This window comes from Gammaproteobacteria bacterium, assembly GCA_041395445.1.
GTDB lineage: Bacteria > Pseudomonadota > Gammaproteobacteria > Xanthomonadales > Marinicellaceae > NORP309.
In genome coordinates, this window is sequence record JAWLAO010000008.1 from 1 (window position 1) to 57,671 (window position 57,671).

Genomic DNA, 57,671 nt, shown 5'->3' on the forward strand with positions numbered 1-57,671 from the left:
TGCACCACGGGTATATATATGATAACAATACAGTCATCACAAGTTATTTGTATTGAAATAAGTGAGTATTTTATAAAAACTATCTTATATTGTTTTGGTAAGAAATTTGGTTTTCTTATCATACTACACGGATTATGTATAACTATTGAATTTTTATTTAACAGGTAAAGCACGTTGTCATAACCCAACTGGATTGGGTAATCAATTCAAGATAATCTAAATAGCTACTCACGATATCTTTCTGTAATTATGTTTCAAAGCAATAATAAGAGTTTAGAGCAAACTACTCAATTTCAGATTTCTCAGGCGACTCTAGAAAATAGCAATTGAATTGTTTATAATTTTAAAAAATTTATTAGACACCCATGGAAACAGGTCTTTACGAACAACTCATAAATAAAGTCATTGCTCAGAAATTAAATCTATTGGATAGGGATAAATTCTATATAAATAAAATAGCCCTTGATAAAACTGAAGCAAGTAAAGTTTTATCACAATATTTAAGCAGAGTTATTCATTACGCGCTTAATCAAATACAAGGAAAAAATAGCCTAGAAAAACAGTTAAAAATATCAAATAAAATCATTAAAGTCCTCAATAAAGAAATCTCTGATGCTGAAATTGATGAAAATATAATAGCAACTGAAGCAAACATTCTTAATGCAATTTACGAAAAACTGAATGCTGATTTTATTGATTTTAAATCACACCTAAAAGAAATTACTCCATATACAAGGTTATCTCATAGTGAGTTATTCACTGGAAATCACGCAGGAATTTCGCTAGAAAGCGAAATAAAAAAAGAAATATTATCATCTGATAAAATAAGCTTCTTGGTCTCATTCATCAAATGGACAGGAATTCGAATATTTGAAAACGAATTGAAAGAATTCACAAATCGTGGTGGACAACTCAAAATTATTACAACTTCTTACATGGGTGCCACTGATTTAAAGGCAATAGAGTTTTTATCTAGTTTGGAGAATACAGAAATAAAAGTTTCTTACAATACAAAAAATGAAAGACTTCATGCTAAAGCCTATTTATTTTACAGAAATACAGGATTTCACACTGGTTACATTGGTTCATCCAATCTGTCACGTTCAGCATTAACCAATGGGTTAGAGTGGAATATAAAACTAACAACTCAAGAGGTAAGTCATTTAATTGACAAATTTCAAAAAACATTTCAAACATATTGGCAAGATTCTGAATTTGAATGTTTCAAATATACAGACCATTCAGAAAAACTGAAAATAGCGCTACGCAGTGAGAAACATTCCTCCAAAATACAGTTTGATGCATCAACTCTATTTGATATCAGACCTTATAGCTATCAACAAGAAATCATAGATAAGCTTCAAACTGAGAGGTTGGTTCACAAACGAAATAAAAATCTTGTTGTTGCAGCCACAGGAACCGGTAAAACAGTAATTTCTGCTTTTGATTTCAAACAATTCAGAAAACAAAATCCAGAAGCCAGACTTTTATTTGTCGCTCATAGAGAAGAGATTTTAAAACAATCAAGAGCAACTTTTCAAGGTGTCTTGAAGGATAATAATTTTGGTGAATTATGGGTGGGAGGATATGAGCCAGAAAGTTTGAAGCATGTATTTGTTTCTGTACAAACCTTGAAGAATAGAATTAAAAACTTACAACTTGATTCGAGTTACTATGATTTCATCATTGTAGATGAAGTTCATCATATTACAGCTAGTAGTTATCGCCCTATTCTCAATCAATTTAATCCTAAAATTTTATTGGGATTAACTGCAACACCAGAAAGAATGGATGGTGCAGATATATTGAGTGATTTCTCTGGAGTTATTGCTGCCGAAATTCGACTTGCTGAAGCGCTTAATCGAAAATTGTTATGTCCTTTTCAATATTTTGGTATCACTGATAGTGTTGATATTTCTAATGTTGAATGGCGTAATGGAAGGTATGTTCCCTCTGAACTGACAAAAATTTATACTGAAAATGACAGAAGAGTTGGTGAAATTATAAAAAACATTCACAAATATCAGAAAAATATCCATGAAACAAGAACATTGGGATTCTGTGTTGATCAAGATCATGCGCAATACATGGCTGAGAAATTCCATTTAGCAGGATTTAAAGCAGGTTATTTAGTCAGTAATAACAGTTCGTTACGGCACGAACTTAGACAGAGATTTATTAAAGGTGAAATTAACTACTTATTTGTAGTTGATATATTCAATGAAGGCGTTGATATTCCGGAAATTGACACTGTTCTATTTTTACGTCCAACGGAGAGTCTTACAGTATTTTTACAACAACTAGGACGTGGTTTAAGATTAGCAGAAGGAAAAGATTGTTTAACTGTCCTAGACTTCGTGGGAAATGCACGTAATGAATATGACTTTGAAACAAAATTTAGAGCAATGATTGGAAAAACAAACTCATCCGTTCAAAAGGAACTAGAAGATGATTTTCCACATTTGCCATTAGGGTGCTCAATAGTCCTTGAGAAAAAAGCAAAACAGATAATTTTAAAGAATATAAAGCAAGCAACCAGTCATCGTAAAAACCAAATCATTAGCAAAATACAAAACTTTAGACACCATACTAATTTGCCATTAACATTATCCAACTTTATATCTATCAACCAAATTCCTCTTGAAGTTCTCTATAGACGTGAATGTTGGTCATATTTGAAATATTCGGCGAACTGCGAACCGGAATTTGATGAAAAGTATGCAAAAGAAATTAAGGGAGCTATATTAAACAAATGGCTTGCATGTGACTCATATTCATACTTGTCTTTTATCTTAAAGCTAGCAAAAAATAATTTTAAAATAGATGTATCTTCTCTAACAAAAGAAGAAAGACTAATGGCTTTAATGTTACATTATGACGTTTGGCAAAAGAATCATTCATTTGTAAATATTGATAATAGCGTTCAAGCACTTGGGACAAACCGATTACTTGTATCTGAAATAATAGAAGCGTTAGAAATCTTAATTGATAGAATTGACCATTTGGAGCAAGACATAAACTTGCCATATGAACAACCATTAAAGGTTCATAGCCGATATACTCGAGACCAAATACTGACTGCTTTTGGATTTAGTACTTTTAAACAAAAATCTTCTAATCGTGAAGGTGTTGCATTAAATAAAAAAACAAATACAGAATTATTGTTTATTGACTTGCACAAGTCTGAAGAAGATTACTCGCCTACTACCTTGTATAACGATTATGCAATCAATGATGTTTTATTACATTGGCAATCACAAAATGCAACAAGGCCAGATTTAGGTAAAGGGTTAGAATATATTAATCAGAAAGAAAATAATCGACTAATTTTGCTTTTCATCCGACCACACAAGCGAAACCAACATGGACTCACCAATGGTTATTATTTTTTAGGTAAAGCCAAGTTTGTTGAAACCTACGGTTCAAAACCAATGAACATTACTTGGAAATTGCAAGAGCCAATGCCAGCTTATTTATTAAAAGAATCAGCTAAATTAGCAATTGGATAACATAACACTCACCTGCCCCATCAAAGGGGAAGTTCGAGGGATATCTATACAAACCTCCCGCTCTGAAAATCATGAAATGCTTGCAGGATTTCTTCTCGGGTGTTCATTACAAACGGGCCACCTCTGGCGATGGGTTCATTCAAAGGTTTGCCGGCTATATAGACAAAGTCTGAGTTTTGCTGAGCTTTGATTAACAGGTTTTCTGCTTTTGATAAAACCGCAATTTCGCTTTTTTTCAAAGTTTGTTTTTGGTCGCCGATAGATATTTCGCCATTGAGAACATAAATAAAGGCGTTATCATCGGGGTTGATTGGTTCGGAAAATTCAGTTTGGCAGGAGCTGTTATATGCCAGAATGTTGGATTAACATAATTGTTGTCAATAACTCCTTTGTTGTTCCTGTGAAGTTGTTCCGGATATGACTTTGACTGAGATACCGTTCCCCCGTTTTTCGGTGGAGATTTCAGAAGAAGAAAACTCCTGATATTTGGGTTTGCACATCTTTTCACTAGCGGGCAGATTCACCCAAAGTTGCAATCCTGCCATCATGCCTTCGGTTTGTTCGGGCATTTCTGTGAATGTATGATTCCACGACCTGCGGTCATCCATTGCACATCTCCGGTTTCAATCACACCGGAATGACCGGCGCTGTCTTTGTGCTTCATTTTTCCGGCAAGCATGTAAGTCACGGTTTCAAATCCGCGATGTGGATGATCGGGGAAGCCACCAATATAGTCTAAGGGTTTATCCGAACCAAATTCATCCAACAATAAAAAAGGATCCAGATAATTTAACTGTTGTGTTCCAATCACTCTCTTTGAGTTGAACTGCACGCCATCGCCGTCTGATGCTGGATTGACCTTTGGTTTTAAAAATAATTTCTCTGTTCGCCATAAGATTTGCATTTATTATTCACATCATTCTAATATAATGTCGATTGTGAATAAATAAACTTAACCCCAAATATCATGTAGAATGATTTATGCAAATGGCAAAAAGTTGAAAAATTCTTCAGGAAAGAATTTTACGCAAGCCCTCATGGATGAGGGTGATATCAGGAATGATAGAATAAATATCGCTTCAATCCTAGTCATTCATAGGTTTATGCGATATTTATTCAAGATATCACCATTTTTTCATAACTAAACATCAGAGGTTTGCCAGCTTAGCTGCAGGGGACAGCACATGGAAGTGCTGGAGCAAACCATTAAGGTACAATTTGGTTTTTAGCAGATCTTCCTAATGTATTGTTATCAAAAGAAAAATCATTGGTTTTTACCGTTTACATGAAATATTGGGGTTAATAGCAAGGACAGATATTATTGAAAAACTGAATTTACAAAAACATCCCGAAGGCGGTTATTTTCGAAACTTATCGCAGTGAGGGTGAGATAAACTTTACTGAATGTGCCGATTTTTCAGGAAACAGAAATTATTCTACTTGCATTTATTTTTTGCTCATCTGATGAGTTTTCATCATTTCATCGAATCAAACAGGATGAAATCTGGCACTTTTATCATGGTTCAGCCATTCGATTATTTATGATTTCACCTCAAGGAGATTTAACGGAACACATTATCGGTAACGATTTATTGCAAGGTCAAAACCACAACTCGTTGTGCCTGCAAATCACTGGTTTGCGGCAGAAATCGTTGAACCAAATTCTTTTGCTCTGGTCGGTTGCACTGTGGCTCCGGGATTTGATTTTGCCGATTTTGAATTGGCGAAAAGAAAAGAGTTGAGTAACCAATTCCCACAACATCAATCTTTGATTGATAAGCTGACAAGAGAATAATATGTTAATGAATTCAAAAGATTATATGACTAAAACATTCTTATTGGTTGCACTTGTTGTTTTATCATCCTGTCAAAAGTCTCACAAACCTCGGGAGACATTTTCAAACTGGAAACAGATTTCCACATGGTCGGTTAAGGGAAAAATGGCGATTCGCAATGATAATGAGCGAGGCTCGGGGAAGTTCAGTTGGCTTGTTCATGATAGTAAAATCACCGCACAATTTAGCGCTCCTTTGGGACAAGGAAGCTGGAAAATCACTGAAGATAAGCATTCTGCCAAACTCACTTCATCAGAGCATGGAAATATTTTTGGAAACAATGCTGAGGATTTGATTTCAGCCGAATTAGGCTGGCACTTTCCGTGGAACAGTCTCGAATACTGGCTTAGAGGTTATGAAACCAGTCAAAAGTTAAAACCACATAACACACTTCCCGATTCATTCATTGATAATAGCTGGGAAGTGACTTATGAAAAATGGATGCCGACTCCAATAGGAATGTTGCCTAAAAAAATTAAGGCAAGCCAATCGCCTTATGAGGTAACGGTTGTTATTTACGATTGGAATCTGCAATGAAAACCCTTAGTCCGGCAAAAATCAACCTGATGCTTCGTGTCCTCGGTCAGAGAGAGGACGGTTATCATATTTTGCAAACCTATTTCCAACTTTTGGATTGGGGTGATGGGATGCAGTTTGAATTGATTGAGAATCAAGTTATTGAAATTGAAGGTAATTTTGGCAATTTACCAATTCAGAATAATTTAATTTACAAAGCAGCTGAAATGCTCTTACCTTTTAGAAAAGTTCAACAAGGCATTCGGATTGAAGTTGATAAGAATATTCCCCAAGGTTCAGGACTTGGTGGCGGAAGTTCCAATGCCGGAACAACTCTCAGAGTTTTAAATGAGTTATGGCAATGCGAACTGAGCCAAAACCAATTGCTTGAATTTGCCGTCAAACTGGGTGCGGATGTACCTATATTTGTTTTCAACAAATCGGCAATGGCAGTTGGAGTTGGAGAAAAATTAAACGAATATGAAATAGAAAAGAAATATTATGTTTTGATATTTCCACCGGTTTCAATTTCTACGGCTGAAGTTTTTAAAAGTTCTGAGTTACAAAGAAACCAAAAACCTATCGAAACCGAACAAATTCACAATCAAAATTTCTGGACCAATGCCTGTTTGCCTGTAGTGCTCAATCAGTTTTCCGAAGTGAAAGAAATGTATGGTATTTCAAGTCGTTATGCACCAACTTATATGTCGGGAACAGGTTCTACATTATTTGCCTGTTTTGACTCTAAAGGTGAAGCTCAACAGCATATTGATAAGTGTCCTGATGATTGGAAAATGGTTGTTTGTCATTCACAATAAAAATATGACATTTTTTTAAAAAATAGACTTTTCTTTCAGAAATAAGACGTATATAATACCCGACCTTATTGGGGTGTCGTCAAGTGGCTAAGACACCAGATTTTGATTCTGGCATTCGCAGGTTCGAGTCCTGCCACCCCAGCCATATATTTTATGCCTGCAGTCAGACAACTGATTGTAGGCATATTTGTATTAGCAGTATGCGATTTTGTGATATGATTCGTCATGATTTCCATCTTAAAGAATAAAGGTTAGGCAACACTCATGATAGTGGACAACAGCATTAAACTTTTTACCGGCAATGCGAATCCGAAATTAGCTCAGAACATTGCCAAATTTCTGGGACTCCCTCTTGGCAAAGCCTATGTGGGACGATTCAGTGACGGTGAAGTGGCTGTCGAAATTATAGACAATGTCCGCGGACAGGATATTTATATCATCCAACCGACTTGTATGCCTACAGCCGATAATTTTATGGAATTATTGGTTATGGTTGATGCCCTTAAAAGAGCGTCTTGTAAATCAGTCACCGCAGTCATGCCTTATTTTGGCTACGCCAGACAGGATAGAAGACCTCGTTCATCGAGAGTTCCTATTACCGCAAAAGTAGCTGCCAAAATGATTGGAACTGTGGGAACAGATCGGGTATTGACAATTGATTTGCATGCTGATCAGATACAGGGTTTTTTTGATATTCCTGTTGATAATGTTTATGCATCACCTCTGACACTAGCTGATATCTGGTGTTCTTATGATGCCAATGATGTGGTGGTGGTTTCACCGGATATTGGTGGCGTTGTCAGAGCCAGAGCCATTGCCAAACGAGTCGGTGCGGATTTGGCAATCATTGATAAAAGACGACCCAAGCCAAATATGGCAACGGTTATGAATATCATCGGTGATGTCAAAGGCAAAACGTGTATTCTGGTTGATGACATGATTGATACTGCCGGCACTTTATGTGCAGCCTCAACAGCATTGGTTGAAAGAGGCGCAAAAGAAGTTATCGCGTATTGTGTTCATCCGATTCTTTCGGGGAATGCAATCAGCAACATTGAAAACTCAGCTCTGAAAGAGCTTGTAGTTACCGATACGATTCCTCTGCGTGAAGATGCAAGGAACTGTAAAAAAATCAGGCAATTGAGTGTCGCCGAAATGCTGGCGGAAACCATTCGCAGAATTGCCAATAAAGAATCTGTCAGTGAGATGTATATCGACTGATAATGTGCGAAAGCACACTCTGTCTCGTTTGGTCGCAAAACGGGAGAATTTTTAACTTAAACAGGAGACATAATATGTCAATTTTTAGAATTAACGCCGAGTTGCGCGATGATTTGGGGAAAGGTGCGAGCCGCCGCCTACGTCGTGAAAACAAAGTTCCTGGTATCATTTACGGTGCAGGAAGAGATCCAAGAGCAGTGTCAATTGAACACCACAAAGCGCTCAGATATATCGAAGACGAATCATTCTTCACCAGTATTCTTGAGCTCAAAGCGGCTGATGGCAAACGTCAAAAAGTTGTACTTCGTGATATGCAACGTCACCCTTCAAAGCCAGTAATCATGCACATGGATTTCCAAAGAGTTGCAGATAATGTTGAATTACACATGCATATTCCTTTACACTTCATGAACGAAGAGAAATCAGCTGCAGCGAAAACTTCAGGTATTATTGTATCTCATCAATTAACTGAAGTAGAAGTGAGCTGTTTACCGGATGATTTGCCGGAATTCATCGAAGTGGATTTGGCAAAATTCAAACCGGGTGATATGTTACGTTTGAGTGATATCAAACTTCCTAAAGGGGTTAAGTTGACAGCTTTCACTCACGGACATGATGAAGAGTATGATACTGTTGTTGTTTCTACAACTCATGTTAACTCTGATGCTGCAACTGAGGAAGCTGCAGAATAAGTCAAAGAATAAAATATTCAATCGAATCATTTTGTTATAAAAAGCAGCCCCATCTTCGGGGCTGTTTTTGTTTGGGAAAGGAGAATTTATGAGTTCCATAAAATTAATTGTTGGCTTGGGAAACCCAGGTAGTCAGTACACAAACACTCGTCATAACGCAGGGTTTTGGTTTGTTGATGCATTATGTAAAAAGTATGGATTTGATTTAAAAGACAACAAAAAATTCTATGGTGAAGCTGCTAATGTCGATATCAATAATCATAGTATTTGGTTATTGAAACCGATGACTTACATGAACCACTCAGGAAAGGCATTGCAATCCATTACTCAGTTCTACAAAATCAAACCCGAAGAAATTCTGGTTGCTTATGATGAATTAGATTTACCACCGGGAACTGTCAAACTCAAAAAAGGTGGTGGTCATGGTGGACATAACGGTCTGCGGGATATTATTAGTTTAATCGGTAGTAATGAATTTTACCGAATCCGACTCGGAATCGGACATCCCGGGCATAAAAGCAAGGTCGTTTCATGGGTACTGAATCGTGCAAGTAGCGATGATGAAATCAGCATTAATAATGCTATTGATAAGTCTCTTGCTGTACTTGAAGATTTACTGGATGGTCAACTGGAAAAAGCAACCAGAGAATTACACACTCGTTGATTCCGAATCATCCAATCTTTCAATCAGCTTCAACAAACCTTTGACACCGCCTTGCATGCTATAAACATCATAGCCTAGTGTTGCCAGTAAAAAAGCAGCTGATGCACAACGCAAACCAGTTCCTGAGCAGGTAATGACAGGCACGTCTTTTTTCAAAAGATTCTCCGCTTTATCCCTCAGTTCACCAAGTGGAATATTAATACTATCGTGAAAACTTTCTTCTTCAAATTCAATCATTTCCCTGACATCGACCAATACCGCTCCTTCAAGCAGCATTTCATAAGTTGTGTCGGTTGTTATCCATCTCACCACATGGCTTTTCAACAAGGATGAAAACTTCTCGCCCGCCATCTGCATCAATAAACCATTAGTCACCATGCGCACCGAGGCATTCCTTGGATCTTTACTCACTAGAGCATTCTCTCCAAATAAAGCCCCTGCTCCAATTGTTGCGACTTTTTCTTCCCCTTCTGCCACAACTTTGAAAATATCCGCATCTCCTTTGACGATGATGTAGCAAAAATCACCAAAATCACCTTCTGAAATGATTTCTTCACCCTGTTTCACATACAAAGGTTCTAAATTTTTGAAGATTTGATCAACGTGACCTCTGGGAAGCATTTGAACAGCTTTTGAGTTTAGCAACCCAACCACCCAATCATAAGACTCATGACCACGCAAAGGACTGTCCGATGACGATTCTTTAAACAAATTATCCCAAACCACAAAGTGATCCAGAAAAATATTGTTCATTATCATAACCTTTGCGCTTTTTGATTCGACTTCAGAACTCAGCCTTTTGTTGCTGTTGACCTCACCAACCGGATAATAGGCTGATAAAGATTCTGCTTTTAGCACTTTTTCTCGACCGGAGGGATAAGTGATTTTAACTCGACCTTCGATAACGTATTTCGCATAAACTTTGTTATCATCGTGTTTGAAAATATCTTCTCCACGATTAAACTCAACGGTTTCGAATTGCTTCAGCAATAACGGCAAAAATTTCTCTTCCATTTTATTGAAAGGATAATAATTTTTTAACTGCTCGACTGTTATCATATTGTTACTTCCCATAGCTTGCAGATTAAGATAACATATCAACCTTTAAAAATAAATTTATGAAATAAAATAATTTTGTAAAAAACTCTCAAAATAGACTTTCATCAATTTCATGCTCGAACTGAATCAAGAAACTAAAAAATATTATAAAAAAATATTCATAGCAACTTTGCTGGGAATGAGCTCAGGACTACCACTATATGTTCTCTATCAAACCATTCCTGCCTGGCTGAAAGATGCCGGAGTTGACTTATCAGATATAGGTCTCTTTCAGTTGATTGGAATTCCTTACACAATCAAATTTTTATGGGCTCCTTTACTCGACAGATATCGTTTTCCTTTTTTGGGACAAAGAAGAAGTTGGATGTTTGTCACGCAACTTTTATTAATCTTATCAATCGCATCAATCGGGTTTTTCAGTCCTCAGAATCAAATCTCAACAATTGTGATGCTAACCGTCATTATGACAACTTTTAGCGCCACTCAGGATATTGTTATTGATGCTTATCGAAGAGAATTACTGAGCGATGAAGAACTGGGAGCGGGTAATGCCTGGTTTGTGAATGCTTACAGATTCTCATCTTTAGTTCCCGGTTCGTTGGCACTCGTCCTTGCCGATCGAATAGATTGGCAGTATGTTTTCCCAATCGTTGCATTATTTATGTTGGTCGGTTTGGTAACGACTCTGTTTATTCCTGAGCACGATATTAAACATGACAATAATAAAACTCTGGCACAATCAATTGTTGAACCGTTGGCTGAATATTTTTCAAGATTCAGTTATAAACACGGAATCCTTATACTTGTCTTTCTGATGTTGTATAAATTAGGTGACTCAATGGCAACCGCTTTATCAACACCTTTTTATCTGGATATGGGTTACTCCAAAACAGTTTTGGGAACAGTGGTAAAGGCAGCAGCTTTGTGGTCAACAGTTGCCGGAGCCTTTATTGCCGGAATAGTGATGAGAAAAATTTCATTAAATAAATCTTTATGGCTTTTTGGATTCTTTCAAATGCTCACCATACTTGGCTTTGCATGGTTGTCACAACTACAAAATCCGTCAAACACCGCATTATTTATTGTTGTCAGTTTAGAATATTTAGGCGTTGGCATGGGAACAGTTGCGGTGATTTCATTCATGTTTAAAATCAGCAACAAATCTTTTGCAGCCGCTCAAATTGCCTTATTTACCGCAATTACGGCAGTTCCTCGAACTTTTATCAACGCCTCTACCGGATATATTATCGAAAGAGTCGGATATTTTGATTTCTTCCTGATATGTACCGCTTGTGCAATCCCGGGAATGTTGTTGTTATTCGTTATCGCTCCGTGGAAAGAGTGATATAATCACGCCGTTTAGAAATTTTTAACTTAAAATGATAGAAAATCCTCAAACTTTCCCTGACAAAACTTTTTTTCTGCAAGGACCAGTAGGCAAAATCGAGTGTTTGCCGGGAGATCCGGTTGACGGAGAAGACCGAAAAGCGGTTGGAATCATTTGCCATCCGCATCCGTTATTTGGCGGAACCATGCATAACAAAGTCACGCACATGATTGAAAAAGCCTTCCGTGAACTCGGAGCATATACTATTCGGTTCAATTTTCGTGGTGTTGGTGAAACAGATGGCGAGTTTGACGATGGCAACGGGGAAACCGAAGATGTCATTGCAATTTACAATTGGGTTAAAGAATTATTCCCCGAACATGATATCTGGCTTGCCGGTTTTTCATTTGGTTCTTATACGGCTTTAAAAGCCTGTCCGACAGTTAATCCAACACAATTTCTGACAATTGCACCGCCGGTTGAGCGTTATGATTATACAAAATTGGAAGCTCCACAATGTCCATGGCTGATTATTCAGGGTGAAGAAGATGATGTGGTAACACCAAAAGCAGTTTACAACTACGTTGACACTTTGGAACCCAGACCGCAGTTGATTACTTTTAAAGCCGGACATTTCTTTCATCGTCGTTTGATTGATTTAAAAGGAGCAATTAAAAACGGTATTCTCAGACAACTTCCAGAGGAAGAAACCACATCTGAAGAATAAATGAGTCCTTTAAAACTCTACCAAAAGCTGGTTTCACAAGGGGAAATTTCCAAAGATTCTTTGCAGGAGCAAGTGGTACTGGCTTTTGAGAATATTCATCATAATCTTCACAAAAAGTCTTCATTCTGGTTTTTTAAACCGAAGAGAAGATTCAACGGGCTATATATTTATGGTTCGGTGGGACGTGGAAAAACTTTTCTGATGGATTTGTTTATCCAAACCATTGATGAAAAAAGAGTTCGCAGACAGCATTTTCACAGTTTTATGAAATGGTTACATCAGCAATTAAGGCAGATAAAAAACCAGCAGAACCCTCTCGATACAGTTATCAAAGCTTTATCAGAAGAAATTGATGTGTTATGCCTGGATGAGTTTCTGGTGCATGACATCACTGATGCCATGCTGCTCGCCGGAATTCTCTTTGCTATGCAAAAATACAATATCTCCATCATCACCACTTCCAATGTCAATCCGAAAGATTTGTATTTGGGAGGCTTACAACGAGAGAAATTCCTGCCGGCAATTTCATGGATGCAACAAAATATGACTATCATCCAATTGGACGGAGAACATGATTACCGCACAGCGGATACAACATCAAGCCAGCAAAAGTGGCTTTCACCAATCAATAAGCACAACGAAACACTATTTGAAAGTCGCTTCAGTCAATTGGTTGGCTCGGATGATATTCACATTTCGGCTATCGAAATCAATAAAAGGAAAATCGAAGTCATCAAACGTAGCGACAAACACATAATGTTGGAATTTGAAGTCCTATGCATGCAACCCCGAAATGCCTCAGACTATATCCAACTGGCAGAAAAATACCAAACCATCTTTATCGTTATCAATCATGCAATAGACCAAGAAGACCGTAACACCGCGCGAAGATTTATCACCTTGATTGATGTGCTCTATGACACAAACACACCATTATATGCCCTATCAGCGGTTTCCTTTGATGAAATCTATCAAGGCAAAGAACTCTCCTTTGAAATGCAACGCACCGTTTCGAGACTGACTGAGCAAAGCCAATAACAAGTATACGCCATTACCGCTTCATTTTTTTCGTGATTCGTGTAAAGGCAGGAATCTAGTTATTTGGATTGATTTATCAAAAAGTGTGCTCAAAATTCTCAGCCTAAAGGTTTCACTGAGTATTTGAAAAAGTTGCAAATTATTCGTAAACTATATTCAATTTTTTATGATTTAAGAAATATAAATAACCTACGAGATTTAACAATGAAAAATAAATTCCAATCATTTAAATTCAGTAAACAACGCATAAATGAGGGTTTAGGTAAATTATCCTTTGATAAACTTGTAAATTACTCTCAAACTTTATCTTTTTTAATTTTAATAAAATAACCTACGAGATTAAAGTATGAAATTAATCCTACTACCGGGAAATGGATGGAACCGGTTTGCTTTTCAAGCCGCTTGTTGATGTATTTGGCACAAATGCGGAAGTTAAAGTGATTGCCTTATCCAACACAGGAAAAGCTGACTTATGAAGAACTAACTGTGTATGTCACCACCCAGCTTCCTGAAGAGGATTATATTTTGGTTGCGGAGTCATTTTCGGGTCCGATTGCTTATCAAATTGCAAAGAAATATTCACAAAATCTAAAGGCGGCTGTATTTATAGCTACATTCCTGACTTCACCGAATCGATTATTGACACTTTTAACTAATTGCCAATGGGATTGTTATTCAAAATTCCAATCCCGGCTTTTTTAATCAAACGATACTTTCTAGGAAGAGACGTTAATTCGGAGACAATTGGACTCTTTAGAAAATCTATAAACTCAGTTAGTTGTCGGGTTTTTTACCATTTCGCCTTAATGAAATGAAAAAGCTGAAACCTGAAAGTACAACCCTTTTGATTCCGTGTCTCTATATTCAAGCGAAAAATGACAAACTGGTTTCTGAAAATCATGTTAATGAATTTAAAAAAATTGCTCCTCAAGTAAAGGTTGTAGTAATTGAAGGTCCTCACTTTGTAAGCACACATGTAAATCCGAAACGATGTTCCCTTGAAGTAATATTAGAGTTTGCCGAAAAAACACAGGTTCAGACGCTCAAGTCTAACCCTAATGATGCATCAGCAAGTAGGCTGAGCTGTGTATACAAAGCCCAACATTATTTTGAGTCGAGTTATTGGGCTTTCCGTTCAGCACCAACCTTGTATCAAATGTAATAACAAGCAATTGTTAATTATTCAATGGCAATTGAATAAAGGGGTAAAGATGTTGTCGCTAAACCTTAGATCATTGAGAATCTGTTATGCATTACACGAACTCTTACATTAACCACCATAAATACGAACGTATCTTGTGCATAGCTAGCGGCTATAGCACGAATAGTTACAAGAATGTATGGCAGTTAATTATTCAATCACCAGCAATATTATATTCACTGAGGGATAAATTATGATTTATTTTGGTATTGATATTTCTAAATTAATATTTGATAACTGCTTTTACTTGATAATAAATCAAGTCATAAGAAATTTAAAAAATAATCACAAGGTTTTTTTCTTTTTCATAAAATGGATAAAATCATTTAAAACAGAAATTATATTTGTATGGAAGCAACAGGAGTTTATGGCGCACACTTGGCTTCTTTTTTAGTTAAGAAAAATACAAGACTATTGTTTCCAACCCTTACAAAATAAAGAACTATGCACGAATGAAATGAATCGAAACAAAACAGATAAAGCTGATTCATTATGTATTGCACAATTACCAAAACTTCAAAATGAAGGTGGAATTGAGAATTATCTTTATACACTAAAAAAGCAAGTACTTTCAAAGACTACAAGCTCTAGTTACTCGATTAGAACAAGTAAATTTACTTAAAATACAAGAAGTTAATCATTTAGAATCAACCCTAGACAAAAGTCTCCGTTAAATTCATAAAGCAAACAATAAAGCACTTTGAAAACAAATAAAGGTCATTAAAAACTCAATAAAAGAATGTGTCAATCAAGATTTGATTCTAAAAAAACAGGTAAAACTATTGATTACAATTGATGGAATTGGAGAAATAACATTTTTTGTCAATATTGGCATATCTGGTGATATTTCTTCTTTTTCTTTCTTTTTATTTGCGACATCTGGGCAAGTAACCAGTTATGCAGGTATCAACCCTTTTATTGAAAACTTGGTACTAGTCTGAAGGTCTCTAGATTATCAAAAATGGGTCATAAACGACTACGTAAATCTTTATACATGCCAGCTATGTTGCTAAGAAAATACAATCCAATTCTTATCAACTTTTATATGACAAATTGATAAACAAAGGTAAACTCAAGAAAGTAGCAATTTGTGCTGTAATGAGAAGCTGCTAGTTCTTTCTCTATGGAGTTTTGAATGAAACTGCATTTAATCCAAATTATAAAAAATGCAAGGCAACCAAAATAGTTTGCTCTTTGCTTCCGTTTATGGTCATTGGCACTTCTGCCTGTACCACATAAACATTGTAACATAACTTGCTTTTGTTTTATAAATACTTCGGGGTTTGGGGCAGAGCCCCATGGTTGTTCCAGCCGACAAATAATTTGATATAATGCTTGAACTTTAAGACAGTATCTACCATACATGTTGGTTAAAACCAACGACCCAATTGTTTTGTTATAAATCATGGAATCATTTTGAGATTTTTTACGACTGTGTGTGCTTTGCACACTCCGCTCAGTATGACGGTGTTCTTTTTTACCCCCTTACATTTCGCTGAGACGCACAGAAATATTCGGGAAGAAGCTTCATACTGTTTGAGCGAAGCGAGTTTATGAAGCGCCGAATATTTTGAGCATCGAAGGTAGCCGAAGGCCGGAATGTCGGGGTGCTTCTTTACGGTACTTTTTGAGCACGCAAAAGTGCCACTCATAAGATACTGAAATGAATTCAGCATGATGATATCTTTGTTGAGATACTTCGCTTTCGCTCAAAGTATGACAGAGTTTCACTAGATCTCCGGGTCAAGCCTGAAGATGACAAAAAAAAAGAGCCAAAGGCTGAGAGTTCGGGGCGTGCTTTTTGGTTACTTTGTTTTACAATATAAAGAAGTAACAATAAAATGACTAGATCCTCGAGCAAGTCCGACGAAACAAAGGTTTTTAGACTTCCGTTACTTGCCTCTAATAATTTCGCAAGATTAACCACTTTTTGATGAAGTTCTTCAGCATTGTCAGCGACAACGGTCGAATGCCCGACTTTGCGACCGGGGCGATTTTGTTTCAAGCCGTAAATATGCCAGTGAACATCTTTTTTCCTTATTGCAAAGCCCACAGGCGGGCCCTCGCCAATCCAATTAATCATTGCCGCATAACCACTTTGGCATCGCCGTTGAACCGAGAGGAATCTCAATCCGGCGCGGAGGTGATTTTCAAACCAGGAAATGCCCTTCAATACTCCAATGTCCGGAGTTGTGAACTCGTGGTGCCATTTCATTGATAAATAAACCGCTATCAGTTTCAAACATTTCTACGGTTAAGACACCAACATAGTTCAGTTTATCAGCAATTTTTTGAGCATATTCAAAGGCTTTGGACTGTTTTCACTAGCAACAGCCGGGACTAAAGTTGTTGTCAGAATTGCCTTTGCTTGTGTTTGTTTTCACAAAGTTCATAGAATGCATAATCCACCAGCATTTCTTTAGCAATAATTACCGAAACTTCAATGATTAAAATGCACGGCCTTTTCCAGAATAAATGATCCGCCGTCAATTTGACTCCACAATTTAAGGTTTGTTTGGCTGTGATGCGGCACTGCCCTTACCGTCATAGCCCATTCTTCGGGTTTTCAAAAAAGCCGTCATTTCCACTGCTTTTAACTGCAAATAAGAGTTCCGAATAGCTATCAATCCTACAAAAATCCCCAACCGGAAGATTGAGTTGTTCACGAAACAGAACTTTTTCTTTCAGACGATCTTGTGCCACTTCAAGAACACTAGGATGAGGAAAAACCTGAGTGTTCTTTGCCACAAATTCAGCGGCGCTGACGGGCACATTTTCAAAATCATAAGTAACAAAATCACACTGTTTAGCAAATTCTTCCAACGCAATTTCATTGTCATAATCAGCTACAATGAGTTTTCCAACCAATCCGGCACAGGCATCTTTGGTCGGATCAAAAAACACAAAACGGAATCCCAAGGGGTAGCCATCCAGTGCCAGCATTTGTGCCAACTGACCGCCGCCAAGAATACCAATGGTAGGAAATTTATTCATAATTACTTTTCAGGATTCGGATGATCTAAGACTTTTTGGGTTTGTTTGTTTCGATATTTTTTTAGTGCTGATTTAATATCATCATCACCATTGGCAAGAATGGATGCACAACACAAAGCTGCATTTTGTGCGCCTGCAACACCAATGCTCATGGTTGCAACAGGGACACCGGCAGGCATTTGCACAATTGAGAGCAAGGAGTCAATTCCGTTTAAATTGCTGGACTTAATTGGCACACCAATAACTGGAACATGTGTAATCGCAGCAATCATTCCCGGTAAGTGTGCCGCACCACCGGCTGCAGCGATGATTACTTCATAACCATTATCTTCTGCCGAGTTGGCAAAATCATACATTAATTGTGGAGTTCGGTGCGCAGAAACCACTTGTTGATGAAACTCAATTCCTAAATCGTTCAGGAGTTTGGCACATTCCTTCATGGTTGCCCAATCCGATTGAGAGCCCATGACCAAAGCAACTTTCTTCATAATGACATCATATTTTGCTAAAACGGAATTGTTACACAATTAAATTGGATTCTCAATTGTAAACAAGGAAACTGTTTTATTTATTGCGACTGGTTTTTGTTTTGATGAACTATAACTAAGTTAATCTCTCAAAATGTGCGGTAAAATGTCTTAAAAACTTGGGTTCATAAGTAATTTTTACGCCTTTTGCCTGATCTTTTTCTTTGAGGATTTCTTCAAAGGTTTCGATGACGTAGTCAACATGGCTTTGAGTATAAACCCGACGAGGAATAGCCAGACGAACCAGTTCCATCGCCGCCGGAATCAATTTACCATTGGCATCTTTCTTGCCAAACATCACCGAACCAATTTCGCAAGCTCGGATTCCGCCTTTGACGTACAAATCACAAGCCAATGCCTGACCGGGAAATTCATCGACCGGAATATGTGGATACATGGCTTTGGCATCGATATAAACGGCATGACCACCAATCGGACGCATCACAGGAATGCCCATCTTATGCAGGCGGTCACCCAGATAGACAGTGCTGGTGATGCGATATTTGAGATAATCTTTGTCGAATACTTCTTGCAAACCAATCGCCAGTGCTTCCATATCCCGACCGGATAATCCACCGTATGTGACGAAGCCTTCTTTAATGATTAAGGTATTGGTGCAAGCATCCGCTATTTTTTTATCTTTTAAGGCTATGAAACCACCCATATTAACGAGAGCATCTTTTTTCGCACTCATCACTCCACCATCGGCAAGTCCAAACATTTCCTGTGCTATTTCACGATAGTCTTTGCCTTTATAGCCTTCTTCACGTTGTTCGATGAAATAGGCGTTTTCCGCAATTCGACAACAATCAAGCACAAATAATAGATTGTATTTATCACAAATTGCCCGAACTTCTCTGGCATTTTGCATGCTGACCGGTTGCCCGCCGCCGGAATTATTGGTCACTGTCAGAATAATTGCTCCGATATTTTCAGCACCGCTATTTAAAATTTCTTTTTCCAATTGTTTAATGTCCATATTTCCTTTAAACGGATGCTCCAAAGCCGGCTGTTTACCTTCGTCTGTGAGGCAATCAATCGCCGTTGCACCACCAAATTCGATATTGGCTCTTGTGGTATCAAAGTGTGTGTTACTGATAAAAACTTTTCCCTCGCCACCTAATAATGTGTACAAAATACTTTCACCGGCACGACCCTGATGAGTTGGAATTACATATTGATAACCGGTTAAATCACGGATTTCATCTCGCATGCGTTCCCAGCTTCGCGCTCCTGCATAAGACTCATCACCACGCATGATTCCTGCCCATTGATTGGCACTCATCGCTGAGGTTCCGCTATCTGTCAGCAAATCAATAATCACTTTTCTGGATTCAATCAAAAAAAGATTGTTATGTGCTTCTTTCAAATATTCCAAACGCTGATCTTCAGTTGACATTTCAATGGGTTCAACTGATTTAATACGAAAAGGCTCGATGATGGTTTTATGTTGCATTATTTTTCTCAGAGTCGTTTAATTTTTTCTTTTTTCACTGGTATTTGTACTGGCATCAAGATCTTTTAGAATGCCGTTGTTAATATCGTAAATCCAACCGTGTACTGTCAAGTCAGCACCTTGATTCCAAGCTTTGTTGACAATCGAAGTGTTGCAAACATTGTTCACCTGCTCGATGACATTCAATTCACAAAGTCTTTGTTGGTATTGTTCTTCATTTAGATTTTGCAGTTCATCTTTATGAAAACGAGCCACATCTTCTATGTGTCCCAACCAGTTATCAATAAGATTGGCTTCGCGGGTATTGTGGCCGTGTTTAGTTTTGTTGATTGCAGCATTGATTCCACCACAACCATAATGTCCGCAAACAATAATATGTTTCACTTTGAGCACATCAACCGCAAATTGTAAAACAGACAAGCAGTTAATATCCGTATGCACAACGACGTTGGCAATATTTCGATGAACAAATACCTCACCGGGTGCCAGACTCAGCAACTGATTTGCAGGAACTCGACTATCCGAACATCCAATCCATAGATATTCCGGGGATTGTTGTTCTGCTAATTCCTTAAAGAAATTCGGATTCTCGGCTTTAATTTTTTCCGCCCAGTCAGTGTTGTTTTTGAATAAGTGTTCCAGTTTCTTCATGTTTAAAATGAAATTTTATCAATAAAAAAATAAGATGGGATAATTGTACAACACATCAACACAAAGCCGATAATGAGCTGTTTCCCTTGTTTGGAAGCATCCTGCCAATTCTTTATGCAATAAGCAATTGATAATGGATTGAGAATAAAAAGTACCGCACCCATCGAGTATTGTTTTTTCCCTAATGCCATGAAAATAGTATTCATCCAGCCGACAAAGTAGAGCAAAACACCGACGCTCCCGGCAAGAATAACCAAAATTATCAGAAAATCATACATGGATATTATAAAGTCACGAAATGTCTGATATTGTACAGAAACTTTCAGCCGCTGTGTAAACTTTGAGCCGAATTTTATAATTTAGCAGAAGTTTGAAAAGCAATAAAACATGAAACTTCTGCTCAATTGATTGCAGTCAAATTATTGATTCCGTTTATCGGATATGATGCACACCAATCGTAAAAATTCAAACACATGAAAATATTCAACAAGGTCGAAGACATCATCAATAAAGACTTTCTGCCACCGGGAACACTTTTATATTCAGCCGGCAATGCAACCACTCCGCAAGTTTTGTTGAAACAAATCATCGCTGATGAAAACATTAAGGATATTGATATTCTCAGTTTGTTATTACTTGGCGATATTGGCGAAATTTTTTCAGAGCAAGTCTGCAAACGTATCAACCACAGGGTTTTGTTTGCCGGTTCCCATTCGCGAGAAGTGCTTAATCACGGACAGGCTTCTTATCAAATGATGCATCTCTCGGACATACCGCATCAAGTTCGGGATTATCTCAAACCAAATGTCGTTTTGTTGACTGTTTCCGGACCTGATAACGGCGGAAATTACAGCTATGGAAGCACGGTTGAAGGTCTCAAAGCTGCAGTTGAAACCGCTAAATCCAATAACGGTCTGGTTATCGCTGAAAGAAACAAACAAATGCCTTTTGTCTTAGGAACAACAATCAAGGAATCTGAAATTGATTATTTGATTGATACCGATTATGAATTGCCTGTCAGTCCTGTGCAAGAACCTGATGAAATCGCTCGAAAGATTGGTAACCTTATTGCCGAATTGTACATTCAGGATGGCAGCACATTGCAATACGGAATTGGCGAAGTTCCAGCTGCGGTCACCGATGCCATTATAAAAAAAGGCGTGAAAGACATTGGAATTTACACCGAGCTTTTTTCAGATTCAATGCGAGAGTTGATTACTGAAGGAATTGTAACCAACAAATATTCAGCAGTTAATTTTGCTATTGCCAGTATTTTTCTATCCAGTAGTAAACAAGGCTATGAGTGGCTGAATTTCAACAGCTCAGTTCAATCACGTCCTTGCGATACTACCAACAGCGTTTTGAAAATTGCCCAACAACATCGAATGACCGCTATCAATAGCGCTATTGGTGTCGATTTACACGGCAACATTTGGGCAGATTCCTTACAAGGCAGAATGATTTATAGCGGAATTGGCGGGCAAGCCGATTTTCTTCGGGGTTCCTATCTGTCTAAACAAGGTTATGGAATTATTGCAATGAAGTCAGAAACCCGCAAAAGCGTTTCAAAAATCATGGAATTATGCCCTGAAGGAATCACCACCACAGCCATTGCAGCCGATCCGGTAATTATTGTGACTGAGAATGGAGCATTCAATCCTATGGGCTTGAACATTGCCGAGCATGCAGTTGGCATTGCTCATTTGGCAAAAGCTGAGGTTCGTGACAATCTTCTAAGATATATTTATGACAGCAAGGTCTATCACAAACCGCAAATTGCATTGAAAGAAAGCATTCCCAAGGGCTTTGTCCCTTATGAATCAGTTTTTTAAGAAATTGAGTTGATTTCAAGATTTGAAATTATCAAAATAGCGATAAATACTCAAACAGAATAACAATGATTCTCAGAAGAACATGTCCTCATTGCAGCGAAAAAAGCATCTCAGCTCTTCAGGTTCTAAATCTAATTCTTGGTCAGAGCAAACAAAATTGCAGTAATTGTGGAATAGACATAGAACTTTCAAATCAAGGATTTTTTACTAAATCTATATTTTGGTTTATTGAAGCTGTCATGTATTCGTTACTGGTTTCAATTAGCTGGTATTACAAAAGCTGGTTGGTATTTTCTTTTGGGCTTTGTATCTCCGCATCCATAGAATTATTTATGTTGTTACATATTCCAATCCTATTCGTTGGTAAGAGAAACAGGGTCGATAAAATCATTTAGGTAAATATAAGTTCTGGTATTTATATTCGGATGATTTTAATGCATAATAAAAGCACAATTAACTATAACAACAGGGGTGAATATGGTTTCTATTTCAATTGATATTGACAACCAAGTTAAAGAGCATTTTAATCAATTTGTAAAAAATCATGGTTCGGTGATTAATGACAGCGATATTAAACATGCCAAAGAAAAAATTGCTGAAATCAGAGCGTCTGATTCCGATGGATATATCATCGAGCAAACCTCATCATTGGAATCAATGATTGCGATGATTTCCGATAAAACTTGGGAATCGGATAAAGAAAATCTCAAAAAAATCAACGCAACGATTAAATATTTTGTCGATGATGAAGATATTATCCCCGATCATATTCCTGGGATTGGTTATCTGGATGACTGTATCATTATTGACAACACAATGGATGAAGTCAGTGATGAATTGGATGAGTATAAAGATTTCTGTCGTACTCGTTTAGTTTATGCCAAAGGTGAAAAATTTACCTTTGATGACTGGTCCAAAATAAAAAATCAGGAAGCCGTCAGCCGTGTTCGCAATCGCAGATTGAGACGTTCTAAAAAGTTTTAATGAGATGTTTTAGGTTACATAAAGTCTTAGTTTAATTATAAACCCTGCTACATTGCGGGGTTTTTTATTTGGTAAATCTGTCATCCTGAGCGAATGCGAAGGATCTTCATAGAAAATATTATTGACTATGAAGAACATGAAGTTCTTGAAGGGGTTTTACTAAGGAAATAAATCAAAAATTTATCTATTAAAAATGCCACGGATGGAATAAGATAAATAGTTGATTGCTTTTAGTTTTGGCTTTGCCATTTTAAGGATAATGAAAATGAATTTCTGTTAATTTGACTAATTATGCTTTTGAGAACTTTTTTACTACTGATTTTTTTATCGCTCTGTGCTTTTCTTATTTTCTTCGACTGGAAAGAGATAGTTCACCACTTTGAAACAGGTATGCCTATACCTGTCAGTCAAAAAGAAGTGATCAAACAAAATAATGATGTAACCAGAGAACATATCCAGCAAAGATTAAACAAATTAACTCATCACAAATCAGACAACTATTCAAATTTATATTTTCCGGATTTGAATTTCAGAAGTTGTATACAAAAACTCAAACGATACAAGCCTGAACAAATTCAACATCTGGATTGCAGCAACCAAAATATTAAAGATATCACTGGCATAAATCATCTCAGCAATTTAATAAGTTTGGATTTGTCCGGAAATCAAATTGAAAGCATTCATTTAAGTGGCAACCAAATACTTCAAACAGTAAACATCAGCCAAAATAAACTAAAAAATTTAAGTGGTTTACCGAAAACCTTGGTTGAACTAAATGCTAACAACAATAAACTCGAATATTTAAAAATTGAAGAAACACCAGAGTTAAGAAAACTACAGATCGCAAATAATTTTCTAATTGATTTTTCCATTGATGCACCCAATCTTGAGTTGTTGGATATCAGAAATAATCAATTACTTAAAGTTGAATTAAAAAATCAAAAGAGTTTAAAAACATTACTCTTGGCTGACAATCAATTAAGTTTATTCAAGATCGATGGATTTCAAAATATTAAATACATTGACTTGAGAAACAATCATATAAACCGTTTTGAAAACTCGTTCATAGAACATTACTTTACTCTGTTTATGGACGGAAACGGTAAATTCTCTGATAATGGTCAATTCAAACTCACATTTCCCAAAGCACATATAATCACTCAAGATCTTCCTGGAAAAGATTTTCCAGATTCAGTTCTGCGTGATTGTATCGCTTTACACCTTGAAACAACTATCGATAAAATTCAATCAATCAATTGCTATGAAGCTAGCCAAATAATTAATGGAGGGAATAAAATCCAAGACACTACAGGCCTAGAACACTTGGTATCACTCAGGTATCTCATCATGGATAATCAGGATATTAGTAGCATAGATTTAAAACCTTTCGATAAACTGGAAAACATCAATCTTAGCAACAATAAACTTTCAACTATTGATATCGCTAACAATTTCCAGCTAACTAATGCTGATTTTTCAAATAATTTAATAGAGAACTTTAGTACAGAAAATCTACAATTAAGAAGATTAAATCTAAGCCATAACAAACTGAATGAAATCAATCTGGATGGAGTTCAAAATTTACGTGACCTAAATTTAAGCCACAATGATTTACAACAGGTTGATATTTCATCACTTGTAAAATTAAGAAGTTTAAATATCGAAAACAATAAACTTAAAGATATTGAGTTGGAAAATATTCCTTATTTGAAAGGTGTTAAACTAAATAACAATCCTTGGTCAGAAGCAGCATATCGTTATTTCCAACAGCGATTTTATAATACTTCTAAATCACGGAATGATTCGATGTTCAAAGGTCAGATAAGCATTCCCAAAGTTTTTGCTGCTGCTGAAAATACTTTTCCTGATCCGGGGTTTCGTCGTTGTGTGACTAAACATGTGAATGATGCGATAGAAAACTCCGTTAATGTCATAATTCATCTAAGTTGTCAAGGTCGTGCTATCAAAGATATTACCGGCATTGAAACAATGCCTCAACTCGAAGCAATTTCTCTAACATCATCTTACATTAATGAACTAGATTTAAGCATTTATAAAAAGTTGGTCTCACTGAGACTAAGAGAGACAAAAATCAAACATTTGGATTTATCTGGAAATCCATTATTGAAATCACTCGAATTACAAAGTAACCAAATAGAATCAATTACATTCAATAAAAACCAAGATATAATTTATATGGATGTCAGTAATAATAATTTAAAAGAGCTGAATCTACATTCCATGTCTAGTTTAGAAAAATTATTCGCACATAATAATCAATTAAAGATATTCAGTCATGCAGAATATCCAAACATGACTTTGCTAAAACTGTCAAATAATCAACTTTCAAGACTGAACACCAACAGCTTCAAAAGTGTTAAATATCTGTACCTTGATAACAACCAATTCACTCATATAGATTTAATACCTTTAACACAACTAGAAACATTGATTATCAATAACAATTTATTAAATCAACTCGATTTATCAACTGCTATTAAATTGAATGGTGTTTATATTTACGATAATCCATTACCAAAACTAGATTTAACTCATGGAAACTTCGAGTCAGTTAGGGTTGATTTGTTACAATATGGATACTTAAAACAAACTCATCAATTAGAGATTTTTGATTACGAAGAAAATATTGAAAAAGGTCGATATAAATTTCTGAAAAAAAAAGTTTACTGAATAATCAAATCAGTTATTTCAGCCAACCCTTTTCAAATGAACCAATAACAACGAAACGGCAGCTGGAGTCATTCCTTGAACACGGGTGGCTTGCCCGATAGTTTGGGGTTTGATTTTTATCAGTTTTTCGGTGAGTTCGGCACTCAGACCTGTGACGGATTGATAATCGAAATTATCAGGAATCGATTTGTTTTCCTGTGCTTTGGATTTTTCGATCTCAAAAAGCTGACGTTCCATGTATCCGGCATATTGGGCGTGAATTTCTATCTGATCAACAACTTTTTCATCTTGTAGATTGTTGGTTAAACCTTGAATTTCAGCCAGCATGGTGTAATTCATTTCAGGGCGTCTGAGCAAGTCATAAACCGTGACTTCCTTGGTTAAGGGAATTTCGGGATATTTTCCGGCAAATGCTTTGCCCAGTTCATTATGTGGTGTTAACCAAATTGATTGTAAATATTGCAATTCGGTATCAATCTTGGCTTTTTTCTTAGTAAAAAACTGCCAGCGTTCATCATCAACCAAGCCTAATTCACGGGCTTTTGGAGTGAGTCGCATATCGGCATTATCTTCACGTAACAATAAACGATACTCGGCACGGGATGTGAACATCCGATAAGGCTCGTTGGTGCCTTTGGTGATGAGATCATCAATTAAAACGCCGATATACGCTTCAGAACGAGTCGGACACCAGCCGTCTTTACCGGCTGCCTTACGAGAAGCATTCATACCAGCAATCAGACCTTGAGCACCAGCTTCTTCATAGCCGGTTGTGCCATTAATCTGCCCGGCAAAGAACAATCCTTCAACATATTTGGTTTCCAGAGTGTCTTTTAATCCTCTGGGGTCAAAATAATCGTACTCAATCGCATATCCTGGACGGGTGATAAAAGCATTTTCAAAGCCACGAATGGAACGAATAAAATTCAACTGCACATCAAATGGTAAGCTGGTTGAAATGCCATTGGGATAAAGTTCGTTAGTTTGCAAACCTTCGGGTTCAACAAAAATCTGATGCGAGTTTTTGTCGGCAAAACGCATGATTTTATCTTCAATCGACGGACAATATCTTGGACCTGTTCCCTCAATCACACCTGAATACATTGGTGAACGATCCAAACCGCCACGAATAAATTCATGAGTTTGCTCGTTGGTGTGGGTGATATAGCAGGAAACCTGTTGCGGATGGTCTTCGAGCTTGCCCATGTAGGAAAAAACCGGCATTTTTTCATCGCCCGGTTGTTCTTCCATAACACTAAAATCCACACTATTGCCATCGATTCGGGCTGGTGTTCCGGTTTTTAACCGCCCAACCTGAAATGGAAGTTTGCGTAATTTTTCTGCCAATGCCTTTGCCGGCGGATCTCCGGCTCTTCCGCCTTGGTGATTGGAAAGTCCAATATGTATTTTTCCATCCAGAAATGTACCAACAGTCAGAACAACCGTTTTGGCAGAAAAATCAAGCCCATTTGTGTGATACAGGCTGTGACCTTTCCATCTTCAATTACTAAATCATCAACCGCTTGTTGAAAGATTTCCAGATTAGGTTGGTTTTCAACCGATTTACGAATAAACGCCTTATACAAAGCTCTGTCGCATTGAGCACGAGTGGCACGGACCGCAGGTCCTTTGCGGGAATTAAGAGTTCGCCACTGAATACCGGCATGGTCGGTGGCACGAGCCATAATTCCGCCCATGGCATCAATCTCTTTAACAAGATGTCCCTTACCAATTCCGCCAATTGCCGGGTTGCAGCTCATTTGTCCAATGGTTTCGATATTATGCGTCAATAACAGTGTTTTAGAACCCATACGAGCCGCCGCCAATGCAGCTTCTGTACCCGCATGGCCACCACCAACAACTATAACATCAAATTCTTTATCGTAAATCATGTCGGCATTTTATCATTATCAATTAACTATCTATCAATAAATGCTAAATAATAAGATGAAATCCATTCAAATATGATATATTTTTCGTAATCATGAAGATATTATACCTAAATATTGTTTGTTTATTTATCTGCGCAAATTTATACGCAGACCAAACTATTTGGTCGAAAAAGACATTCTCGGACCTTCTATGGATGGACCTGTTTCTGTTGTAACAGCCCACATCAATAATGATACTCTCAAGGATTTGGTTGCCATTTCAATTGATGACGGGAATGTGCGCTGGTATGAAAATATAAACAATCAATCCTACTCAGAACATTATATTTTCACTAATGCACCCGGAGCTATTGCTCTGAAAACAGCCGATATGGACAATGATGGCGATACTGATGTGATTGTTGCATCCTATTTTGATAATTCAGTGAGGTGGTTTGAAAATACAACAACCTCTAAATGGATTGAGCATGTTATCAGTGACCAGGTCATGATTGCAACAGCCATTGATGTGGGAGATTTTAACGGTGATGGCCTGACTGATGTTGTTTCCGGTTCTTTTGAAAAAGAGGCCGTCTATCTGCATATTCAGAACAATGACGGAACATTTTCTCAACAAACAGTTGGATCAAATATTGAAGGAATCAGAAAAATAAAAGCCGGAAAAATAAATAATGACAATCATTTGGATTTTGTTACAGCTTCAAGCTCTGATGATACCATTCGATTATTCACCGGTGATGGAAGTGGAAGTTTCAATGTTTCAGTAATAATGAATAATGCCCTTTATGTCCGTTCGGTCAATTTGGTAGATATGGATCAGGATGGCGATATGGATATTCTTTCGGCTGCGGCGGAAGATGCGGTCTATCGCTGGCATGAAAACACAGGAAATGTTTTTATCAATCATACTTTGCCATTTTCCGCGACCGGACCTTATGATATTGCTGCTGCAGATTTGGATGGCGATGGCGATGTGGATGTTGTGGGCAATTCCACCAGTGACGGGATTATGCGTTGGTTTGAGAATGATGGTTCATTTGTGTTCAGCGAACACATTATTTCCAATAATCTCGATGGACTGGTGTCTGTTTTTATTGATGATGTCAACAATGACGGAACTCGGGACATTATTTCTGAAACCTATTTTGACAAAAAAATCCGAATCTTCAAAAACATCAACAATTCGTTTATTGATACAATCGCTTACAGCAAAATTGCAGAACATTCCACATCAGTTTCAGCAGCGGATTTTGATAATGACGGTGATTTGGATATTGCCAATTGTTCGTTTGAAGATGATACGGTCAGATGGTTGGAAAATAAAAATGGCAATTATATCGAACATATTATTTATGAAAATGTCGATGGAGCACGAACACTGGTATCGGTCGATTTGGACAATGATGGAAACATTGATGTTCTCTCAAGCGGTGCTTGGGATGATACGTTTTGGTGGCACCGGAATTTAGGAGAAGGACGTTTCAAGAGCAAATCTATTTTTACCAATGCGAATAATGCATCGGGAATCTATGCAGCAGATATTAATGGTGATGGAGTGCTCAATGTTGTTGGAGCATCCAGTTTGGATGATTCCATTCGTTGGTTTGAGCAAATTGACGGAGAATTCATCCCTCATTTGGTCAGCGACACTTCGGATGGTGTGATATCCGTTCACGTTAATGACCTTGATAACGACAATGACAATGATATTATTGCTGCAACTTATTTTGGCAATGGCATTGAAGTGCATGAGAACAACGGAAGCGGGCAATTTACCAAGCATTTGATATTTTCTCAGGCAACCCGAGCCTATTTTGTTCGCTCTGAGGATATGGATGGTGATGGCGATATTGATATTGTTTCAGCCTCAAAAGATGATGATAGCATTCGTTTATTTGAAAATATTGGTAACTTGCAATTCAACACTCATCTCATATTCAACAATGCGGATGCAGCTCATTCGGTCGATTTGAAAGATATGGATAATGACGGTGATTTTGATATCATTAGTGGCTCAGGAGTCGATAAAACCATCCGTTTATTCAGAAATGATGGCAATCTGCAATTTTCTACTGAAACTATTTTCAATAATGCCAACGGATTGCAATCTGTTTTTGCAGCGGACATGAATGGCGACGGACTTTCTGATATACTTTCGGCTTCTTATCACGATGATTCTGTTCGTGTGTTTACACAAGACACAATTATTTTTGCCAATGGTTTTGAAGCGGAGTGAATAAATGATTATCCAGTGGTTTCCCGGGCACATGCATAAAGCCCGCAAAGAAATCAAACAACGATTACCAGATGTTGATGTTGTTATTGAAATTTTGGATGCCCGTATCCCTTTCAGCAGCCAAAATCCATTGTTGACGGAAATTGCCGAACACAAACCCAATATCAAAGTTTTGAACAAACTGGATTTAGCCGATGAAGAAACCGTCAAAATCTGGCAGGAACATCTGGAACAAAACGAAAACATCAAAACCATTGCGCTCAGTTCCACAGAACCCGATAAAATTAAAACTATTGATGAATTATGCCGTAAAATTGCTCCGAATAAAGGTGAGCATCAGTTCATCTCGGCGATGATTATGGGAATCCCTAATGTTGGCAAATCAACCATCATCAATATTCTGGCAAACCGCATCGTTGCAAAAACAGGTAACGAACCCGCTGTAACCAAAGGTCAACAACGCATTAAAATTTCTGAGGATATAGTTTTATTTGATACTCCGGGAATGCTCTGGCCTCGGATTCGCCATGAAAACTGGGCACTGAAACTGGCTATTACCGGCGCGATAAAAGAAACAGCTATCAATTACGAGGATTTGGCTTTTTACTTTGTCAGATACTTGTATCACAATCATCCTCATGTTTTACAGGAACGCTTCGATTTACAGAATTTATCTGATGATGAATACACATTATTGGAGCAAATTGGTGCCAAACGTGGTTGTTTAAAATCAGGCAGAATGCTTGATTTGCAGAAAGTTTCTGGCATTCTGATAAATGAATACCGTAGTGGCAAACTCGGGAATTTCTGCCTTGAAACACCTGAAGATATTCAAACAGAGCTTCAACAAGCCGATGAAAATGACCGCATTCGGGAAGAGAAAAAAGAAGCTCGAAAAGCCAAAAAGAAATAGCTCTGAAATCTAAAATTATTTTGGTAAATAACCCAGAGGATTGACAGGTTGTCCATTCTTGCGGATTTCAAAGTGTAATAAAGCAGTTCCACTCGGATTTGTTCCACTTTTTGCAATGACTTGTCCTTGTTTAACCGTTTCACCTTCTTTCACCAAGCGCTTGGAATTATGTGCATAAGCACTTAAAAGATTGTTTTCATGCTTGATAATTATCAGCTCACCATAACCTCGCAATCCGTCACCGCTATAGACAACTGTTCCACTGTTGGATGCCAGAACCGATTGGTTAAGTGCAGCGGCAATATCAATGCCTTTTCTGGAAACATCACTGGCTAAGAATGTTTTAATCACCTTGCCTTTTATTGGCCAAATCCATTGGCTGTTTGAAGTCGGAAGCGGTGGTTCTTGGTAAACCACAGGTTTTGTTGTTGTACTTGTTGTATTATTTGGTTTATTGTTCGGTGGATTAGAAATTGGTTGTTTTATAGGTTGTTCTATGGGCTGTTTCACCGGAGTTTTGGTGGTTTGTTGAGCGACATTTGGTGTTGTGCTTAGCGGTTTTTTATTGTTGGTTGTTTGCGGTTTCTTTTGTGAAGAGGTTTGAGCAACTTTACCCGACAATTTGATTCTTTGTCCTGGGAAGATTCTATAAGGTGATTTAATATTATTGATTGCTGCCAAGGTTTTGTAATCTATTTCATTTCGGAAACCTATGGAATATAAAGTATCTCCTTTTTTTACCGTTACAAATTTTTTGTTATATTTTTTCTGACTGGAATGACGGATATGGCTTTGTGCTCTTTTATTGTTTCCGTATGCATCAGAGACCGGAGCCGGTTTATGTTTCGAGCAGGAACTGAGAACTAAAATACTAATGAAAACTGTAAATAATGCAGTTTTCATTTGCGCACAGTTCCTTGCAAAAACGGAACAAACATGACTGCACTGATAGTCTCTTCGGTATAGCCATTTGCTGTTTTTGTCACTTTAATCAGGTTTTGTTTCTTGTCATCTCCAACCGGAAGAATCATCACTCCGTTTTCTTTCAATTGGGAGACTAACTTTTCAGGAATTTGTGGAGGAGCGGCTGTAACAATGATGGCATCAAACGGAGCCTCACTCTGCCAACCGTCAAAGCCATCACCGGTTTTGGTGCGAATATTCCGATAACCCACCTGAATAAAACGCTTTCTGGCAACTTTTGTCAGTTCATCAATTCTTTCAACGCTGAAAACCTGTTTAATCAATCGTGATAAAACTGCAGCTTGATAACCTGAACCGGTACCGATTTCCAAAACTTTTTCGGGTTGGTTTTCAATCAGAATTTCGGTCATTTTGGCAACCACCCAAGGTTGGGAAATCGTCTGTCCGAATTTTATTGGCAAGGCGGTATCTTCGTAAGCCTTATGAGCAAGAGCCTCGTCCATAAAAATATGACGTGGAACAATCGACATGGCTTTCAAAACATCTTCATTGCTGATGCCCTTTTCTCGCAGACGCTCAACCATGCGATTACGGGTTCTCTGAGATGTCATGCCAATGCCGGAAGCGGTGTTCATACGATTTTTTCACTCCACTGCTTCAATTCATCCATGAGCGAATATTTCGTCATATCAACCTGCATCGGCGTTATAGATACATAACCTTGGTTGATGGCATGAAAATCGGTTCCTTCTCCGGCATCAGCTTCAGGACCGGCAACGCCAATCCAATAAATTTTCCGACCTCGGGGATCAGTGTCTTTGACAGTATTTTCTGCTTTGTGTCGATTACCAAAGCGAGTGACTTTAATGCCTTTAACTTTTTCCAATGGTAAATTCGGGAAATTAATATTTAAAATTGTATCTTTCGGAAGTGGATTGCTTTGCAAATGAGTGATGATTTTCTGAACGAAATACTGAGCCGTATCAAAATACCTGTGTCTATCTTTATTATGTTCAAAAGCCAAAGAGAAAGCCACCGCTGGCAAACCCAAGTATCGACCTTCAATTGCAGCAGCAACAGTTCCTGAATAAATCACATCATCACCGAGATTGGCGGCATCATTGATTCCTGAAACAACCATATCTGGCTCTTCTTTCATGAGACCTGTCAATGCCATGTGCACACAATCTGTCGGTGTTCCGGCAACTGAATACCAATTTTCCTCAGCCTTGCTAATTCTAACCGGACGATCGAGTGTGAGAGAGTTACTTGCTCCTGAGCGATCTCGGTTGGGCGCATAAACTGTTACTTTACCAAGAGATTGTAATGCAGCTGCGAGTGCTTTTATTCCTTTTGCCTGAATTCCGTCGTCGTTACTTACCAGAAAGTGCATTGATTAAGTTGATTTTAAAACGCTACATTATAAGTTACTTTACTGAGAAGAACCAGAAAGGAAAAAACACATTTCCGAAAATTTACCACTTATCACGCAAAGATCTGAGTGTGACAAAAACCTGCTTTTCAGTTTCACATTTTATCGGTAAGTTTTTAACGATTTCATCACTATCCAGTCGTAAGAAAGTATTGATTTCTTTCTCATCGGCAATCGTGGTGGTTAAAGGGTTATTAAAAACATCGTTATGTTGACACTTTTGTAACCATTGCTTCGCAACTTGGTTAGATGGTTCTCGATTCAAAGTAAAATTAAGATTGTTTTCCAAATAATCATGACCCGGATAAACGACAACATCATCATTCAGAGTAGATAATCTATCACGAATCGTTGTGTATAAATCCTCAACATTGCCACCATTATGACAATTTCCAACTCCGGCATTAAATAGAATATCACCGCTAAAAACACATTGAGCTTTTGAGTTTTCATACAGAACAAAACACAAATGAGCAAGAGAATGTCCGGGTGTATCAAGAATTTCCAAAATCACATCTTTGCTCAATTCAATGACTTCTCCACCTTTGAAAGTTCGGCTCAATTGTGGAATTTTGCCCTTACCATTCTCATGAGCCCAAACTTCACATTGATGTTGTTCCACCAATGCAGCATTCCCCTGAGTGTGATCCCAATGCTCATGGGTGTTTATAACCGCAATCAAATTCAATTGATTTTCATTAAGAACCTGATTCACCAAATCATCATTCCAGGGGTCGATGACATAAGCATTCAATTGAGATGTTTCAATAATATAAGTGAAATTTCGTAATCTGCTGTCTGTATAGATTTGGTGAATCTTCATATTAAAAACCTAGAATGTCATTCTTAAACCGGCAATAATGCTACGTCCGGGTTTTGGTGCAATATCCTTGATGAAAGAGGCATGTTCGCGAATTTCATTATCCAATAAATTTTGTACTTTGACAAACGCCAGCGAACTGAATCTTTCACCTTCGAAAACACGGTTGATTGTTAGATTTAAATCATCATAACTCTCAGTAGGCAATTCATATTCTGCCAGCTTATGTTGAGACATCGCATGAGTATAATCCAGGTTGAACGCCCAATCACCTCTGAGCATACCAATTTCACCACCAATTCGTGCCGGTGGAATGCGTGGAACGTTGCTGCCATCATTCAATTTTGCTAATGTTTTGTCGGTAAATAATCGGTAACTCCAATTGTTTCCATAGTTATCGTTATGTTTGTACGATACATCTGCTTCAAATCCTTTAAAAGTAGCTTTTTGCTGTTGATAAATAAACACCGGAACCTCTTCTACTCCATCACCGGTTTCTTGTAAGAAAATATAATCATCAATACGGTTGTAAAATAAAGCCAAGTTAAAAGTGAAGTCATTGTTTCGGTAACGGAGCCCAATATCAAAGTTGTTTGCAGTTTCTGCTTTCAAATCAGGGTTGCCGATTTCGATGGTATTGGTTGCCAAATGCGGAATCAGTTCAGATGCTCCTGATTGGTTTGAGAATAATTCTTCAGCAGTTGGTAATCTTTGAGCTGATGTTAAGTTGACCGGAAATGTCCAGTTGTCAGTTAAATTGAAAGTAGCTCCGAGTGATGCACTCAAAGCATCCTCTTTAATGGTTGACTGAATTTCGGTTTTGATTTCCTGCTTGTCATAGCGTAAGCCGAATTCCCCATGCCAGTTATCAAATTCACGTTCATCAATTGCAAAAATGCTGTAATTTTTTGTTTGTGAAGGAATGATAAATGCCTCGTCTCCCAAAGCTGAGAAATCACGGTTGGAATACTGAAATCCGAACACGCCTGAAAGATCCGCCAAACTTCCATGAGTCAGCTCCATTCTTAGCTCCTGTGCCTCATTGGAAAAAACCGTTCCGATTTCTTCTCCTTCCAGTTCAGCATGTTGATAATCAGTATCCGAATAATGTGTTTTCAGTGATTTGAAAAATTCTGATTGTGAAAAATCGTGCTTGCCTTTGATGTTCAAAATTGACTTTTGCATATCAATTCGAACCACTTCTTCATCATGTTCGTCACCACCTTCATGGTCATCACCTTCTTCTTCATGTTCATGAGCATGTCCCGGAATTCCATAATTACGGTTCAAATCTGAATAAGAGATTCCCCAGTATCCATTGTCATTGAACAATGAAAACCCAACATTATATCCATCGGCTCTAACTGAAGTATTTTCCAGCACACCACTAAATTCTTTATCCATTTCCTCCTCATGCCCTTCAGCTTCGTGAAGAATTTCGGACTCGGCATTGGATGGGATTTGATAATCTCCTGTGGATAAATCAAAATAACTAAAATGGGACATTAAGTTTTCACTCAAAGCGGAATTGAGACTTAAAACACCGGCACGTTCTTTCATAGTGCTATCAGATGCTCTGAATTCGACACCACCGTTGATACCATCAAAATCGGTGGTCGCAATGATTTCATCCAAAACATTCACCACACCACCAACAGCTCCACCGCCATAAAGCAGAGTTGCCGGGCCTTTTAAAACTTCAACTTGTTTAGCAAGCAATGCTTCGGAACTAATCCAGTGATCAGGACTCACAGTCGCTGCATCTTGAAGTGCAATATTGTTACTTAAAACGCTCACTCTGGGACCTTGCTGCCCGCGAATTACAATCTGTCCAGAACCTGCACCAAAACTACCTGAATTAACGCCCGTCACTTTATTTAGGGTTTGCTCCATGCTCAAAGAACGATCCATAATCAGTTGTTCTTCGCTCAAAATCGTTGCAGGAGTTGTCATTTTAAGAACATTATGTTCTAAAGGATTCGCTGTGACGACAATTTCTTCATAATCGAGGTTGCTGAGTTCAATAACAACAGGTTGGTTTTCCTGAAAATTGATATTGATATTGTAATGAGATTCTCTTGAGCCTTTGATATCGACTAGATATTTACCGTATTCAAGATTCTCAAATGTGAAATTTCCGGTTTCATCGGAAATTGTGGATTTTTCTTCTGTTGGGATGACAATTTCAACCCCTGATAAAGGTGAACCATTGTCACTGATTGTGCCTTTCACTGTTGCTGCATCGGCAAAACTACCGGATACAGCCAATACAAATAATAAATTTTTTGTGTTCATGTGTTTTCCTGTTCTTCATTGATTTAATTTTTAATTTATTAACTAATGACTAACAATCAGCACATGTTGTAGTTGTGTCTGATTGTTATGAAATCAACACAGGAGGGGCACGAGATTGGTAAAAACTAAAGGAAACAATACCTTCAGTTTCAATTTCTTGGAAAAATGTATTGTAACTTTCTGAGTCAATAAAAATCTCAACCTCAAAAGCAATATCCGTAAAAGCATTTGGGGTCACAATACATTGCACACAGGCAATGTCATTGTAATCAAACAGATGCTGAATTTGATGTTGTGATGTTTGAAATTGAATGGCACAAACAGCAGCAATAACAAAAACCAAACGAACCAGCGTCAGTTTGTTTTTTATTGTATGCAAATATTGTTTGTTCATTTTGAAAAATTATTAACCTAAAGCTACACTCTAATTATGGTGCTAATTCTTATAAATGCAAGCAGTTGATTTATTTGACCTCATAAAATAAAAAACCTGCAAAATTTTCATCTTGCAGGTTTGAGCATAATTGCTATTACAACAAAACTATGGTGAAAAATTCTCTCTGTCAACGGCTATGGCATCAATGATGTCAATATCAATTAACAATGGTAAATAGGAATTCACCAGATAGGAGAACAATTGATTGACATAATACACACCTGTGGTGATGTCTCCACTCTGACCACCCGGTATAACTTGATCCATGATTGGGCCCATTGGTGTCATTTCGCCGACAAAACGTCTTGCAGGACCGTGATTGTACATAAACTCGTTCAAACCATCCGCTCGGATACTATGACTGGAAGCATCCAGAACCTGATAACCACCAGATCTTGGAACACCTCTCAAACCATCAACTGTGCTGAAACCAAACAAACCGTTTGGCACAGATAAACTATCTCCCAAAGTGTGATCGAAACTAATTCGATGCAGTTTACCCCAACGATAATCCATAATGTTTGTAGAGTTTGCAAATGCTGGTGCAAAATCATCACTCGCCAGCATATTCAATGCCTGAACCAGACTTCCTAATAGGACATAATCACGAGCATCTTCGCGAGTTGGTGCTTGTGGATTGGTGAAGAAGTTGATACCTGATGCACCATAACCTTGATTGGTATCAAAGTTATCGAGTAAGTTCTTAAATCCGTTAAAAGCATATTTGCTGCCAGGTAATTGCGGAGCAAGCAAATCCTGCCCAATTGCAGCATCATATCCTTTAATCGTTGCATCAATGGTATTTTGTACAGCCATTGAACGCCATGCAGAATAAATCGTTGCAGCAACTGAGTTATTGATTTCAGTTTCACTTGGTTCGCTCAAAGCAAATGGATTTTCAAAAGGATCATAACCCTCTGCCAACCCTGTAGGCATTGAATAATCCCACATGCTTAGTTTTTCGATACTGGATAAAACTCTTGGGTCTGCTAAGAACTGTTGGATTCCCGGCCATGCATCATTGCTGCTTGCATTATTAAACGCATTTAAAATATGTGGAACAATTAACTCAGCATCCATGGACTGATTATTCGCTTGCCACATTTTCATATCAAACGAATCAACTTTTCCACCATCGGCCATAGCATTTTCCATCAAACGATCCAAACGGCCCATACGATAGGTTGAATAACCGCCTTGAGAGATGTAATACAAACCACCACCCGGACGCAGTTGGTTCAGAACATTGTTATCTAGTGAAACCCCGATTGGATCATTGTTTGCATTACCAAACCAACCTCTTTCTGGGTTTTCCCAATGAGGCATTTCCGCTTCAGGAATAATTTCATATTTTGATGCTTGATTCGGTTGCGGGTTATCAACAGCCAACCACTCATTCAAATGATTTCCTGATCCATCACGGATAAACATTGGCGGAGCTCCATCAGGAGCCATTAGCGTTTGTAAATCTTCGCGAATTGGTACTTCTGCACCGGTATAATAGGCAATATTTCCATAAATATCCGCTACACCAAAGTTCTGCGAACCAACATCAAATTTAGTTGTGGCATCACGGAACTCATGAATATCACGAGCTCTTGCCATGTCTAAAAAGGCTTCCAGTTCATGAGTTGCCTCAAATCCGGTAAACTGCATGGAAACTGCACGATTATTCTCTGAATCAATACTCAAAATCGGACCATTGCTTCTTCTTGGAACTACAAATGTGATTCCACCGGCGTCATAACCAATATGTTGGTCTTCAACATTATCCATCACACCATCTCCAATTTGGTTGGCATAATAGACTTGGAAAATCCACTCAATAGGTTCTTCCTGACCTTGATAAACAGTATGAGTCGGCAAGCCGAAAATATTAGTTTTAATATCTTCAAAGTAAAAATCGGTTTCATCAACCGGGTGAACCGTACTTCCCCAACACAAATACTGGTTACAACCTTGTGCAATCGCAGGAGCACCTGGGAAACCAACACCGGCAGCATTAAACTCACCTTCAGCATATAAATGAATCGGGTAAAAAACAGACGGATAATTGAGGCTTAAGTGCGGATCATTGGCAACCAAAGGATAACCGCTTTCAGTGTTAGAACCAGAAACCGCCCAGACATTCGAGCCTTTATCAAAGGTGCCATCATTTTTCAGTTTTTTCAAATGATTGTCGTTCGTCCAGGTGTTGAAAATCTGCTTCGCCAGATTGATGTCAGTTTCAGAATACTGTGTGAAATTTTTCGTATCCATCTTTTTGTTACCTGACAAAATCGCTCCGCCAATAGATTCTAAAAATCCCGGAACAGTCACACGGTCATCCGGTGGTGCTGAACGATACAAATCTTCCATAAACAAAGCCGTACCATCAAAACCGGCTAATGCTCCAACCTGTTGGAATGTTCCCAAAGCAATGGTCCAGTCCACCTCTTCTAAATCATTTGATAAATCAAACGCTAGTAATTTAACAATTGCCAAAGAATCTAACGGTGACCAGCGTTCGACAGATGTGAGTTCCAGACCTGCGTATTCAATTGGTAATGGATTTTCAGCTAACCATGCATTCACACCATTAGCGTAAGAACGAAGTATCACCTTCATCTCATCAGATGCTTCCATATAACTTCTGATAGCAGCTCTGGAAAAACCAATTGTTCTTAACTGAATGTCTGCTGATAAACCTGCTGAACCGACTAGTTCAGCCACCGTACCATTTGCCAGTCTTCTGGTATAGTCCATCTGAAACAATCTGTCTTTTGCATGCTGATAGCCATTCATAAAAGCCATATCAGCCAAAGATGATGTTTTTATGGTAGGAATTGATGTCTCTGGATACATCACCTCAGCCGGGTTCATCAAACCATTGAGTGGTACTGCATCTCCTGCCAGAACACCGCTTGAAAACGAAAGTCCCATAGCACTGATTAAAATTCCTCTTTGAATCAGATTTGCAGGGCGAAATCTTTTTATTTTATTATTCATTAAATTGTCCCCTAAATTGGATTTAAAAAATATTGACATTTCATAAAGTGAAAATCCCTATGATTCTAACATATTTTCTCTGGACATTGGGGCTATTTTGTTGAGATTAAGCTTTACAAAAGGCGAGTTTATTCTACTTACAAAAAAACACCGAGTTGATTTCACAAATCGGTGTTTTGAGAAGTTTAGCTTAAAAAGAGACTTATTCTACTTTTTTGAATTTGTAGTAGTTGGTATTCAGATATTCAACAACGTTTTCTTCATCTTCTTCAAACCAACCCAGTTCGGTCATCATCACGCAACGATGAACTTGCTTTTTCAAGGCTTCCAAATCATTCACTTTACGTTCTTCTGCCGGACGTGTGAATACAGAACTATCATGACAGGCGACACAATCATTCTGATAGAGAGATTCTCCTTCTTCAATGTCAGCGGCATTGACTGAAACCGACAATGAAACCATCAATAAACTGCTTAAAGCAATATTTTTCTTTAAATTCATAGCGTTGCCCTCGTTATTAACAAATTGTTGAAAATATATTAAACCACAAATTCGATAAAATCAAAGAAATTAGATAAAAAACTCTTGCAATAGTTTTAGTGTTATACTAAAGTAGAACACCGTAATACACACAAAGTGAAAACTATGAAAACACAAGCGAATCAAATATTAACTGTTGTCGGTTTCTTCAGCCTTTCGATTTTATCGACTTTGGGAGTTTGTTGGGGAGTGACGGATTTGGCTTACGGAAGTTCAAAAACTGAAATTCAGGAAAAACACATTTTGAATATTGAAGTCAAAACTGAAGACTCCATTGGTATTGGCAAATCCATTCGTTTATTAATTCCTAAAACTTTATTGAAAGGATAAACTCAATGAGCTTTCAGTGGAATGACAAGGAACCAATCTATCTGCAATTGCGAGATCAAATCCGCAATATGATTTTGATTGGTGACTTAAAAGAAAACGAAGCTTTGCCATCGGTGCGACAGGTTGCTGCTGACTACCAACTCAATCCAATCACTGTGTCGAAAGCATGGCAGCATTTAGTTGATGAAGGGCTGGTTGAAAAAAAACGCGGACTTGGGATGTTCGTTATCGAGAATGCCAGAGAACAACTCATGAAATCGGATCAGGAACACTTTCTTAAAGTGGAATGGCCACAAATCGAATTACGAATAAAAAATCTTGGAATAAATATCAACACACTTATTTCATCTTTAAAAGAAGTTGCAGGGGAAAATAAATGACAATTGCATCACAAGACATTGTCAATGCAGTCGGTTTATCAAAAAACTATGGTAAATTCAAAGCACTGGACAATGTAAACATTAATATTGGAAAGGGGAAAATTGTTGGTCTGATTGGGCCAAATGGCGCGGGGAAAACCACTTTATTGAAATCATTACTTGGCTTAACATCTTACGATGGTGATTTGCAAATTATGGGGTTGAACCCTTTTAAGCAAAGAGCTCAGTTGATGGAAGACATTTGTTTTATTGCGGATGTTGCTGTTTTACCGGACTGGATTAAGGTTTGCGAGTTGCTTGATTTTGTTGAACAAACACACGCTAAGTTTTCCAGAGAAAAAGCGGAAGGTTTTCTTAAGTCAACTAAAATTAAGAACAACCAGAAAGTAAAGTCTATGTCCAAAGGCATGGTGGTACAATTGCATCTGGCAATCGTTATGTCGATTGAAGCCAAACTTCTGGTTCTCGATGAACCAACCCTAGGTCTGGATATCATTTATCGTAAAGAGTTTTACGATAATCTTCTCAATGATTATTTTGATCATGAGAGAACAATCATCATCACCACTCATCAAGTCGAAGAAGTGGAACACATTTTGACAGACTTGTTATTTATCAAAGACGGAAAAATTGTTCTTGATTCCAGCATGGAAGAACTGACAGCCGATTATCTGGAAGTCATGATGCCATCCGAGAACTATGAAGATGGAATGAGTTTCAACCCATTAACTGTGAGAAAAATATTCGGAAAATATGTCATGCTGTTTAAAAATGTCAATCGTGGTGAGTTATCCGCTTTAGGTGAAGTGCAAAGACCGGGAGTGGCTGATCTCTTTGTGGCGTTGCTGAAAGATGGAGGTTTATCATGATTAAAACAATGAAAGCATTGGTCAGAAGAGAATTCTGGGAAAATCGCGGGGCTTTTGTCAAGACACCAATTATTGTTGGGATTGTATTCTTGGTTTTAACAATAGGTGCTTATATTACTACATTGGTTCTTTCCAAGAAAACAGGTAGTGACGAAATACTAAAGGATGGAGTTTTGGAGTTAGCAAGTATTGAGTCTGGAAAATTAGGAATCTTTTGGGATATGCAAGTGTTATCAAGCTCCACTTTGTATTTCATGATTTTATTTTTCATCATTTTCTTTTATCTTCTAGGTTCGTTATTTGATGACCGCAAAGATCAAAGTATTTTATTCTGGAAATCATTACCGGTCAGCGATGCACTAACAGTATCATCAAAACTTTTAACAGCTTTACTCTTTGCACCATTGGTTTTTATGGGGATTTACGTCATTGTATTTTTTGCTGAAATGATATTATTCTCTATTATTTTGATGATTCACGGGCTCAACCCCATAAAACTAGTGTGGATACCAATGAACTATTTTGCAACTTTTAAACTTCTGTTTCTTGGAATTGTTGCCAAGATGCTTTGGGGATTGCCGGTTTATGGTTGGTTAATGTTTAGTTCTGCTGTCAGCAAAAGGAGACCATTTTTATTTGCTGTACTAATACCATTGCTTGTGAGTGCAATCTGGTATTGGATAAATATACTGACTTTCAAATTTACTGATTGGAGTATGTTTAAAGAGCCTTTGAGATATTTATCACACGGTTTGTTTCCATATGCATCAACTGATTGGAAAGGAGAAAAGTTTCGTTTTGAAATAGAAGATGGCTCAACCATTAATGCAATCACTGACGGAATGATAAATTCGATGTTTGGTACTAAGATTGTTTATGGTGCTATTTTCTTTGCAGTCTTCTTCACCCTGTCCATTTGGATAAGAAGATATAGAAATACAATCTGATTTCGCATAAAATACCAAAAGTCACTGAAAAAGCGACAGTTTCTATGTCGCTTTTTTATTGTAAAGCATACTGAATCGATTCTTAAAAAACAATCTATGGCAAATCATCTTAAAATTTTTCACTTGAATGGTTTTCAGATGCGTCATGGTGGAGAAATCAATCAGGGAATTCTCGCTTACGAAACCTGGGGGCAACTCAACGAAGACAAGTCAAATGCCATTTTGATTCTCACCGGTTTATCAGCCGACTCGCACGCGGCCAGCCACAATGAAAAAGACACAGCCGGTTGGTGGGAATACATGATTGGCCCCGGAAAAGCGATTGATACGGATAAATGGTTTGTATTTTGTGCCAGTTCCCTAGGCAGTTGCAAAGGCTCAACAGGGCCGTGTTCACCAAATCCTTATACCAAACAGGCTTATAAATTCACATTTCCTGATCTGACTCTGGAAGATATTGCCAACTCAGCGCTTTCAGCAATTCAATCACTAGGAATATCGCAACTGGCATGTGTGATTGGACCCTCGATGGGAGGTATGTCGTCTTTGGCATTGATATTACAGCATCCACAATGCACTCGACACATGATTAACATAGCAGCCGGTTGCCATTCCGAACCTCTAAGTACTGCCATAAGATCGCTGCAACGCGAGGCAATTTTACTGGATGAAAACTTTAACAATGGCAATTATTCCAGCGATGAATGGCCAACCAAAGGGATGAAACAAGCCCGCAAACTTGGAATGCTATCATATCGTTCAGGACTAGAATGGAAAGACCGTTTCCCCAGAAAACTCCGCCAACGACCGCACAAACCTTTTGGTATCGAATTTCCTGTTGAAAGTTATTTAGAGTATCATGCAGAAAACTTTATCCACAAATTTGACCCTATGAGCTATATCTATCTATCACGGGCAATGGACTGGTTTGATGCTTTTGATTATGCAAAAACCGACCGATGCAACCCATTCAAAAATGTTGAATTACAATCCGCTTTAGTTATGGGAGCAAAAACCGACTTGCTATTCCCTTCTCACCAACAAAAAGAAATTGCCGAATTATTGTCGAAAACCGGCTGCAATTCCACACTCAAAATCACCGACTCCATTCAAGGCCACGATGCATTCTTGGTCGATGAAGAAAATTATTCAGCAGAGATTGCTGAGTATTTGAATCAATTAGAAATTTAATTTCAGACCTGTCTTTTAGAGGAACTGTTCATACTTATCAGAAGCTAAGCATTAAGTTTTTTGCAGTTTTCCTCAAAAAACTGTAAAATCCCCCGGCAATTTCAAACAAGGAGAAAAAATAATGATAACAAAAGAAGAAATTGTTTCAAACTGGCTGCCAAGATACACAGGAACGGAGCTCAAAGATTTTGGCAAGTACATTTTGCTCACCAACTTTTCCGATTATGTTTACCGGTTCTGCAAACACACCGGAGCAGAAATTCAGGGTGAAAACCGTCCTATGAGCAATGCCACACATGATGGCATTTCAATCATTAATTTTGGCATGGGTTCTGCGAATGCCGCCACGGTGATGGATTTGCTCAGTGCGATTCAGCCCAAAGCCGTATTATTTTTGGGAAAATGTGGTGGTTTAAAAAAGAAAAATAATCTCGGTGATTTGATTCTGCCATTGGCCGGAATTCGTGGCGAAGGAACATCCAACGACTATTTACCCCCGGAAGTTCCTGCATTACCATCGTTCAAATTGCAAAAAGCGGTTTCCGCTACTATTGCTGATTACGATAAAGATTATTGGACAGGAACGGTTTTCACCACCAATCGTCGGGTTTGGGAACACGATGAGGAATTCAAAAATTATTTGCGAAAATGTCGTGCTATGGCGATTGATATGGAAACTGCAACGATTTTTTCCACCGGTTTTGTCAACCAAATTCCAACAGGTGCCTTATTATTGGTCACGGATCAACCAATGATTCCTGAAGGCGTGAAAACTGAAAAAAGTGACAATCAGGTTTCCAAATCCTATGTTGATGACCATATCAAAATCGGCATTGATGCCTTGAAAGAAATTAAAAATGATGGTTCATCCATGCGCCATCTGAAATTTGGTGGTTGGGAGTAACTACGAATTATTTAATTTTTTCTACCATGAAGTGCATGTAGGACTTGAAGAACTAATTGAGTAATCCTTCATGAACTTCATGTTCTTTATGGTGAACCAGTTTACTTTTTCAGTTCTTTCCACTTGGCTTTCAAAGCTGTTTGCACCAGCGGGTTAACAAAGCCGGAAACGTCTCCATCGAGTTTGGAGATTTCTTTCACCAATGATGAAGAAATAAAACTGTATTGCTCCGCCGGTGTCAGAAACATAGTTTCCACATTGGGGATCAAACGGCGGTTCATACTGGCAAGTTGAAATTCGTACTCAAAATCCGAAACCGCTCGCAGTCCACGCAGAATGACTTTGGCATTGACTTGTTTTACAAAGTCAGCCAACAACACATCAAAGCCCATAACCTTAACATTCTTGTATGGCTTTAAAACTTCATTTGCCATATCAATACGATCCTGAAGGCTAAATGTTGGCCCTTTTCCGGTTGAATCAGCAACAGCGACAATCAGTGTGTCATAAACTTCACAGGCACGTTTCACCAAATCCGAGTGACCGTTGGTAATTGGATCAAATGTTCCCGGATAGACAGCAATTAAAGGTTTTTCAGGCATTAGTTTTCCCCGTATTTTGTTTTTGCCAGAGCTCAATTTTAACCTGCCCGGCTGACTTTGTGCGTAATAATTCCCAATTCTCCGGTAAATTCATCACTTCCTGATTGATTCCAAATTCACGATACAGCAAACCTCCATCATTAATTTTTGGCAAGCTCAGATTGGTTAGTTCGTCTATTAAATCATTGGCAAAAGGCGGATCGAGAAATATAATATCCGTAGTTTCAGTTGTATTCTGCAAAAAAGACTGCGCAGATTGATTGAAAACCTGTATGTTTTCAAAAGCAAATTCTTGAGTGATTTTATTGAGTTGCCTGGATACTTGAATGTCCATTTCGATCAAATTTACCTGTTTCGCTCCTCTGGAAGCCGCTTCGAAACCTAAAGCTCCTGTCCCTGCACAAATGTCCCAAACAGTTCTGCCCGGCAATTTCATTTGTAACCAGTTAAACAAGGTCTCACGCAAGCGATCTCCGGTTGGTCGCAATCCTTCTTTCTCAAGAACAGGAATCCTGCGACTCCGATGTGTTCCTGAAATAATACGAATTGTATGCTTAGATTTTGCCATAAATTAAGCAATTGGTTAAAATGCAACATTGTATCAAGATTTCGGATTAAACAATGCTTAAATTTTTCAAGAAAAAGGATAAAAACAATAAAGCAGATAATAAGGATAATAACGCCAGCATAGAAGACACAACTATTTCAAAGGCTGATAATACTGATATTCCGAATTCTGAACAACAAATTGATGCGGAACAAAGAAAAGCGATTGCCAGTGCAACCACACAAGTTCATGAAGATGTAAAAGAATCTGTTGAAACTAAAGTTCAAAATATTAAGGATGAAGATAAACTGGAACAAAAACTGGCGAAGTCCAGAAATGGTTTCGGTAAAAAAATGAAGCATGTGTTCTCATTCAAGAAATCTATTGATGATGATTTATTTGAAGATATTGAAACCACATTGCTGATGGCGGATGTTGGAGCACAAGCCACAATGGAAATCGTTGATAACACCGCTAAATCGGTGAAAAGACGTAAGCTGAGCGATTCGCAAGCGGTTTATGATGCTTTGAAATCGAATCTTCAAACATTAGCTGAAACCGTGCAAAAACCATTGGTTATTGATGAAAGCAAGCAACCATTCGTTATCTTGGTGGTTGGTGTTAATGGCGTTGGAAAAACAACCACAATCGCTAAATTGGCACGCAACTTTAAAGCGCAGGGCAAATCTGTCATGCTTGCTGCCGGAGATACTTTCCGTGCTGCTGCGGTGGAGCAATTGAAAACCTGGGGACAACGTGAAAACATTCCTGTGATTGCTCAATCAACCGGATCAGATTCAGCTTCGGTGATTTTTGATGCGATGAGTTCAGCAAAAGCCAAAGGAATTGATATTTTAATTGCCGATACAGCAGGCCGTTTGCACACACAATCGAATCTGATGCAGGAACTGGCTAAAATCGGACGGGTGATGAAGAAAAATGACGAAACCGCACCACACGAAACATTAATTGTCGTTGATGGCGGAACCGGGCAAAATGCGGTTTCACAAGTGAAAGAATTCAACAACTCGACTCAACTAACAGGTATTGTTATCACCAAACTGGATGGCACTGCCAAAGGAGGAGTTTTGTTTAATCTTGCCAAAGAGTTTGGGCTACCGGTTCGCTATATCGGTGTTGGTGAAAAATCATCCGACCTCAAACCATTTGTTGCTTCTGAGTTTGTTGAAGCTTTATTGGGATAAAGTCGGGGAGATTACACGTAATTTTATTTTCAATTTGATTGGAAATCCATAATTCAAATTTTGCTTGTATTTTTAACGTTACTTTGTTGCCACCCAACAAAGTAACCAAAAAAGGGTGCTCCGACATTTTGACCTCCGGTTTCCTTCGATGCTCAGATGATTTGGCGAGGTATTTGAACTCGCTTCGCTCATACAAAAATACCTCGTATTTCCAAATCATCTTGTGCGTCTCAGCGAAATGTAAGGGTGTAGAATCTTTCGAGTGATTTTAAACAACTGTGTTATTTTCGCCTTCAGAAGTCAAATTTGAACATTTGTTAGGCATACTTTTTAGCATATAATAAATTCAGATTAGATCCGCACTTAACTATAGAATTTTTAACATCTAAAACGGATTCAAGAATTTCCATAGACCAATTGACCTTCCCCCCAAAAAAAGAACCACCTATTTTTACACCAGACTTATTTTCGATTAAATCTAATGAGTATTGCTGTGTCACGAGCATTCTGTGCTTTGAAATATTTGAGAACGCTACTACATACTTAAACCAATATGAACCAATCAATTCTTTTAAATTATTCTTAAGACAAGACTCATGAAGGTTCTCAGCAACTTGTAAATATCACATTTACTTTCATCAATCTTGATTCTATAGAGACCTTGCTAGAAACACAAGAAATTTGAAAAAATGTTAAACTACCGTAGTTCACAAAATTTATTAAAATCATGTCTTGGAAACAACTTAGCCAATCAAGCTTAGCCGACTCATTAGCTAGTCACCATAAATCCCTTGAAGAACTCGATGATATTCATGAATTACTGACTGGAGTCGAATTGAAGCTCATCTGAGAGATATGTTTTCATCCAAACGAGGAGAGCTGCATGGCCTCCGCTATTAATGTTTAAAATCATGTTACTGCAACAATGGTATAGACTGAGTGATGAAGGCATGGAAAAACAATTGGCACGAGATTTATTATTTCGTCGTTTTACCGGACTTGGTTTAAGTGATGGAACACCGGATCATACTGTTATCTGGCGTTTCCATAAACTGATTGGAAAATTAAAACTGGCAGAAGTTTTATTTGAAGAAATCAACCAACAACTTTGTGAACAAAACATTATGATTAGAGCCGGAGGAGTCAGTATTATTGACGCCACAATAATCGAAGCCAAAAAATCTCGTCCTAAAAATGGAAAAAACGGTGAGAATATACAGGATAAAGATGCTGCTTATACCAGTAAAAAAGGTTCAGATGGCAAGCTCAAAACCACTTATGGTTTTAAACTTCATGGTAACAGTGATGAAGATGCCTTTTTACAAAAATACACCTGTACTGCTGCCAATGAGCATGATTCTAAACAATTTAAGAAACTGCTTACAGGAGAGGAATCTCAGGTTTATGCTGATAGTGCCTATAAAAGCAAGGAATATGATGAGTATCTTCAAAGGAATAAAATAAAAAATAAAATACACGAGCGAGCCTACCGCAACAAGCCTCTGACTGAGAAACAAAAGCAGGCTAACACATGGAAGTCTCAGATTAGAAACTGTGTGGAAAGTGTATTTGGAATATTAAAGCTTCATTATGGTCTCACTAAAGCCAGACATGGAGGATTAATGCAATTACATACATCAATAGGCTTTGCTGCCATGGCATATAACCTTAAAAGAGCGGTAAAAATACAAAATAGTTGTGCCTGAAATATGGCAAAACACCCCGATTAGCACTCAAAAAGCTAGTCGGGATTAAGAAAATCGGAACAAATAGTGGTTTTTATCGAAAATCGAAAAAATCAGAAGTTTTAATCAATCAAGCAAAGGTCTCTAATAATAAGATGTTTACTAATTGAGCAAAAATGTCGTATAGATTTCTTACTGAATTTATAAATGCAATTAAGTTTGCATCATGAGTTAATCTGGCTCTAATAAATGTCAGTTGATCTTTGGAAATACCCAAGATGTATTTTAAATTACTTTCATGTATTCCATTATCAGATTTATTAAATTGATTCATAGAATCGCGTGCAGTATAAAAATGATACATTAGCAGAGTGTAATGGTCAAGTTTTCCGGACACATTTTTAGGCTGCTTTTTAATTCGTTATATTTTTTGTTTGGTGTTGTGTATCCAATTGCTGAGTTCAGCCTTTTGTAGTTGTAAAAGTAGATATAACTCTCAACTTCAGCAATCACTGCTGGGTTCTACCCCGATTTTACGGACATTTTAGAAAAGGGTTTTTCATATTTTAATTTTTTCTCTAGTTTACGCTTTTTTACCGGATTATGGAAGCGTTCAATATAATCAAAAATATCAGCTCTTGCTTGTGATCTGGTTTTGTAGTTTCTGATTTACTCTTTCTTTTCATAACACCAAAGAATCCTTCACATGCTGCATTGTCAGCAACAACTACCAACAGCACTCATTGAGCAAATAACATTGTTATCAAATAAAAATTTCTGATAGTCATCACTGGTAAATTGGCTACTGTCAAATGTAAAATCACTGTTTCTGATTTCTCCTTTGCCACAAAGCCATCAACACTGCCTGAATCACCAGATGTGTTGTTTGGTTTTGACTCATTGACCAACCAATAACAACTTTTGAGTACAAATCAATAACAACACAAAGATACAACCAGCCCTCAGCTGTCTTGATGTAAGTAATATCTGTGACCCATTTGGTATTAACATTCTGTGCATTAAAATCCCTGTTAAGGTGATTTATTATGCCATCAGGACGAACCGTTGATTTTTGGATAGCCACTTTTTCTTCTGCGGGATACCTTTGATATTATTGACTTTCATAAGCCTGGCAATACGATTGGGACTACAAGAATAACCAATGGAATTAAGTTTTTCTGTCATCCTTGGCGAACCGATAACGCCATCACTTTCGTCATGAATTTCTTTTATTTTCCCCAGCAAAATGGTATTGTCCTGCTTTGTTTTGCAGGCTTCTCTATTTCGCCAGTCGTAATAGCCACTGGTTGATACTTTTAGCTGTTTGCACATCATTGCTACCGGATAATTATCGCGACAATGCTCGATTGTTTGATACTTTACTTCGTGTCCTTTGCGAAGAACACTGCCGCTTCTTTTAAAAATCCCGTTCCTTCTTAACTCTGGCAAGTTCTCGTTTCAACCGTGCCATTTCTTCATCCCGAGCATGACCTTTTCCTGAAAAGGCCTTTTCACCTTCGGCTGCCTGTTCCCGTCGCCAACGACTAATCATATTAGCATTCAGCCCGAGTTCTTCGCCAAGTTCACTCAGGGAAATACCACTTTGATAGGATAATTTAACTGTTTCCTGTTTAAATTCTTTGGAAAACTTTCTTCTGCTTGTCATAAACACCTCTGTTTAAATGGTTTATAATAACCTTTTCAGATGTGTCCGTAAAATCGGGGTAGAACCCGCTTCATGATTAATAAAGCTTAATGTGTTCAACCTTTCTGTTTTCAGATTTCTAAAAAAACGTTCCATAACTGCATTGTCCCAACAATTACCTCTGCGGCTCATACTTCTGATTATTTTGAGTTGGTCGCAATACACATCAAACATGTTTGATGTGTATTGCGTGCCTTGATCTGAATGAACCAGCAAGTTGCTGGTCATTGGTCGCTTACGATTGATGGCATTTTTCAATGCCAAGGTGGCAAGCTGTGCATCTGGTGTCTTTGACAGTGCCCAGCCTACAATTTCTTTTGGCACCCAAATCAAGTATGGCAGCCAGGTAACTCCAGCATTGGTGGTTTCGTATATAAGTGATGTCTGTGACCCAATGAGTGTTGGCCTGTGGCTGATTAAACTGTCGATTTAAGACGTTTCCAACTTTTGTATTACTGATGCCACCATCAGGGTATTGGTGCTTTTTCTTAGGCCTGATTGCTACAATGTTTGCCTCTTTCAAGGACTGGCTGCTTTTTGTTTTGCCAATATTGAATCCTTCATTGTTTAGTTGCTTTTTCATTCTGCATTTGCCGTAACTGTGATTGGTCAATAGCCGTTTGTTTGATGATACGAAGCATTTGTTGCTTTTTCGCAGATATGGGCTTTTCTTTGACTTGGTCGTAATACGTACTGGTTGGAACGCTAAACACTTCGCAAAGTTCTTTGGTCTGATATTTTGGGTGCGCCATCTTTATTTTTTAATCATTTGACTTAATCCTTCGAACAAAGATGGCTGCGGCCTTTTTTAGTATTTCATTGTCTCTTTTGGCACGCCATAATTCTTTTTCAGCCTTTGGATTTCTTGTTGCTCAGCTGTCATTGCTTGAGTTCCTTGGGGTGTTTTTCCGTGAATTTCATCAATATTGCTTTTTCCAGCGACTGACCGCTGTTTGACCAGCACCTGATATATCCATGACTTGCTTGTAGGTATAACCTTCTTCAACCATCAATTTGGCATAATCACGACGCTGCTCAACCGTAAATGATAATCTTTGTTTCTTTGACATTATCTAACCTCTGTTTTCAGTATTATATAGGCTAAAAATGTGTCCGAGTTTATTAGACCACTACAGATTTATAATTCTATCGACAGAGCTAAGTGCATTTAGCGGTTTTTCATAATCTTGATAATTAGCTTTTATTAACTCTCTGAGGTTATCAATACTCCATGACTCCATCACAAAACTCCAATTTTATTTGATTGCATAGCATCAAACTAACCTGCAAGCTCTACTCCGACCAAGAACGGATTTGTCTGTTTTTTATCCCATAATTGTTGGTCAACCGTTTTGTTACTTGATGTCAAATTTTAATCCACTTTGGTAGTATTCTTTTTATTTGAAAACTATCGAATTAACTCCTTAATCCAATACCTTTATTCAGCATATAAAGACAAATGGCGGTCAGAACCACAACAAATGTCAGAATAATGCTATAGGCAACAGTTAAGCTCACATCGCTGACTCCGAGAAAACCATATCTGAAAGCATTTACCATATACAAAACCGGATTGAACTTGGAGACTGTTTGCCAAAAATCAGGCAGCAATGAAATCGAATAAAACACACCGCCAAGATAAGTCAAAGGCGTGAGGATAAATGCCGGAATAATGGCAATATCATCAAATTTATTCGCCAGACAAGCGTTAATAAAACCGCCCAAAGCAAAAACTACGGAAGTCAAAACTACCGTTGAAATTACAATCCAGTAATTATGAACTTGAATTTGTGTGAAAAACAGCGAAATAATGGTCACAATTCCGCCAACCATGAGACCGCGAGCCAAAGCACCCAGAACATGACCAAATAAAATCACCCAGTTTGGCATTGGAGAAACCATCATTTCTTCAATGTGTTTACTGAATTTGGCTCCAAAGAATGATGACACAATATTTCCGTAGGAATTCGTAATAACAGACATCATCACCAACCCCGGAACAATAAAAGCCATATAATCAAAGCCACCCATATCACCGATTCGGCTGCCAATAAGGTTTCCAAAAATTACAAAATACAATGTCATTGTGATTGCCGGTGGCAGAATTGTTTGCGACCAGATGCGTAAAATACGGACAATTTCTTTCCGGCAAAGAGTGTAAAGCGCTACAAAATTATTCCCCTTCATTTTTTTGCTCCTGTGTCATCTTGTAAAACAACTCTTCCAAACGATTGACTTTATTGCGCATGGAAAGAACTTTATAGCCCATCTCATCAATTGTTTTGATGGATTCATTCAGTGCTTTGGATTTTGGTACATCAATCTGAATCGAGTTCTCATCTGTAACCTCTGCATTCAATGCTTTTAATAAATCAGCCTCAGGCTTCTTATCCAAATCGAGGATGAAAGTTTCAATATCCAGAGTGGTCAGTAACTGTTTAATAGTTGTGTTTTTAATAATTTCGCCATGATTGATAATAGCCACATTTTTACATAACTGTTCCGCTTCTTCGAGATAGTGAGTTGTCAGGATAATAGTCGTCCCGGCATTGGCAATTTCTTCAACAAATTCCCACATCGAACGGCGGATTTCGATATCCACACCGGCTGTAGGCTCATCCAGAATTAACAATTTAGGCTCATTCATCATTGCACGAGCAATCATTAAACGACGCTTCATCCCTCCGGAAAGCATACGGGACATGGATTTTCTCTTGTCCCAGAGCTGTAATTGTTTGAGATATTTTTCCGCTCGTTGAATAGCTGTTTTTCGAGGAACACCGTAATAACCGGCTTGATTCACCAAAATATCCATTGGTTTTTCAAACATATTGAAATTAAATTCCTGCGGAACCAAGCCGATATGCGATTTAACCTTGTTTCTTTGTTTTGTTAGATTATCACCAAAGACTTCAACATCACCGGAACTGGCGGTTACCAATGATGAAATAATACCGATTAAAGTCGATTTCCCGGCACCATTCGGACCAAGCAAAGCGAAAATTTCGCCAGCTTCTACTTCAAGATTAAGCCCCTTGAGTGCAACCGTGCCATTTTTATAAGTTTTTTTCAGATTTGATACTTTTAAAGCTGCTGTCATAATGTTTAGATATTTTGGTAAATTCACAGATAGAAACAGCTCAATTTAACTGAAATATTTATGGATTTACAATTTGAGATTCACAGAAACGATTAAGAAAGTCTCTGACACAACACTTCAATCTATATTAGGTCACAATGATGATATTTCAAATTAAAAATTAGAATATTTAGGATTATTCTTTATCATATCTGCTACTAGAAATGATTTACTAAATTTAGAATTTAAAATAAATTGGCTAGTTTGCCATCTATTAACAAACAAGTGTATTATTCAACAAGGTGAAAGCAAACTAATAATAGCCAAATGACATCTTTTAAAAGAAACTTTCACCGTATATTTTCATGATTTAAAATATAAAGTACTAACAGAGAAAAGCCTATGAGCTATTATGCAATAAAAATAATAACAACAACTTTGTTGATAGTTGCAATTTCAGAAGTTGCAAAACTCAGTTCCCTGATTGGAGCCATATTAGCATCAATCCCGCTTATTTCTGTGCTCGCTATGATTTGGCTTTATATTGACACAAAAGACGTTTCGAAAATCAGCTCCCTTTCAACCAGTATTTTTTGGTTAGTTATTCCCTCATTGGTATTATTCATATCGCTGCCAATACTACTAAAACAAGGCATAAACTTTTATCTAAGTATTAGCATTGCTATTGTCATAACAATTTTTTCATATTGGCTGATGATATATGTATTGAATTATTTTGGAATTAAGCTGTAACTAACAATTAAATCTGATAAGGTAATTTCTCTCTATATTTACAACCCTTTTCATCAATGATTTCAAATAACTTTTGCTTAATATAACCTATTGTCTTGAAGTTGGAGTAATTTCCATTTCAACTTCTTTGCCATCGCGCATCACTTTAGCTTTTACGGTTTTACCAACTTTTAAGGCTTGTAGAACATAGGTAAAATCATAGATATTTTCAATTTTTGTTCCTGCTAGTTCAATCAGTAAATCACCACTTTGAATTCCGGCTTTTTCTGCCGGTGAACCTTTAGTTGATCCGCTAAGCAATACTCCTTTAGCATCACTGGCATAATCAGGGATTGTTCCCATGTAGGCTCGCATCCCTCCACGAGTGCCCTTCTCTTTTTTCCGAGCTTGTTTTTGAAAGTCTAACGCATCATCCTGCATTGATAATCCACGAGATATGAGGGACATCAGCTTGGATGTTTTAGCCAATCCTTCATAATTGACTAAATTTTCGGTGTCTCTGGGCGTGTGATATTCTGTGTGTGAGCCTGTGAAAGCGGATAATATTGGCACATTGAATAAATAGAAACTCATGGCATCGGTTGGCAAATAAGCATCATCCTGCATGGTTATATTCAAACCAACCGGAACATTTCTTTGCTCGATAATTGACTTCCATTGTTTGGAAGAACCGATTCCCTGCATTACCAGAGAATCACGCAGACGGCCAATCATATCCATGTTCAAGTTTGCTAAAAAAACTTCTGACAAATCTTTTTTATCAAATGTTTTGACGAAATGATTCGAGCCTAGCAAACCCAATTCTTCACCGGACCAGAATGCAAAAATTACATCTCGTTTCGGCTTGAATTTGTTTTGATTTTTTAACATCACCAGATATTCGGCAGCTAAAAGCAAACCACTCACACCGGAAGCATTGTCATCAGCTCCAGGATGAACCATACCGATTTCATCGCCTTTAGCCAAAGATGTAGAGCTTTCCCCATGACCTAAATGATCATAATGTGCACCAAGTATCACCGCCGGCAAATCGCTACTACCTTTGATGTAGGCGATGATATTTTTACCGGTTTTCTTATCTTGCACGAGGTCAATGGTTGCTGAAACTTTGACATCCGGAATATCAAATCCCATGACGAAGTCACCTTTATCGAGTTTCTTTTGAATAGCGCTCCAGTCTTTACCCATGTTATTCAACCACTGTTGAGCAATGTCGTTAGTTATCGAAATAACTGGCATACTGCCGTGAGCTGTTGATGAATCATAAGTTAAAGGAATCAATTGACTTTTGACAATGGTGTCCGGTGCGGTTACAAAAATAACTCCAGCGGCTTCATGTTGTCTGGCATTGAGAACTTTGCTTCGTTCACTGGCAAAAGCATTGATTTTAACTCTTTGTTCACTGGAAATATCTTCCGGCATAAATCTTTGAATCAACACCCATTTGCCTTTAACGTCTAAGTGAGTGTATGAATCATAGTTATCACCCGGTTTATCGCCTTCAGGTTCAGTAATTCCATACCCGGCAAAAACGACTCCGGCTTCTTCAAAATCTCCCAATGCAGAAAAAACAAGTGGTCTGAAATCTTTGTCCAGTTGATAGTCTTTACTGTTTACAGAAAATTGGTTATTTTTTCCTAAATGAGTCCCTGCTGTAAATTCAAAAGGATGAAAATAACTTTCGGAATTCCAAGGTCGAATACCAATTTCCTTCAACTGAGTGCTAATATAAGCAGCGGCTTTCTCCTCACTTTCAGTTCCTGTCAACCTGCCACCGGCTTCAGTCAATTTGGCAACATGCCTTTTGGCGGTTTCAATATCAGCTTTAGAAACTGATTTAGCATCGGCTACAAAATTGAATCCTAAAATTAAAATCAATATCAAAGTTTTCATTGCATTATTCCTCAATTATTGCAATCCCAAAGCCTGTAAAGCTACCTGATGATTCCAGTCTGCACGATAAATTTGCGAGAGATTGTTGTTGTCTTTTTTACGAGTCCAGTAAAGCTCATTGCCTTCAGGAGTAAAGACCGGTAAGCCGTCAAAGCCATCCAGATTGCTGACTCTGATAGGTTCGTGATTTCCTTCTGCATCAACAATATACAACTCAAAATTGGCGAATCCATTCTTGTTGGTTGTAAAAATAATGTATTTCTGGGACGGATGATAGTAGGGAGCCCAGGACATTTTGCCTTCGTGAGTGATTTGTTTTTTGTCTGTTCCATCAATATTCATCGAATAAATCTCAGCAATCATGCCATCTTCGGTGAATTTACGCCAAACGATACGTTTGCCATCCGGAGAGAAGAACGGACCACCATCATAACCTCGTTCAGTTGTCAGTTGCTTAACATTACTTCCGTCAGAGTTCATGATAAAAATATCCATCATGTAGGATTTGTCGAGTTCGAACAATTTTGTTTCTTCCTGAGACATACCACCTTTTCCGTTATAAGCATTACGGTTGGAAGCAAAAGCAATCAGCTTGCCATCCGGTGAAAAACTTCCTTCTGCGTCATAACCAATATCTGTGGTTAGTTGTGTGACTTCATCGCCTTTTTTAACAAATAAGTCAAAATATTCATCATAATCCCATGAGTATCGGCGTTCCTTTCCTGAGTTTCTGAAATCAATTTCCGCTTGCTGTTTTTTTAAGGCGTCATTATCTAAGTGAGTTGAAGCGTACAAAATTTGCTCGCCATCGGGATGAATCCAAGCACAAGTGGTTTTCCCAACTCCATTAGAAATCATTTCGACATCACCGAACTCTAAATCCATAGTGTAAATTTGGTAAAACGGATTGCCTTCATGCCTTTCGCTTTGAAAAACAATTTTGGAGCCATCAGCTGAAAAATACCCTTCTCCGGCTCGTCTTCCCTCAAATGTCAAACGACTGATATTGGTCATTAGTTCAACTTCTTTGGGTGAAATTGTTTCAGACATTGGTGGTGGTTTAGGGGTTTCAAAAGAAGATTTTTGAAGGTTTTTTTGACTACATGAAGTGCATAAAAGCACTATTACTGGGATAAAAATTTTCATTGTTTTTTTATAAGTTATTCACTAAACTGACCAGTTCACCGGCGTATTTTTCTGCAAGTTTTTCATCTTTTGCTTCAACCATCACTCTGAGCATTGGTTGAGTTCCGGATGCACGAATCAAGGTTCGACCATTATTTCCTAATTCTTTGTCTATTTCAGTTGAGAGTGAAATTACATCTTGATGTTGAGCTAATGATTTTGCATTTTCAACGGTAA

General features: G+C 37.8%; 55 protein-coding genes, 1 tRNA gene and 4 pseudogenes (1 of these 60 running past the window's edge). 29 read left to right on the plus strand and 31 right to left on the minus strand.

The annotated features are described in order from the left end of the window. Positions 1-365 precede the first annotated feature (365 nt). The gene (locus R3F25_11990; protein MEZ5497525.1) at positions 366-3,509 is read left to right on the plus strand and encodes a DUF3427 domain-containing protein; all 3,144 of its coding nucleotides are present in this window, start codon (positions 366-368) and stop codon (positions 3,507-3,509) included. A gap of 44 nt (positions 3,510-3,553) precedes the next feature. Here the strand turns inward: R3F25_11990 and R3F25_11995 are convergent, their stop codons facing one another. Genes R3F25_11995 through R3F25_12005 form a run of 3 tightly spaced genes read right to left on the minus strand, consistent with a single transcriptional unit; the run spans position 3,554 to position 4,413 of the window. Further along, entirely contained in the window at positions 3,554-3,865 is a 312-nt protein-coding gene (locus R3F25_11995) for a pirin-like C-terminal cupin domain-containing protein (protein ID MEZ5497526.1), read from the minus strand. A gap of 21 nt (positions 3,866-3,886) precedes the next feature. Continuing rightward, positions 3,887-4,078 (minus strand): hypothetical protein, encoded by a 192-nt coding sequence (locus R3F25_12000; GenBank protein MEZ5497527.1) that lies wholly within the window; start codon positions 4,076-4,078, stop codon positions 3,887-3,889. Next, the gene (locus R3F25_12005; protein ID MEZ5497528.1) at positions 4,054-4,413 is read right to left on the minus strand and encodes a pirin family protein; all 360 of its coding nucleotides are present in this window, start codon (positions 4,411-4,413) and stop codon (positions 4,054-4,056) included. Before R3F25_12005 ends, R3F25_12000 begins: the two co-directional genes overlap by 25 nt. A gap of 502 nt (positions 4,414-4,915) precedes the next feature. Between R3F25_12005 and R3F25_12010 the strand changes: the two are divergent. From R3F25_12010 to pth, 7 genes and pseudogenes are all read left to right on the plus strand, one after another. Continuing rightward, positions 4,916-5,304, plus strand: a pseudogene (locus tag R3F25_12010) (cupin domain-containing protein). A 25-nt stretch (positions 5,305-5,329) separates the two neighbouring features. After that, the gene (gene lolB / locus R3F25_12015) at positions 5,330-5,881 is read left to right on the plus strand and encodes a lipoprotein insertase outer membrane protein LolB (protein MEZ5497529.1); all 552 of its coding nucleotides are present in this window, start codon (positions 5,330-5,332) and stop codon (positions 5,879-5,881) included. Then, a complete protein-coding gene (gene ispE / locus R3F25_12020; protein ID MEZ5497530.1) occupies positions 5,878-6,678 on the plus strand; it encodes a 4-(cytidine 5'-diphospho)-2-C-methyl-D-erythritol kinase in 801 nt (266 codons plus the stop codon). Before lolB ends, ispE begins: the two co-directional genes overlap by 4 nt. A gap of 69 nt (positions 6,679-6,747) precedes the next feature. Then, positions 6,748-6,823, plus strand: a tRNA-Gln gene (locus R3F25_12025). Between the two features lie 119 nt (positions 6,824-6,942). After that, positions 6,943-7,899 carry a ribose-phosphate diphosphokinase gene (locus R3F25_12030; protein MEZ5497531.1) on the plus strand — a complete coding sequence of 319 codons (957 nt, stop codon included), beginning with the start codon at positions 6,943-6,945 and terminating at the stop codon, positions 7,897-7,899. 74 nt (positions 7,900-7,973) lie between these two features. Next, positions 7,974-8,591: a 50S ribosomal protein L25/general stress protein Ctc gene (locus tag R3F25_12035; GenBank protein ID MEZ5497532.1), complete on the plus strand. Its 618-nt coding sequence runs from the start codon at positions 7,974-7,976 to the stop codon at positions 8,589-8,591. A gap of 88 nt (positions 8,592-8,679) precedes the next feature. Continuing rightward, positions 8,680-9,255 carry an aminoacyl-tRNA hydrolase gene (gene pth, locus R3F25_12040; protein ID MEZ5497533.1) on the plus strand — a complete coding sequence of 192 codons (576 nt, stop codon included), beginning with the start codon at positions 8,680-8,682 and terminating at the stop codon, positions 9,253-9,255. On the opposite strand, the gene R3F25_12045 is transcribed toward pth, so the two are convergent. Next, positions 9,241-10,314: a cyclic nucleotide-binding domain-containing protein gene (locus R3F25_12045; protein MEZ5497534.1), complete on the minus strand. Its 1,074-nt coding sequence runs from the start codon at positions 10,312-10,314 to the stop codon at positions 9,241-9,243. The two genes, pth and R3F25_12045, sit on opposite strands and share 15 nt — an antisense overlap. 112 nt (positions 10,315-10,426) lie before the next feature. Between R3F25_12045 and R3F25_12050 the strand changes: the two genes are divergently transcribed. From R3F25_12050 to R3F25_12075, 6 genes are all read left to right on the plus strand, one after another. Next, positions 10,427-11,659: an AmpG family muropeptide MFS transporter gene (locus tag R3F25_12050; protein ID MEZ5497535.1), complete on the plus strand. Its 1,233-nt coding sequence runs from the start codon at positions 10,427-10,429 to the stop codon at positions 11,657-11,659. A gap of 34 nt (positions 11,660-11,693) precedes the next feature. Continuing rightward, positions 11,694-12,368 carry an alpha/beta hydrolase gene (locus R3F25_12055; GenBank protein MEZ5497536.1) on the plus strand — a complete coding sequence of 225 codons (675 nt, stop codon included), beginning with the start codon at positions 11,694-11,696 and terminating at the stop codon, positions 12,366-12,368. Beyond that, positions 12,369-13,406, plus strand: coding sequence for a cell division protein ZapE (gene zapE / locus R3F25_12060; protein ID MEZ5497537.1), 1,038 nt, complete (start codon positions 12,369-12,371; stop codon positions 13,404-13,406). A 441-nt stretch (positions 13,407-13,847) separates the two neighbouring features. Next, positions 13,848-14,108: a hypothetical protein gene (locus R3F25_12065; protein ID MEZ5497538.1), complete on the plus strand. Its 261-nt coding sequence runs from the start codon at positions 13,848-13,850 to the stop codon at positions 14,106-14,108. Positions 14,109-14,217: 109 nt separating this feature from the next. Next, positions 14,218-14,568 carry a hypothetical protein gene (locus R3F25_12070; GenBank protein MEZ5497539.1) on the plus strand — a complete coding sequence of 117 codons (351 nt, stop codon included), beginning with the start codon at positions 14,218-14,220 and terminating at the stop codon, positions 14,566-14,568. Positions 14,569-15,389: 821 nt separating this feature from the next. Beyond that, positions 15,390-15,548: a hypothetical protein gene (locus R3F25_12075; GenBank protein MEZ5497540.1), complete on the plus strand. Its 159-nt coding sequence runs from the start codon at positions 15,390-15,392 to the stop codon at positions 15,546-15,548. 728 nt (positions 15,549-16,276) lie between these two features. On the opposite strand, the gene R3F25_12080 is transcribed toward R3F25_12075, so the two are convergent. The 6 genes from R3F25_12080 to R3F25_12105 form a co-directional block, all read right to left on the minus strand. Then, positions 16,277-16,822: a hypothetical protein gene (locus tag R3F25_12080; GenBank protein ID MEZ5497541.1), complete on the minus strand. Its 546-nt coding sequence runs from the start codon at positions 16,820-16,822 to the stop codon at positions 16,277-16,279. Between the two features lie 329 nt (positions 16,823-17,151). Continuing rightward, entirely contained in the window at positions 17,152-17,601 is a 450-nt protein-coding gene (locus R3F25_12085; GenBank protein MEZ5497542.1) for a hypothetical protein, read from the minus strand. Between the two features lie 2 nt (positions 17,602-17,603). After that, on the minus strand, positions 17,604-18,089 hold the full coding sequence (gene purE, locus R3F25_12090; GenBank protein MEZ5497543.1) for a 5-(carboxyamino)imidazole ribonucleotide mutase: 486 nt from the start codon (positions 18,087-18,089) through the stop codon (positions 17,604-17,606). Positions 18,090-18,204: 115 nt separating this feature from the next. Beyond that, positions 18,205-19,584, minus strand: coding sequence for a tryptophanase (locus R3F25_12095; GenBank protein ID MEZ5497544.1), 1,380 nt, complete (start codon positions 19,582-19,584; stop codon positions 18,205-18,207). A gap of 18 nt (positions 19,585-19,602) precedes the next feature. Beyond that, a complete protein-coding gene (gene can, locus R3F25_12100) occupies positions 19,603-20,235 on the minus strand; it encodes a carbonate dehydratase (protein ID MEZ5497545.1) in 633 nt (210 codons plus the stop codon). Positions 20,236-20,237: 2 nt separating this feature from the next. Beyond that, positions 20,238-20,513, minus strand: a complete 276-nt coding sequence (locus R3F25_12105; GenBank protein MEZ5497546.1) for a hypothetical protein — start codon at positions 20,511-20,513, stop codon at positions 20,238-20,240. Positions 20,514-20,708: 195 nt separating this feature from the next. Between R3F25_12105 and R3F25_12110 the strand changes: the two genes are divergently transcribed. From R3F25_12110 to R3F25_12125, 4 genes are all read left to right on the plus strand, one after another. Further along, the gene (locus tag R3F25_12110; protein MEZ5497547.1) at positions 20,709-22,067 is read left to right on the plus strand and encodes an acetyl-CoA hydrolase/transferase C-terminal domain-containing protein; all 1,359 of its coding nucleotides are present in this window, start codon (positions 20,709-20,711) and stop codon (positions 22,065-22,067) included. A 65-nt stretch (positions 22,068-22,132) separates the two neighbouring features. After that, positions 22,133-22,462, plus strand: a complete 330-nt coding sequence (locus tag R3F25_12115; GenBank protein MEZ5497548.1) for a hypothetical protein — start codon at positions 22,133-22,135, stop codon at positions 22,460-22,462. Between the two features lie 82 nt (positions 22,463-22,544). After that, positions 22,545-23,051, plus strand: a complete 507-nt coding sequence (locus tag R3F25_12120) for a DUF1232 domain-containing protein (GenBank protein MEZ5497549.1) — start codon at positions 22,545-22,547, stop codon at positions 23,049-23,051. A gap of 390 nt (positions 23,052-23,441) precedes the next feature. Then, entirely contained in the window at positions 23,442-25,742 is a 2,301-nt protein-coding gene (locus R3F25_12125) for a hypothetical protein (GenBank protein ID MEZ5497550.1), read from the plus strand. A gap of 18 nt (positions 25,743-25,760) precedes the next feature. On the opposite strand, the pseudogene mnmG reads toward R3F25_12125, so the two are convergent. Continuing rightward, a pseudogene (mnmG, locus tag R3F25_12130) lies at positions 25,761-27,634 on the minus strand (tRNA uridine-5-carboxymethylaminomethyl(34) synthesis enzyme MnmG). 160 nt (positions 27,635-27,794) lie between these two features. Here mnmG and R3F25_12135 point away from each other — a divergent pair. Together R3F25_12135 and ylqF are read left to right on the plus strand one after the other, a co-directional pair. Then, positions 27,795-29,870 carry a VCBS repeat-containing protein gene (locus R3F25_12135; protein ID MEZ5497551.1) on the plus strand — a complete coding sequence of 692 codons (2,076 nt, stop codon included), beginning with the start codon at positions 27,795-27,797 and terminating at the stop codon, positions 29,868-29,870. A 4-nt stretch (positions 29,871-29,874) separates the two neighbouring features. Next, complete coding sequence (gene ylqF, locus R3F25_12140; GenBank protein ID MEZ5497552.1) at positions 29,875-30,783, plus strand: ribosome biogenesis GTPase YlqF; 909 nt, start codon at positions 29,875-29,877, stop codon at positions 30,781-30,783. Between the two features lie 15 nt (positions 30,784-30,798). Here the strand turns inward: ylqF and R3F25_12145 are convergent, their stop codons facing one another. From R3F25_12145 to R3F25_12180, 8 genes are all read right to left on the minus strand, one after another. Further along, positions 30,799-31,686, minus strand: coding sequence for a peptidoglycan DD-metalloendopeptidase family protein (locus R3F25_12145; GenBank protein ID MEZ5497553.1), 888 nt, complete (start codon positions 31,684-31,686; stop codon positions 30,799-30,801). Beyond that, entirely contained in the window at positions 31,683-32,342 is a 660-nt protein-coding gene (locus tag R3F25_12150) for a protein-L-isoaspartate(D-aspartate) O-methyltransferase (GenBank protein ID MEZ5497554.1), read from the minus strand. Before R3F25_12150 ends, R3F25_12145 begins: the two co-directional genes overlap by 4 nt. Beyond that, entirely contained in the window at positions 32,339-33,100 is a 762-nt protein-coding gene (gene surE / locus R3F25_12155; protein ID MEZ5497555.1) for a 5'/3'-nucleotidase SurE, read from the minus strand. Before surE ends, R3F25_12150 begins: the two co-directional genes overlap by 4 nt. Positions 33,101-33,182: 82 nt before the next feature. After that, positions 33,183-33,962, minus strand: a complete 780-nt coding sequence (locus R3F25_12160; protein ID MEZ5497556.1) for a hydroxyacylglutathione hydrolase — start codon at positions 33,960-33,962, stop codon at positions 33,183-33,185. A 9-nt stretch (positions 33,963-33,971) separates the two neighbouring features. Continuing rightward, positions 33,972-36,254: a TonB-dependent receptor gene (locus R3F25_12165; GenBank protein MEZ5497557.1), complete on the minus strand. Its 2,283-nt coding sequence runs from the start codon at positions 36,252-36,254 to the stop codon at positions 33,972-33,974. Between the two features lie 85 nt (positions 36,255-36,339). Continuing rightward, positions 36,340-36,648 carry a hypothetical protein gene (locus tag R3F25_12170; protein ID MEZ5497558.1) on the minus strand — a complete coding sequence of 103 codons (309 nt, stop codon included), beginning with the start codon at positions 36,646-36,648 and terminating at the stop codon, positions 36,340-36,342. A 147-nt stretch (positions 36,649-36,795) separates the two neighbouring features. Beyond that, positions 36,796-39,678: a penicillin acylase family protein gene (locus R3F25_12175; protein MEZ5497559.1), complete on the minus strand. Its 2,883-nt coding sequence runs from the start codon at positions 39,676-39,678 to the stop codon at positions 36,796-36,798. 202 nt (positions 39,679-39,880) lie between these two features. Continuing rightward, on the minus strand, positions 39,881-40,180 hold the full coding sequence (locus R3F25_12180; protein ID MEZ5497560.1) for a cytochrome c: 300 nt from the start codon (positions 40,178-40,180) through the stop codon (positions 39,881-39,883). A 144-nt stretch (positions 40,181-40,324) separates the two neighbouring features. On the opposite strand from R3F25_12180, the gene R3F25_12185 reads away from it, so the two are divergent. The 6 genes from R3F25_12185 (at position 40,325) to R3F25_12210 (ending at position 44,840) form a co-directional block, all read left to right on the plus strand. Next, positions 40,325-40,549, plus strand: coding sequence for a hypothetical protein (locus R3F25_12185; protein ID MEZ5497561.1), 225 nt, complete (start codon positions 40,325-40,327; stop codon positions 40,547-40,549). A 5-nt stretch (positions 40,550-40,554) separates the two neighbouring features. Continuing rightward, positions 40,555-40,929, plus strand: coding sequence for a GntR family transcriptional regulator (locus R3F25_12190; protein MEZ5497562.1), 375 nt, complete (start codon positions 40,555-40,557; stop codon positions 40,927-40,929). Beyond that, positions 40,926-41,798 (plus strand): ABC transporter ATP-binding protein, encoded by an 873-nt coding sequence (locus R3F25_12195; GenBank protein MEZ5497563.1) that lies wholly within the window; start codon positions 40,926-40,928, stop codon positions 41,796-41,798. Before R3F25_12190 ends, R3F25_12195 begins: the two co-directional genes overlap by 4 nt. Then, complete coding sequence (locus R3F25_12200; protein ID MEZ5497564.1) at positions 41,795-42,745, plus strand: hypothetical protein; 951 nt, start codon at positions 41,795-41,797, stop codon at positions 42,743-42,745. The genes R3F25_12195 and R3F25_12200 overlap by 4 nt, the downstream gene beginning before the upstream one ends. Before the next feature lie 96 nt (positions 42,746-42,841). Continuing rightward, positions 42,842-43,936: a homoserine O-acetyltransferase gene (locus R3F25_12205; protein MEZ5497565.1), complete on the plus strand. Its 1,095-nt coding sequence runs from the start codon at positions 42,842-42,844 to the stop codon at positions 43,934-43,936. A 121-nt stretch (positions 43,937-44,057) separates the two neighbouring features. After that, the gene (locus R3F25_12210) at positions 44,058-44,840 is read left to right on the plus strand and encodes an AMP nucleosidase (GenBank protein MEZ5497566.1); all 783 of its coding nucleotides are present in this window, start codon (positions 44,058-44,060) and stop codon (positions 44,838-44,840) included. 101 nt (positions 44,841-44,941) lie between these two features. Here the strand turns inward: R3F25_12210 and coaD are convergent, their stop codons facing one another. Next, entirely contained in the window at positions 44,942-45,442 is a 501-nt protein-coding gene (gene coaD / locus R3F25_12215) for a pantetheine-phosphate adenylyltransferase (GenBank protein MEZ5497567.1), read from the minus strand. After that, entirely contained in the window at positions 45,435-46,010 is a 576-nt protein-coding gene (gene rsmD, locus R3F25_12220) for a 16S rRNA (guanine(966)-N(2))-methyltransferase RsmD (GenBank protein MEZ5497568.1), read from the minus strand. The genes coaD and rsmD overlap by 8 nt, the downstream gene beginning before the upstream one ends. 53 nt (positions 46,011-46,063) lie before the next feature. Between rsmD and ftsY the strand changes: the two genes are divergently transcribed. Beyond that, positions 46,064-47,194, plus strand: coding sequence for a signal recognition particle-docking protein FtsY (gene ftsY / locus R3F25_12225; protein MEZ5497569.1), 1,131 nt, complete (start codon positions 46,064-46,066; stop codon positions 47,192-47,194). Between the two features lie 317 nt (positions 47,195-47,511). Here the strand turns inward: ftsY and R3F25_12230 are convergent, their stop codons facing one another. Next, positions 47,512-47,694 (minus strand): hypothetical protein, encoded by a 183-nt coding sequence (locus R3F25_12230; protein MEZ5497570.1) that lies wholly within the window; start codon positions 47,692-47,694, stop codon positions 47,512-47,514. A 227-nt stretch (positions 47,695-47,921) separates the two neighbouring features. Between R3F25_12230 and R3F25_12235 the strand changes: the two are divergent. Next, positions 47,922-48,900: pseudogene (locus R3F25_12235) on the plus strand (IS5 family transposase). A gap of 501 nt (positions 48,901-49,401) precedes the next feature. On the opposite strand, the pseudogene R3F25_12240 reads toward R3F25_12235, so the two are convergent. The 6 genes and pseudogenes from R3F25_12240 to R3F25_12265 all read right to left on the minus strand — a co-directional run bounded on the left by R3F25_12240 (position 49,402) and on the right by R3F25_12265 (position 53,684). Beyond that, positions 49,402-50,545: pseudogene (locus R3F25_12240) on the minus strand (IS3 family transposase). Between the two features lie 274 nt (positions 50,546-50,819). After that, a complete protein-coding gene (locus tag R3F25_12245) occupies positions 50,820-51,167 on the minus strand; it encodes a hypothetical protein (GenBank protein ID MEZ5497571.1) in 348 nt (115 codons plus the stop codon). Next, entirely contained in the window at positions 51,145-51,336 is a 192-nt protein-coding gene (locus R3F25_12250) for a hypothetical protein (protein MEZ5497572.1), read from the minus strand. Before R3F25_12250 ends, R3F25_12245 begins: the two co-directional genes overlap by 23 nt. Positions 51,337-51,504: 168 nt before the next feature. Further along, on the minus strand, positions 51,505-51,654 hold the full coding sequence (locus tag R3F25_12255; protein ID MEZ5497573.1) for a hypothetical protein: 150 nt from the start codon (positions 51,652-51,654) through the stop codon (positions 51,505-51,507). A gap of 346 nt (positions 51,655-52,000) precedes the next feature. After that, positions 52,001-52,771: an ABC transporter permease gene (locus R3F25_12260; protein ID MEZ5497574.1), complete on the minus strand. Its 771-nt coding sequence runs from the start codon at positions 52,769-52,771 to the stop codon at positions 52,001-52,003. After that, positions 52,758-53,684: an ABC transporter ATP-binding protein gene (locus tag R3F25_12265; GenBank protein ID MEZ5497575.1), complete on the minus strand. Its 927-nt coding sequence runs from the start codon at positions 53,682-53,684 to the stop codon at positions 52,758-52,760. Before R3F25_12265 ends, R3F25_12260 begins: the two co-directional genes overlap by 14 nt. 381 nt (positions 53,685-54,065) lie before the next feature. On the opposite strand from R3F25_12265, the gene R3F25_12270 reads away from it, so the two are divergent. Then, a complete protein-coding gene (locus tag R3F25_12270; protein ID MEZ5497576.1) occupies positions 54,066-54,416 on the plus strand; it encodes a DUF3147 family protein in 351 nt (116 codons plus the stop codon). A gap of 87 nt (positions 54,417-54,503) precedes the next feature. On the opposite strand, the gene R3F25_12275 is transcribed toward R3F25_12270, so the two are convergent. The 3 genes from R3F25_12275 to glmM all read right to left on the minus strand — a co-directional run. Next, complete coding sequence (locus R3F25_12275) at positions 54,504-56,309, minus strand: M20/M25/M40 family metallo-hydrolase (GenBank protein MEZ5497577.1); 1,806 nt, start codon at positions 56,307-56,309, stop codon at positions 54,504-54,506. A gap of 15 nt (positions 56,310-56,324) precedes the next feature. Continuing rightward, complete coding sequence (locus R3F25_12280) at positions 56,325-57,359, minus strand: hypothetical protein (GenBank protein MEZ5497578.1); 1,035 nt, start codon at positions 57,357-57,359, stop codon at positions 56,325-56,327. 103 nt (positions 57,360-57,462) lie between these two features. Beyond that, positions 57,463-57,671, minus strand: the end of a protein-coding gene (gene glmM, locus R3F25_12285; protein MEZ5497579.1) for a phosphoglucosamine mutase. The gene runs 1,129 nt beyond the window's last position; the window shows 209 of its 1,338 coding nt (coding positions 1,130-1,338); its start codon lies beyond the right edge, outside the window — the gene reads right to left on this strand; the stop codon is at positions 57,463-57,465.

Coding starts and splice junctions, on each gene's coding strand:
- R3F25_11990 (MEZ5497525.1), top strand. CDS start 366: ATGGAAACAGGTCTTTACGAACAACTCATAAATAAAGTCATTGCTCAG.
- R3F25_12000 (MEZ5497527.1), bottom strand. CDS start 4,078: ATGCCCGAACAAACCGAAGGCATGATGGCAGGATTGCAACTTTGGGTG.
- R3F25_12005 (MEZ5497528.1), bottom strand. CDS start 4,413: ATGCAAATCTTATGGCGAACAGAGAAATTATTTTTAAAACCAAAGGTC.
- lolB (MEZ5497529.1), top strand. CDS start 5,330: ATGACTAAAACATTCTTATTGGTTGCACTTGTTGTTTTATCATCCTGT.
- ispE (MEZ5497530.1), top strand. CDS start 5,878: ATGAAAACCCTTAGTCCGGCAAAAATCAACCTGATGCTTCGTGTCCTC.
- R3F25_12030 (MEZ5497531.1), top strand. CDS start 6,943: ATGATAGTGGACAACAGCATTAAACTTTTTACCGGCAATGCGAATCCG.
- R3F25_12035 (MEZ5497532.1), top strand. CDS start 7,974: ATGTCAATTTTTAGAATTAACGCCGAGTTGCGCGATGATTTGGGGAAA.
- pth (MEZ5497533.1), top strand. CDS start 8,680: ATGAGTTCCATAAAATTAATTGTTGGCTTGGGAAACCCAGGTAGTCAG.
- R3F25_12045 (MEZ5497534.1), bottom strand. CDS start 10,314: ATGATAACAGTCGAGCAGTTAAAAAATTATTATCCTTTCAATAAAATG.
- R3F25_12050 (MEZ5497535.1), top strand. CDS start 10,427: ATGCTCGAACTGAATCAAGAAACTAAAAAATATTATAAAAAAATATTC.
- R3F25_12055 (MEZ5497536.1), top strand. CDS start 11,694: ATGATAGAAAATCCTCAAACTTTCCCTGACAAAACTTTTTTTCTGCAA.
- zapE (MEZ5497537.1), top strand. CDS start 12,369: ATGAGTCCTTTAAAACTCTACCAAAAGCTGGTTTCACAAGGGGAAATT.
- R3F25_12070 (MEZ5497539.1), top strand. CDS start 14,218: ATGAAAAAGCTGAAACCTGAAAGTACAACCCTTTTGATTCCGTGTCTC.
- R3F25_12080 (MEZ5497541.1), bottom strand. CDS start 16,822: ATGAAATGGCACCACGAGTTCACAACTCCGGACATTGGAGTATTGAAG.
- R3F25_12085 (MEZ5497542.1), bottom strand. CDS start 17,601: ATGAATAAATTTCCTACCATTGGTATTCTTGGCGGCGGTCAGTTGGCA.
- purE (MEZ5497543.1), bottom strand. CDS start 18,089: ATGAAGAAAGTTGCTTTGGTCATGGGCTCTCAATCGGATTGGGCAACC.
- R3F25_12095 (MEZ5497544.1), bottom strand. CDS start 19,584: ATGCAACATAAAACCATCATCGAGCCTTTTCGTATTAAATCAGTTGAA.
- can (MEZ5497545.1), bottom strand. CDS start 20,235: ATGAAGAAACTGGAACACTTATTCAAAAACAACACTGACTGGGCGGAA.
- R3F25_12105 (MEZ5497546.1), bottom strand. CDS start 20,513: ATGTATGATTTTCTGATAATTTTGGTTATTCTTGCCGGGAGCGTCGGT.
- R3F25_12110 (MEZ5497547.1), top strand. CDS start 20,709: ATGAAAATATTCAACAAGGTCGAAGACATCATCAATAAAGACTTTCTG.
- R3F25_12115 (MEZ5497548.1), top strand. CDS start 22,133: ATGATTCTCAGAAGAACATGTCCTCATTGCAGCGAAAAAAGCATCTCA.
- R3F25_12120 (MEZ5497549.1), top strand. CDS start 22,545: ATGGTTTCTATTTCAATTGATATTGACAACCAAGTTAAAGAGCATTTT.
- R3F25_12125 (MEZ5497550.1), top strand. CDS start 23,442: ATGCCTATACCTGTCAGTCAAAAAGAAGTGATCAAACAAAATAATGAT.
- ylqF (MEZ5497552.1), top strand. CDS start 29,875: ATGATTATCCAGTGGTTTCCCGGGCACATGCATAAAGCCCGCAAAGAA.
- R3F25_12145 (MEZ5497553.1), bottom strand. CDS start 31,686: ATGAAAACTGCATTATTTACAGTTTTCATTAGTATTTTAGTTCTCAGT.
- R3F25_12150 (MEZ5497554.1), bottom strand. CDS start 32,342: ATGAACACCGCTTCCGGCATTGGCATGACATCTCAGAGAACCCGTAAT.
- surE (MEZ5497555.1), bottom strand. CDS start 33,100: ATGCACTTTCTGGTAAGTAACGACGACGGAATTCAGGCAAAAGGAATA.
- R3F25_12160 (MEZ5497556.1), bottom strand. CDS start 33,962: ATGAAGATTCACCAAATCTATACAGACAGCAGATTACGAAATTTCACT.
- R3F25_12165 (MEZ5497557.1), bottom strand. CDS start 36,254: ATGAACACAAAAAATTTATTATTTGTATTGGCTGTATCCGGTAGTTTT.
- R3F25_12170 (MEZ5497558.1), bottom strand. CDS start 36,648: ATGAACAAACAATATTTGCATACAATAAAAAACAAACTGACGCTGGTT.
- R3F25_12175 (MEZ5497559.1), bottom strand. CDS start 39,678: ATGAATAATAAAATAAAAAGATTTCGCCCTGCAAATCTGATTCAAAGA.
- R3F25_12180 (MEZ5497560.1), bottom strand. CDS start 40,180: ATGAATTTAAAGAAAAATATTGCTTTAAGCAGTTTATTGATGGTTTCA.
- R3F25_12185 (MEZ5497561.1), top strand. CDS start 40,325: ATGAAAACACAAGCGAATCAAATATTAACTGTTGTCGGTTTCTTCAGC.
- R3F25_12190 (MEZ5497562.1), top strand. CDS start 40,555: ATGAGCTTTCAGTGGAATGACAAGGAACCAATCTATCTGCAATTGCGA.
- R3F25_12195 (MEZ5497563.1), top strand. CDS start 40,926: ATGACAATTGCATCACAAGACATTGTCAATGCAGTCGGTTTATCAAAA.
- R3F25_12200 (MEZ5497564.1), top strand. CDS start 41,795: ATGATTAAAACAATGAAAGCATTGGTCAGAAGAGAATTCTGGGAAAAT.
- R3F25_12205 (MEZ5497565.1), top strand. CDS start 42,842: ATGGCAAATCATCTTAAAATTTTTCACTTGAATGGTTTTCAGATGCGT.
- R3F25_12210 (MEZ5497566.1), top strand. CDS start 44,058: ATGATAACAAAAGAAGAAATTGTTTCAAACTGGCTGCCAAGATACACA.
- coaD (MEZ5497567.1), bottom strand. CDS start 45,442: ATGCCTGAAAAACCTTTAATTGCTGTCTATCCGGGAACATTTGATCCA.
- rsmD (MEZ5497568.1), bottom strand. CDS start 46,010: ATGGCAAAATCTAAGCATACAATTCGTATTATTTCAGGAACACATCGG.
- ftsY (MEZ5497569.1), top strand. CDS start 46,064: ATGCTTAAATTTTTCAAGAAAAAGGATAAAAACAATAAAGCAGATAAT.
- R3F25_12245 (MEZ5497571.1), bottom strand. CDS start 51,167: ATGAAAAAGCAACTAAACAATGAAGGATTCAATATTGGCAAAACAAAA.
- R3F25_12250 (MEZ5497572.1), bottom strand. CDS start 51,336: ATGGCGCACCCAAAATATCAGACCAAAGAACTTTGCGAAGTGTTTAGC.
- R3F25_12255 (MEZ5497573.1), bottom strand. CDS start 51,654: ATGTCAAAGAAACAAAGATTATCATTTACGGTTGAGCAGCGTCGTGAT.
- R3F25_12260 (MEZ5497574.1), bottom strand. CDS start 52,771: ATGAAGGGGAATAATTTTGTAGCGCTTTACACTCTTTGCCGGAAAGAA.
- R3F25_12265 (MEZ5497575.1), bottom strand. CDS start 53,684: ATGACAGCAGCTTTAAAAGTATCAAATCTGAAAAAAACTTATAAAAAT.
- R3F25_12270 (MEZ5497576.1), top strand. CDS start 54,066: ATGAGCTATTATGCAATAAAAATAATAACAACAACTTTGTTGATAGTT.
- R3F25_12275 (MEZ5497577.1), bottom strand. CDS start 56,309: ATGAAAACTTTGATATTGATTTTAATTTTAGGATTCAATTTTGTAGCC.
- R3F25_12280 (MEZ5497578.1), bottom strand. CDS start 57,359: ATGTCTGAAACAATTTCACCCAAAGAAGTTGAACTAATGACCAATATC.